The organism is Streptomyces toxytricini (assembly GCF_014649915.1).
In the GTDB taxonomy this organism is placed as follows: Bacteria; Actinomycetota; Actinomycetes; order Streptomycetales; family Streptomycetaceae; genus Streptomyces; species Streptomyces toxytricini.
Genome location: NZ_BMTY01000006.1, coordinates 244,660 through 301,182, shown reverse-complemented (window position 1 = coordinate 301,182; position 56,523 = coordinate 244,660). Strand labels below are relative to the sequence as shown.

At 74.4% G+C, this 56,523-nt stretch carries 48 protein-coding genes (1 of these 48 only partly in view); 19 read left to right on the top strand and 29 right to left on the bottom strand.

From position 1 onward, the window contains the following. From zwf to pgl, 3 genes are all read left to right on the top strand, one after another. Positions 1–920, top strand: the 3' portion of a protein-coding gene (gene zwf, locus IE170_RS10290; protein ID WP_189808994.1) for a glucose-6-phosphate dehydrogenase. The gene continues 607 nt to the left of window position 1, outside the view; only the last 920 of its 1,527 coding nucleotides appear in the window; its start codon lies beyond the left edge, outside the window; its stop codon occupies positions 918–920. Beyond that, positions 917–1,978: a glucose-6-phosphate dehydrogenase assembly protein OpcA gene (gene opcA / locus IE170_RS10285; protein ID WP_189808993.1), complete on the top strand. Its 1,062-nt coding sequence runs from the start codon at positions 917–919 to the stop codon at positions 1,976–1,978. Before zwf ends, opcA begins: the two co-directional genes overlap by 4 nt. 94 nt (positions 1,979–2,072) lie before the next feature. Beyond that, positions 2,073–2,849: a 6-phosphogluconolactonase gene (pgl, locus tag IE170_RS10280; RefSeq protein WP_189809034.1), complete on the top strand. Its 777-nt coding sequence runs from the start codon at positions 2,073–2,075 to the stop codon at positions 2,847–2,849. 75 nt (positions 2,850–2,924) lie between these two features. Here pgl and pgi read toward each other — a convergent pair whose 3' ends face one another. From pgi to IE170_RS10215, 13 genes are all read right to left on the bottom strand, one after another. Beyond that, entirely contained in the window at positions 2,925–4,580 is a 1,656-nt protein-coding gene (gene pgi, locus IE170_RS10275) for a glucose-6-phosphate isomerase (protein ID WP_189809033.1), read from the bottom strand. 166 nt (positions 4,581–4,746) lie between these two features. Then, positions 4,747–5,034 (bottom strand): RNA polymerase-binding protein RbpA, encoded by a 288-nt coding sequence (locus tag IE170_RS10270; protein WP_030197743.1) that lies wholly within the window; start codon positions 5,032–5,034, stop codon positions 4,747–4,749. A 244-nt stretch (positions 5,035–5,278) separates the two neighbouring features. Next, the gene (secG, locus tag IE170_RS10265) at positions 5,279–5,509 is read right to left on the bottom strand and encodes a preprotein translocase subunit SecG (protein ID WP_125540640.1); all 231 of its coding nucleotides are present in this window, start codon (positions 5,507–5,509) and stop codon (positions 5,279–5,281) included. 152 nt (positions 5,510–5,661) lie between these two features. Continuing rightward, positions 5,662–6,438, bottom strand: coding sequence for a triose-phosphate isomerase (tpiA, locus tag IE170_RS10260; RefSeq protein WP_189808992.1), 777 nt, complete (start codon positions 6,436–6,438; stop codon positions 5,662–5,664). A 6-nt stretch (positions 6,439–6,444) separates the two neighbouring features. Further along, complete coding sequence (locus IE170_RS10255) at positions 6,445–7,656, bottom strand: phosphoglycerate kinase (protein ID WP_189808991.1); 1,212 nt, start codon at positions 7,654–7,656, stop codon at positions 6,445–6,447. Between the two features lie 147 nt (positions 7,657–7,803). Beyond that, positions 7,804–8,808 (bottom strand): type I glyceraldehyde-3-phosphate dehydrogenase, encoded by a 1,005-nt coding sequence (gap, locus tag IE170_RS10250; RefSeq protein WP_125540637.1) that lies wholly within the window; start codon positions 8,806–8,808, stop codon positions 7,804–7,806. Positions 8,809–9,018: 210 nt separating this feature from the next. Continuing rightward, a complete protein-coding gene (locus tag IE170_RS10245; RefSeq protein WP_189808990.1) occupies positions 9,019–11,973 on the bottom strand; it encodes a M14 family metallopeptidase in 2,955 nt (984 codons plus the stop codon). Between the two features lie 170 nt (positions 11,974–12,143). Next, on the bottom strand, positions 12,144–13,133 hold the full coding sequence (whiA, locus tag IE170_RS10240; protein WP_114057080.1) for a DNA-binding protein WhiA: 990 nt from the start codon (positions 13,131–13,133) through the stop codon (positions 12,144–12,146). Beyond that, entirely contained in the window at positions 13,124–14,194 is a 1,071-nt protein-coding gene (locus IE170_RS10235; RefSeq protein WP_189808989.1) for a gluconeogenesis factor YvcK family protein, read from the bottom strand. The genes whiA and IE170_RS10235 overlap by 10 nt, the downstream gene beginning before the upstream one ends. Continuing rightward, positions 14,191–15,141 carry an RNase adapter RapZ gene (gene rapZ, locus IE170_RS10230; RefSeq protein ID WP_125540634.1) on the bottom strand — a complete coding sequence of 317 codons (951 nt, stop codon included), beginning with the start codon at positions 15,139–15,141 and terminating at the stop codon, positions 14,191–14,193. The genes IE170_RS10235 and rapZ overlap by 4 nt, the downstream gene beginning before the upstream one ends. Next, positions 15,138–17,183: an excinuclease ABC subunit UvrC gene (gene uvrC / locus IE170_RS10225; RefSeq protein ID WP_189808988.1), complete on the bottom strand. Its 2,046-nt coding sequence runs from the start codon at positions 17,181–17,183 to the stop codon at positions 15,138–15,140. Before uvrC ends, rapZ begins: the two co-directional genes overlap by 4 nt. Before the next feature lie 142 nt (positions 17,184–17,325). Next, on the bottom strand, positions 17,326–18,117 hold the full coding sequence (locus IE170_RS10220) for a hypothetical protein (protein WP_189808987.1): 792 nt from the start codon (positions 18,115–18,117) through the stop codon (positions 17,326–17,328). 4 nt (positions 18,118–18,121) lie between these two features. After that, on the bottom strand, positions 18,122–18,736 hold the full coding sequence (locus IE170_RS10215; protein WP_189808986.1) for a papain-like cysteine protease family protein: 615 nt from the start codon (positions 18,734–18,736) through the stop codon (positions 18,122–18,124). Positions 18,737–18,965: 229 nt separating this feature from the next. On the opposite strand from IE170_RS10215, the gene IE170_RS10210 reads away from it, so the two are divergent. Beyond that, positions 18,966–19,949 carry a hypothetical protein gene (locus tag IE170_RS10210; RefSeq protein ID WP_223856659.1) on the top strand — a complete coding sequence of 328 codons (984 nt, stop codon included), beginning with the start codon at positions 18,966–18,968 and terminating at the stop codon, positions 19,947–19,949. A gap of 31 nt (positions 19,950–19,980) precedes the next feature. Here the strand turns inward: IE170_RS10210 and IE170_RS10205 are convergent, their stop codons facing one another. After that, on the bottom strand, positions 19,981–20,412 hold the full coding sequence (locus tag IE170_RS10205; protein ID WP_189808985.1) for a Rieske (2Fe-2S) protein: 432 nt from the start codon (positions 20,410–20,412) through the stop codon (positions 19,981–19,983). A gap of 100 nt (positions 20,413–20,512) precedes the next feature. Here IE170_RS10205 and IE170_RS10200 point away from each other — a divergent pair, with 100 nt between their 5' ends. Continuing rightward, positions 20,513–21,388 carry a carbohydrate kinase family protein gene (locus IE170_RS10200; RefSeq protein ID WP_189808984.1) on the top strand — a complete coding sequence of 292 codons (876 nt, stop codon included), beginning with the start codon at positions 20,513–20,515 and terminating at the stop codon, positions 21,386–21,388. Positions 21,389–21,403: 15 nt separating this feature from the next. Here the strand turns inward: IE170_RS10200 and IE170_RS10195 are convergent, their stop codons facing one another. Then, on the bottom strand, positions 21,404–22,636 hold the full coding sequence (locus IE170_RS10195) for an NAD(P)/FAD-dependent oxidoreductase (RefSeq protein ID WP_189808983.1): 1,233 nt from the start codon (positions 22,634–22,636) through the stop codon (positions 21,404–21,406). A gap of 244 nt (positions 22,637–22,880) precedes the next feature. Further along, complete coding sequence (gene uvrA / locus IE170_RS10190) at positions 22,881–25,856, bottom strand: excinuclease ABC subunit UvrA (RefSeq protein WP_189808982.1); 2,976 nt, start codon at positions 25,854–25,856, stop codon at positions 22,881–22,883. 185 nt (positions 25,857–26,041) lie between these two features. On the opposite strand from uvrA, the gene IE170_RS10185 reads away from it, so the two are divergent. From IE170_RS10185 to IE170_RS10175, 3 genes are all read left to right on the top strand, one after another. After that, a complete protein-coding gene (locus tag IE170_RS10185; RefSeq protein ID WP_189808981.1) occupies positions 26,042–26,731 on the top strand; it encodes a maleylpyruvate isomerase family mycothiol-dependent enzyme in 690 nt (229 codons plus the stop codon). A 10-nt stretch (positions 26,732–26,741) separates the two neighbouring features. Further along, on the top strand, positions 26,742–27,398 hold the full coding sequence (locus IE170_RS10180) for an MBL fold metallo-hydrolase (RefSeq protein WP_189808980.1): 657 nt from the start codon (positions 26,742–26,744) through the stop codon (positions 27,396–27,398). A gap of 116 nt (positions 27,399–27,514) precedes the next feature. Next, on the top strand, positions 27,515–28,873 hold the full coding sequence (locus tag IE170_RS10175; RefSeq protein WP_373298967.1) for an MFS transporter: 1,359 nt from the start codon (positions 27,515–27,517) through the stop codon (positions 28,871–28,873). 36 nt (positions 28,874–28,909) lie between these two features. Here IE170_RS10175 and IE170_RS10170 read toward each other — a convergent pair whose 3' ends face one another. The 4 genes from IE170_RS10170 to uvrB form a co-directional block, all read right to left on the bottom strand. Further along, positions 28,910–29,893: a TerC/Alx family metal homeostasis membrane protein gene (locus IE170_RS10170; RefSeq protein ID WP_189808979.1), complete on the bottom strand. Its 984-nt coding sequence runs from the start codon at positions 29,891–29,893 to the stop codon at positions 28,910–28,912. Positions 29,894–30,124: 231 nt separating this feature from the next. Then, the gene (locus IE170_RS10165) at positions 30,125–32,179 is read right to left on the bottom strand and encodes a TerD family protein (protein WP_189808978.1); all 2,055 of its coding nucleotides are present in this window, start codon (positions 32,177–32,179) and stop codon (positions 30,125–30,127) included. A 79-nt stretch (positions 32,180–32,258) separates the two neighbouring features. Next, a complete protein-coding gene (locus IE170_RS10160) occupies positions 32,259–32,837 on the bottom strand; it encodes a TerD family protein (protein WP_189808977.1) in 579 nt (192 codons plus the stop codon). 78 nt (positions 32,838–32,915) lie between these two features. Beyond that, positions 32,916–35,054 (bottom strand): excinuclease ABC subunit UvrB, encoded by a 2,139-nt coding sequence (uvrB, locus tag IE170_RS10155; RefSeq protein ID WP_189808976.1) that lies wholly within the window; start codon positions 35,052–35,054, stop codon positions 32,916–32,918. A 244-nt stretch (positions 35,055–35,298) separates the two neighbouring features. Between uvrB and IE170_RS10150 the strand changes: the two genes are divergently transcribed. The 3 genes from IE170_RS10150 (at position 35,299) to IE170_RS10140 (ending at position 38,317) form a co-directional block, all read left to right on the top strand. Further along, positions 35,299–36,210, top strand: a complete 912-nt coding sequence (locus tag IE170_RS10150; protein WP_189808975.1) for a glycerophosphodiester phosphodiesterase — start codon at positions 35,299–35,301, stop codon at positions 36,208–36,210. Between the two features lie 65 nt (positions 36,211–36,275). Beyond that, a complete protein-coding gene (locus IE170_RS10145; RefSeq protein ID WP_189808974.1) occupies positions 36,276–36,842 on the top strand; it encodes a methylated-DNA--[protein]-cysteine S-methyltransferase in 567 nt (188 codons plus the stop codon). A gap of 176 nt (positions 36,843–37,018) precedes the next feature. After that, positions 37,019–38,317 carry an MFS transporter gene (locus tag IE170_RS10140; RefSeq protein ID WP_373298966.1) on the top strand — a complete coding sequence of 433 codons (1,299 nt, stop codon included), beginning with the start codon at positions 37,019–37,021 and terminating at the stop codon, positions 38,315–38,317. Here IE170_RS10140 and IE170_RS10135 read toward each other — a convergent pair. Continuing rightward, on the bottom strand, positions 38,283–38,687 hold the full coding sequence (locus IE170_RS10135) for a cupin domain-containing protein (RefSeq protein ID WP_189808973.1): 405 nt from the start codon (positions 38,685–38,687) through the stop codon (positions 38,283–38,285). The genes IE170_RS10140 and IE170_RS10135 overlap by 35 nt on opposite strands. A 152-nt stretch (positions 38,688–38,839) precedes the next feature. On the opposite strand from IE170_RS10135, the gene IE170_RS10130 reads away from it, so the two are divergent. Further along, complete coding sequence (locus tag IE170_RS10130) at positions 38,840–39,784, top strand: pseudouridine-5'-phosphate glycosidase (RefSeq protein ID WP_189808972.1); 945 nt, start codon at positions 38,840–38,842, stop codon at positions 39,782–39,784. Further along, positions 39,781–40,710 carry a carbohydrate kinase family protein gene (locus IE170_RS10125; protein WP_189808971.1) on the top strand — a complete coding sequence of 310 codons (930 nt, stop codon included), beginning with the start codon at positions 39,781–39,783 and terminating at the stop codon, positions 40,708–40,710. Before IE170_RS10130 ends, IE170_RS10125 begins: the two co-directional genes overlap by 4 nt. Before the next feature lie 56 nt (positions 40,711–40,766). Here IE170_RS10125 and IE170_RS10120 read toward each other — a convergent pair whose 3' ends face one another. After that, complete coding sequence (locus IE170_RS10120; RefSeq protein ID WP_189808970.1) at positions 40,767–41,411, bottom strand: nucleoside/nucleotide kinase family protein; 645 nt, start codon at positions 41,409–41,411, stop codon at positions 40,767–40,769. Between the two features lie 93 nt (positions 41,412–41,504). Here IE170_RS10120 and IE170_RS10115 point away from each other — a divergent pair, with 93 nt between their 5' ends. Next, positions 41,505–42,950 (top strand): WGR domain-containing protein, encoded by a 1,446-nt coding sequence (locus IE170_RS10115; RefSeq protein ID WP_189808969.1) that lies wholly within the window; start codon positions 41,505–41,507, stop codon positions 42,948–42,950. Between the two features lie 79 nt (positions 42,951–43,029). Further along, positions 43,030–43,770, top strand: a complete 741-nt coding sequence (locus tag IE170_RS10110; protein WP_189808968.1) for a DUF2293 domain-containing protein — start codon at positions 43,030–43,032, stop codon at positions 43,768–43,770. A 13-nt stretch (positions 43,771–43,783) separates the two neighbouring features. Here the strand turns inward: IE170_RS10110 and IE170_RS10105 are convergent, their stop codons facing one another. Continuing rightward, on the bottom strand, positions 43,784–44,470 hold the full coding sequence (locus tag IE170_RS10105; RefSeq protein WP_189808967.1) for a chaplin: 687 nt from the start codon (positions 44,468–44,470) through the stop codon (positions 43,784–43,786). A 125-nt stretch (positions 44,471–44,595) separates the two neighbouring features. Here IE170_RS10105 and IE170_RS10100 point away from each other — a divergent pair, with 125 nt between their 5' ends. Continuing rightward, positions 44,596–45,168 carry an HAD domain-containing protein gene (locus tag IE170_RS10100; RefSeq protein WP_189808966.1) on the top strand — a complete coding sequence of 191 codons (573 nt, stop codon included), beginning with the start codon at positions 44,596–44,598 and terminating at the stop codon, positions 45,166–45,168. Here IE170_RS10100 and IE170_RS10095 read toward each other — a convergent pair. Both IE170_RS10095 and IE170_RS10090 read right to left on the bottom strand, forming a co-directional pair. Next, entirely contained in the window at positions 45,149–46,363 is a 1,215-nt protein-coding gene (locus IE170_RS10095; RefSeq protein ID WP_189808965.1) for an SWIM zinc finger family protein, read from the bottom strand. The genes IE170_RS10100 and IE170_RS10095 overlap by 20 nt on opposite strands. Beyond that, the gene (locus IE170_RS10090; protein WP_189808964.1) at positions 46,360–49,230 is read right to left on the bottom strand and encodes an SCO1167/SCO6262 family helicase; all 2,871 of its coding nucleotides are present in this window, start codon (positions 49,228–49,230) and stop codon (positions 46,360–46,362) included. The genes IE170_RS10095 and IE170_RS10090 overlap by 4 nt, the downstream gene beginning before the upstream one ends. Positions 49,231–49,471: 241 nt before the next feature. Here IE170_RS10090 and IE170_RS10085 point away from each other — a divergent pair, with 241 nt between their 5' ends. After that, the gene (locus IE170_RS10085; RefSeq protein WP_189808963.1) at positions 49,472–49,738 is read left to right on the top strand and encodes a DUF6343 family protein; all 267 of its coding nucleotides are present in this window, start codon (positions 49,472–49,474) and stop codon (positions 49,736–49,738) included. A gap of 22 nt (positions 49,739–49,760) precedes the next feature. Here IE170_RS10085 and IE170_RS10080 read toward each other — a convergent pair whose 3' ends face one another. From IE170_RS10080 to rpsA, 4 genes are all read right to left on the bottom strand, one after another. After that, positions 49,761–50,150, bottom strand: coding sequence for a tetratricopeptide repeat protein (locus tag IE170_RS10080; RefSeq protein WP_189808962.1), 390 nt, complete (start codon positions 50,148–50,150; stop codon positions 49,761–49,763). Positions 50,151–50,200: 50 nt separating this feature from the next. Further along, complete coding sequence (gene coaE / locus IE170_RS10075; protein ID WP_189808961.1) at positions 50,201–50,827, bottom strand: dephospho-CoA kinase; 627 nt, start codon at positions 50,825–50,827, stop codon at positions 50,201–50,203. 75 nt (positions 50,828–50,902) lie between these two features. Beyond that, a complete protein-coding gene (locus IE170_RS10070) occupies positions 50,903–51,841 on the bottom strand; it encodes a PAC2 family protein (protein WP_189809029.1) in 939 nt (312 codons plus the stop codon). A gap of 230 nt (positions 51,842–52,071) precedes the next feature. Continuing rightward, positions 52,072–53,577 carry a 30S ribosomal protein S1 gene (gene rpsA, locus IE170_RS10065; RefSeq protein WP_114057109.1) on the bottom strand — a complete coding sequence of 502 codons (1,506 nt, stop codon included), beginning with the start codon at positions 53,575–53,577 and terminating at the stop codon, positions 52,072–52,074. Between the two features lie 353 nt (positions 53,578–53,930). Between rpsA and IE170_RS10060 the strand changes: the two genes are divergently transcribed. Further along, positions 53,931–54,797, top strand: coding sequence for a class I SAM-dependent methyltransferase (locus IE170_RS10060; protein ID WP_189808960.1), 867 nt, complete (start codon positions 53,931–53,933; stop codon positions 54,795–54,797). A gap of 3 nt (positions 54,798–54,800) precedes the next feature. Next, positions 54,801–56,523 (top strand): helicase-related protein (locus IE170_RS10055; RefSeq protein ID WP_229884668.1); only part of this gene is annotated, 1,723 nt, incomplete at its 3' end.

The window sequence follows — 56,523 nt, the reverse complement described above, 5'->3', positions numbered from 1 at the left end:
GCAAGGAGACCGTCCAGAACATCCTGGCGCTCCGCTTCGCGAACACGATGTTCGAGCCGATCTGGAACCGGTCCTACGTGGACCACGTGCAGATCACCATGGCCGAGGACATCGGCATCGGCGGCCGCGCCGGGTACTACGACGGCATCGGCGCCGCCCGCGACGTCATCCAGAACCACCTGCTGCAGCTGCTCGCGCTGACGGCGATGGAGGAGCCGGGCTCCTTCCACCCCAAGGCGCTGGTGGCGGAGAAGCTGAAGGTGCTCAGCGCCGTCCAGGTCCCCGAGGACCTGGGCAAGCACACCGTGCGCGGCCAGTACACCTCGGCGTGGCAGGGCGGCGAGAAGGTCGTCGGCTACCTCGAAGAGGACGGCATCGACCCGAAGTCCAAGACGGACACCTACGCGGCGATCCGCCTGGAGATCAACAACCGCCGCTGGGCGGGCGTGCCGTTCTACCTGCGGACGGGCAAACGCCTGGGCCGCCGGGTGACGGAGATCGCGGTGGTCTTCAAGCGCGCCCCGTACCTGCCGTTCGAGTCGGGCGCGACCGAGGAGCTGGGGCAGAACGCCCTGGTCATCCGGGTCCAGCCGGACGAGGGCGTCACGGTCCGCTTCGGCTCCAAGGTCCCGGGCACCTCGATGGAGGTCCGGGACGTCACGATGGACTTCGCGTACGGCGAGTCCTTCACGGAGTCGAGCCCCGAGGCGTACGAGCGCCTCATCCTGGACGTCCTGCTGGGCGACGCGAACCTCTTCCCGCGCCACCAGGAGGTCGAGCTGTCCTGGAACATCCTCGACCCGATCGAGGAGTACTGGGACAAGCACGGCAGGCCCGCGCAGTACCCGGCGGGGACCTGGGGGCCGGTCGAGGCGGACGAGATGCTCGCACGAGACGGACGGAGCTGGCGCCGGCCATGAAGATCGACCTCACGGAGACCACCTCCAGCAAGATCAACGCCGCGCTGGTGCAGGCCCGCCGCGACATCGGCACGCCGGCCATCGGCATGGTCCTCACGCTGGTGATCGTGACCGACGAGGAGAACGCGTACGACGCGCTCAAGTCGGCGAACGACGCGTCCCACGAGCACCCCTCGCGGATCATCGTCGTGATCAAGCGGGTCAGCCGCTCGGCGCGCAGCCGCCGCGACGCCCGCCTCGACGCGGAGGTCCGGGTCGGCGCGGACGCGGGGACCGGCGAGACGGTCGTGCTCCGCCTCCACGGCGAGCTCGTCCACCACGCCGACTCGGTGGTCCTCCCGCTGCTGCTCCCGGACGCGCCGGTCGTCGTCTGGTGGCCCGAGGGCGCGCCCTCGGACCTGGCGGGCAGCGCACTGGGCGCACTCGCGCAGCGCCGCATCAGCGACACGTACGCCTGCGAGGACCCGATAGGGGCCCTCGCGGAGCGGGCGGAGACGTACGCGCCCGGGGACACGGACCTGTCCTGGACCCGGATCACGCCGTGGCGCTCCATGTTGGCGGCGGCCCTGGACCAGCAGGCCTTCGAGGTCGTCTCGGCGACCGTCGAGGGCGAGGACGAGAACCCGTCCTGCGAGCTGCTGGCCATGTGGCTGGCGGACCGGCTGAAGGTGCCCGTCGAGCGCACGCTGTCGTCGGGCCCCGGCCTGACGGCGGTCCGCCTGGAGACCAAGGAGGGCGAGATCCTCCTGGGCCGCGCGGACGGTTCGCTGGCGACGCTGTGCATGCCGGGCCAGCCCGACCGCAGCGTGGCGCTCAAGCGCCGCGAGACGGCCGAGCTGCTGGCGGAGGAGCTGCGCCGGCTGGACCCGGACAACACCTACGAGTCCGCGCTGAAGTTCGGCGTGGCGAAGCTGCGGGTGGCGAAGGACTCCCCCGCCCCGGCCGCGGCCGCGCAGGCTGCGGAGGGCGACGGCGCCGAAGCGGCCGCCCCCGCCGGCAAGGCCGCCGCGAAGCCCGCCTCCAAGGCGGCCGCCAAGAAGGCCCCGGCCAAGCAGTGACACCCCGCGGCCGCCGGCCGGATCCGCCCCCTCGGGGGCGGTCCGGTCGGCGGCCGCACCGTTTCCCGACCAAGAAGGCGGCAACAACATGGGTATGACGACTCCCCAGGTCGTCGTCCACCGGGACAAGGAGCTGATGGCCCAGGCCGCGGCCGCCCGGCTCATCACGAAGATCGTGGACGCGCAGGCCGCACGGGGCACCGCCTCGGTGGTCCTGACCGGCGGCCGCAACGGCAACGGGCTGCTCGCCGCGCTGGCGGCGGCCCCGGCCCGGGACGCGGTCGACTGGGCCCGGATCGACCTGTGGTGGGGCGACGAGCGCTTCGTCCCGGCCGACGACCCCGAGCGCAACCACGTCCAGGCCCGCGAGGCGCTGCTGGACGCCGTGCCCGTCGACCCGGCGCGGGTGCACGCGATGCCCGCGTCGGACGGCCCGTACGGGGACGACGCGGACGCCGCGGCCGCGGCGTACGCGGAGGAGCTGCGGCGGGCCGCCGGCCCGGAGGACCACGGCCCGGTCCCCCGCTTCGACGTGCTGATGCTGGGCGTGGGCCCCGACACGCACGTGGCGTCGCTGTTCCCGGAGCACCCGGCGGCGCGGGAGTCCGAGCGCACGGTCGTCGGCGTGCACGGCGCCCCCAAGCCCCCGCCGACCCGGGTCTCGCTGACCCTGCCGGCGATCCGGGCGGCCCGCGAGGTGTGGCTGCTCGCGGCGGGCGAGGACAAGGCCGGCGCGGTCGCCATCGCGCTGGGCGGCGCCGGCGAGGTCCAGGCCCCGGCCGCGGCCGCGTACGGGCGCTCGCGCACCCTGTGGCTGCTCGACCGGGCGGCCGCGGCGAAGCTCCCGGCGGGGCTCTACCCGCCGGTGTGAGCCTGACGGCCCCTCACGGTGCCGCGGACGGCCCGCCCTCCCCTCGGGGACGGCGGGCCGTCGCGTCGGCAGGGGTCAGGAGCGGCCGCGCAGCGAGCGGTAGACCCCGACGAGGTTCCGGGTCGACGCGTCGAGCCCGGGGACGTCGGCGCCCTCGGCCAGCGCCGGCTCCACGCGCTTGGCGAGGACCTTGCCGAGCTCCACGCCCCACTGGTCGAAGGAGTCGATGTTCCACACCGCGCCCTGGACGAAGACCTTGTGCTCGTACAGCGCGATCAGCTGGCCGATCACGGACGGGGTCAGCTCGGTGGCCAGGACCGTGGTCGTGGGGTGGTTGCCGCGGAAGGTCTTGTGGGGGACGAGCTCCTCGGCGACGCCCTCCGCGCGGACCTCGTCGGCGGTCTTGCCGAAGGCCAGCGCCTGCGTCTGGGCGAAGAAGTTGGCCATCAGCAGGTCGTGCTGGGCCGCGAGGCGCGGCGGCAGTTCGGCGACGGGGCGGGCGAAGCCGATGAAGTCCGCCGGGATCACCTTGGTGCCCTGGTGGATCAACTGGTAGTAGGCGTGCTGGCCGTTGGTGCCGGGGGTGCCCCAGACGACGGGGCCCGTCTGCCAGTCGACGGGGCGGCCCTCGCGGTCCACGGACTTGCCGTTGGACTCCATGTCGAGCTGCTGGAGGTAGGCGGTGAACCGCGAGAGGTAGTGGCTGTAGGGCAGGACGGCGTGCGACTGGGCGTCGTGGAAGGCGCCGTACCAGATGCCGAGGAGGCCGAGGAGCAGCGGGGCGTTCTCCTCCGGGGGCGCCGTGCGGAAGTGCTCGTCCATCAGCCGGAAGCCGGAGAGGAGTTCGCGGAAGCGGTCCGGGCCGATCGCGATCATCAGCGAGAGGCCGATGGCGGAGTCGAAGGAGTAGCGGCCGCCGACCCAGTCCCAGAACTCGAACATGTTGGCCGGATCGATGCCGAAGCCCGTCACCTTCTCCGCGTTGGTGGAGAGCGCGACGAAGTGCCGTGCGACGGCGGCCTCGTCGCCGCCGAGGCCGTCCACCAGCCAGGCGCGGGCCGATTCGGCGTTGGTGATGGTCTCGATCGTCGTGAACGTCTTGGACGCGACGATGAACAGGGTCCGCGCCGGGTCGAGGTCGCGGACGGCCTCGTGCAGGTCGGCGCCGTCGACGTTGGAGACGAACCGGACCGTCAGGCCGCGGTCGGTGAAGGGGCGCAGCGCCTCGTAGGCCATCGCCGGTCCGAGGTCGGAGCCGCCGATGCCGATGTTGACGATGTTGGTGAGGGGCGCTCCGGTGGAGCCGGTCCACTCCCCGGAGCGGATCCGCTCGCTGAAGGAGGCCATCTTGTCGAGGACGGCGTGGACTCCGGGGACGACGTCCTCGCCGTCGACCTCGACGACCGTGCCGGCGGGGGCGCGCAGAGCGGTGTGCAGGACCGCGCGGCCCTCGGTGGTGTTGATCTTCTCGCCGCGGAACATGGCCTCGCGCAGTTCGGCGACGCCGGTGGCGGCGGCCAGTTCGCGCAGCAGCGTGAGCGTCTCGTCGGTGACGAGGTGCTTGGAGTAGTCGATGTGGAGGTCGCCGACGCGCAGCGTGTACGCCGTGCCGCGCTCGGGGTCCTCCTCGAACAGCTGCCGCAGATGCGTCTGCCCCAGCTCTTCCCGGTGCTTGCCGAGGGCAAGCCACTCGGGGGTCCGGTTGAGCCTTGCCCGGCCTTCTGCGTTCATCTCGGACATCAACCCGTTTCTTCCGTCCTGTCGTGCCCCGCCGATCACCAACTTAAGGGATCGAGGGGGTCTGTGCGGGACAGCGCTGCGGTGTGCGGGCACGCGAAGGGCCCGGTCCGCCGGAGGTGGGCCTCCTGCGGGCCGGGCCCGGTGCCGCGCGGTGGCGTCAGATCTCGCCGCGGAGCTTGGCGAGGGCCTCGGCGAGGATGGCCTCGCCGTCGGCGTCGGTGCGGCGTTCGCGCACGTACGCCAGGTGCGTCTTGTACGGCTCGGTGCGCGGCGGCGCCGGGGGGTTGTCCCGGTCCTGGCCGGCCGGGAACCCGCAGCGCGGGCAGTCCCAGGTGTCCGGCACCTGTGCGTCGCTGGCGAAGCTGGGCTGCGTCTCGTGCCCGTTCGAGCACCAGAACGAGATGCGCAGGCGGGGCGCGGACTCGCCGCGCTCGGCCTCGCCCATCGGCCCCGCCCCGACCCGGCTGCCACGGATCGCGTTGCCACTTGCCACGGTCGTAACTCCCCTGCGTGATGGTGCCGCGAAGCGTGAGAGGTTTCCGCCGCGGGCGCCCCAGTCTACGGAAGGCCCAACGGACGTCCAGCAAATGGAGTTACTCACTCCGAGCCGTGGACGCCGCCTTCATGATAGGCGGGACGCGCCGGGCGGGACGGCCGGATTGGCGAGAACCGGCGGCTGCGCGGAGGTGTCAGCCGTTCGACTTCATCAGCAGGCCGAGGGCGACGATGCACGCGAACCACAGCAGGCCGACGACGACCGTGATGCGGTCGAGGTTGCGCTCGGCGACCGAGGAGCCGCCGACGGAGGACTGCATGCCGCCGCCGAACATGTCGGAGAGGCCGCCGCCCTTGCCCTTGTGCATCAGCACGAGCAGCATCAGCAGCGCACTGAAGACGATCAGGGCGATCGAGAACCCCATAACCACGGCTGATTCCTACTTTCTGGCTTCCGAAGGCTTTCCGGCGGTGCCGGATGGGCGCGGGGGCCAGTGGCTGGTGGTGCAGCCTCCTGGCCCCCGCAAGGGTACGACGGATCCGGCCCGCGGCCTACTCGCTGCCGCGGGGGTGCGGACTACTGGTCCCGGAACCGGACGATCTTGACGAACTCGTCCGCGTCGAGGGCGGCGCCGCCGATCAGGGCGCCGTCGACGTCCGGCTGCGCCATGATCGCCGCGATGTTGTTCGCCTTGACGGAGCCGCCGTACTGGATGCGGACCTTGTCGGCCAGCTCCTGGGAGTACAGCTCGGCGAGGCGGCGGCGGATGGCCCCGCAGACCTCCTGGGCGTCCTCGGGGGTGGCGACCTCGCCGGTGCCGATGGCCCAGACGGGCTCGTAGGCGATGACGACCGACTCGGCCTGCTCGGCCGGGACGTCCTTCAGGCCGCCGTCGACCTGGGCGAGGGTGTGGGCGACCTGGTCGCCGGCCTTGCGGACCTCCAGGCCCTCGCCGACGCACAGGATCGGGGTGAGGCCGTGCCGGTAGGCGGCCTTGACCTTGGCGTTGCAGACCTCGTCGGTCTCGCCGTGGTACTGGCGGCGCTCGCTGTGGCCGACGGCCACGAACGTGCACTTGAGCTTGGCGAGCATGGAGCCGGAGATCTCGCCGGTGTAGGCGCCGGCGTCGTGGGCCGAGAGGTCCTGGGCGCCGTACTTGATCTTCAGCTTGTCGCCGTCGACGAGGGTCTGGACGGAGCGCAGGTCGACGAAGGGCGGCAGGACCGCGACCTCGACGGCGTCGTAGTCCTTGTCGGCGAGCGCGAAGGCGAGCTTCTGGACGTGCGCGATGGCCTCGAGGTGGTTGAGGTTCATCTTCCAGTTGCCCGCCATGAGCGGGGTGCGCGTGGTCATCGGGGGTCAGACCTCCAGTGCAGCGAGACCGGGGAGCGTCTTGCCCTCGAGGTATTCGAGGGAGGCGCCGCCGCCGGTAGAGATGTGGCCGAAAGCGTTCTCGTCGAAGCCGAGCGTGCGCACGGCCGCGGCGGAGTCGCCGCCGCCGACGACGGTGAAGGCGCTGCTGTCGACGAGGGCCTGCGCGATGGCGCGGGTGCCGCCGGCGTAGTCCGGGTGCTCGAAGACGCCCACGGGGCCGTTCCAGAACACCGTCTCGGCATCGGCGATCTTCGAAGCGTACAGCTCGCGGGTCTTGGGGCCGATGTCGAGGCCCTCCTTGTCGGCCGGGATCTTGTCCGCGTCGACGGTGGTGTACTCGGCCGGGGCCTTGCCCTTGAGGTCGGGGAACTCCGTGGAGGCGAGGACGTCGACCGGCAGGACGAGCTCGACGCCGTTCGCCTCGGCGCGGGCCATGTACTCCTTGACGGTCTCCACCTGGTCCTTCTGGAGCAGGGAGATGCCCACCTCGTAGCCCTTGGCGTGGAGGAAGGTGTAGGCCATGCCGCCGCCGATGAGGAGGCGGTCGGCCTTGCCGAGGAGCTCGTCGATGACGGCGAGCTTGTCGGAGACCTTGGCGCCGCCGAGGACGACGACGTAGGGGCGCTTGACGTCGGCGGTCAGCTTCTTCAGGACGCCGACCTCGGCGGCGATCAGGGAGCCGGCGGCGTGCGGCAGGCGCGCGGGCAGGTCGTAGACCGAGGCGTGCTTGCGGTGCACGGCGCCGAAGCCGTCGCCGACGTAGACGTCGGCGAGCTCGGCGAGCTGGTCGGCGAAGGCACCGCGCTCGGCGTCGTCCTTGGCGGTCTCGCCGGGGTTGAAGCGGAGGTTCTCCAGGACGGCGACCTGGCCGTCGGAGAGCTTCGCGACGGTCTCCTTGGCGGAGGCGCCGACGGTGTCGGCGGCGAAGGCGACCTCGGCGCCGAGGAGTTCGCCGAGCCGCTTCGCGGCCGGGGCGAGGGAGAACGCCGGGTCCGGGGCGCCCTTGGGGCGGCCCAGGTGCGAGGCGACGACCACGCGGGCGCCGGCCTCGGCGAGGCGGGCGATGGTCGGCTGCACGGCGCGGATCCGGCCGTCGTCGGTGATCACGTCGCCGGAGAGCGGCACGTTGAGGTCCGCGCGGACGAAGACCCTCTTGCCCGAGACGCCCTCGGCGAGGAGTTCGTCGATCGTCTTCATGTGTTTCTACTCCTTGTCCCCCGGCACGGGCCGTACCGGCGCGGGGTGGGTGGGGCGGGCAGGCAACAGGGCCCGTACGGCGCTTCATCGCGCTGCGCGGACCCTGTGCTCACATCATGGGAGTTCGGCTTGTGTGTCCGACGTGCGTCAGAGCCGGCCGCCGACGTAGACGGTCAGGTCGACGAGTCGGTTGGAGTAGCCCCACTCGTTGTCGTACCAGCCGACGACCTTGACCTGCTTGCCCTGGACCATCGTCAGCGACGAGTCGAAGGTGCAGGAGGCCGGCCAGTTCACGATGTCGGAGGAGACGATCGCGTCCTCGGTGTAGTCCAGGATGCCCTTGAGCTGGCCCTCGGACGCCTTCTGGAAAGCGGCGTTGATCTCGTCCTTGGTGACCTCGCGGTCGAGCTCGATGACGAGGTCGGTGACCGAGCCGGTCGGGACCGGGACGCGCATGGCGATGCCGTCCAGCTTGCCCTTCAGCTGCGGGAGGACCAGGGCGGTGGCCTTGGCGGCACCGGTGGAGGTCGGGATGATGTTCTCGGCGGCGGCGCGGGCGCGGCGCAGGTCCGAGTGCGGGAAGTCCAGGATGCGCTGGTCGTTCGTGTACGCGTGGACCGTCGTCATCATGCCCTTGACGATGCCGAAGTTCTCGTCGAGGACCTTGGCCATCGGCGCCACGCAGTTGGTGGTGCAGGAGGCGTTGGAGATGACGTGGTGGTTGGCCGCGTCGTACTTGTCGTGGTTGACGCCCATCACGATGGTGATGTCCTCGTCCTTGGCCGGGGCCGAGATGAGGACCTTCTTCGCGCCGGCGGCGATGTGCTTGGCGGCGTCGGCCTTCTTCGTGAAGATGCCGGTCGACTCGATGACGATGTCGGCGCCCAGCTCGCCCCAGGGGAGGTTCGCGGGGTCGCGCTCGGCGAACGTCTTGAAGGTGTTGCCGCCGACCGTGATCGTGTCCTCGGTGTGCGTGACCTCCTGCTTGAGGCGGCCGAGGATGCTGTCGTACTTGAGGAGGTGCACCAGGGTGGCGTTGTCCGTCAGGTCGTTGACACCGACGATCTCGATGTCCGCCCCCTGCTCCAGGAGAGCTCGGAAGTAGTTGCGGCCAATTCGACCAAAACCGTTGATTCCTACGCGGATCGTCACGAACCGATCTCCTCGTTGGTGCGCCGGTCTGTGCGCCCGGCGAGCTGTAAATGGGATGTCCCCGACCGCTTACGACCCTACCTCTCCGTGAGCTTGCGAGTGACATCGTCCGGGACCTGACACACCCCGGGGCCCCGCTCCGGCGGGCCGGAACGGGGCTCGCGGGGCCTCGTGCCGGTCACGCGGCGTGAGCGGCGGCGGGGGCGGTGATCAGCGGTTCAGCGCACGGAGCGCCTTACCGACGAGTAGCGCGCGGTCGGCCGGTTCGCGGACGTGTTCCAGGCCGAATCCGAGCAGGACGGTGTCACGCGTGGTGACCGAGGCGTAAGAGCGGAACAGCTCGCCGGAGCGGGCCCAGTCGCCGGGAACTTCGGCGCTTCCCACAGGGGCGCCGGCCGCCGTCCAGCTCCCGAGGGAGGCCTCGAACCCCTCGGTGGTCTGGTCCACTCCCCCGACGGAGAGGCGGACGTCGTCCGCGAAGACGCCGCGGCCGCCCTCGCTCGCGTCCGTGACGTACGACAGCGACACCTCGACGGTCCGGCCCGCGTAGGCGCTCAGGTCGAAGGAGGCCTGCTTCCAGCCGTCGGACGAGCCGGTGAGGCTGTGCCACGCGCCGCTGCCGCCCTGCGCGGTGCAGCCGCCGCCTTCAAGGGTGAGGTAGCGGCGCAGGAAGGGGTGCGCGTTCACGAAGAAGCCGGCCGCGCAGTCCGTCGGCACCTGGCTGCGGGTCAGGCCGCCCGCCTCGGGCAGGGTGGTCCAGTCGTCGCCGCCGGCCGTGCGCGCCTCCAGGACGGCGTGGTCGTAGCCCCGCTCGGTGTGCCAGTTCAGGGCGGCCTTGAGCTGCGGCGCGTCCTCGGCGGACACCTGCGTCAGGTCGATGGTGCGGGTCAGCCGCCGCCAGTCCCCGTCGGCGTGGGTCGCCGCGGCCATGCCGGTCCCGGAGTGGGGGGCGTACGGGTTCACGACGCCGGCGTACCCGCCCGCCTGCGCGCTGCGGAACTGCGGGAACCGGTCCGCGGGCAGGCTCTCGGAGGTGACCGTGAAGGCGCCGGGCGCGTCCAGCGGGTTTCCCTCGGCGTCGCCCAGCCCGCCGCGGGCTCCGGCGAGGCCCCCCGCGCCGGTGAAGCCGGTGGCTCCGCGTACGCTGCTGCGGCCGTAGGCGCCGAGCCAGTACTGGCCGAAGTCGTCGGTGAGGGCGGGCCCGACCCGGGTGTCGCCGCCGGCCGACTCGCCGGCCTCGATCAGCTTCCCGCCCTCGTTGAGGTACGAGCGCAGCGCGAGCTGGGTGTCGCCGCCGGGGGCGCCGGCGCCGGTGTAGTGGACGGCGGTGCGGAAGTGGGCGAGGACGCCGAGGCGGTGCGGGGCGCCCTGGACGGCCGTGTCCCAGACGGCGGCCGGCCGGCCGTTGGCGCGCAGCGCGTCGGCGTAGCCGCGGGCGTGCCGGGCGGGGGCGCCCTCCTCGGCGATCACGAGGGCGTCGGCGCGGGGCCGCTCGGCGACCGTGTACGTGAAGCGGTCGCTGGAGACGCGCCGGCCGTCCCGGTCGCGGCCGGTGAACCAGACCTCGACGCGGTCGCCGGGGCGGGCGCCGTGCACCGCGCCCCGGTACTCGTCGAACCAGTTGTTGTCCTCGCCGCCGTAGACGGAGCCGCCCTTCCAGGGCTTCACGCCGCGGTCGTGGGTGCGGCCGCCGTTGATGCGCCAGTGCAGCCGCTTGTCGCCGAGCGCCTTGCGGGCGGTGACGGCGACCGGCTGCTCCCGGCCGTCGGCCGCGTAGGAGGTGGTGAAGGGGTCGAGGGTGAAGTCGGCGGCGGCCAGGCCGACGGGGGACACCGGCCGGTCGGGGCGTGCGGCGCTCTCGCCGACGGCGAGCGCGAAGGGGACGTTCTTGGCGAACTCGGCCTGGATCAGCTTCTCGTCGTCGGGGAAGTTGAAGCCGGAGCGGCAGTCCTCGGGCTTCCACCGGTCGTTCGGGTCGGACGCCGAGGCCGTCCGGCAGGTGGTCATCTCCGGGGTGAACATCATGATGCCGTTGACGTTCGAGGCGTGGCCGTCGGCCTCGCCGTTGGTGGTGTACAGCTCGGACGACAGCTGCGGGCGGTAGCCGGGGACCGCCGGGTTCTCCGGGGTGCCGGCGAGCGCCCGGTAGGCGGTGTCGTCGGGGGTGGGCGTGGCGACCTGCCAGCCGACGCCGTAGAGGATGAGCTCGGCGGCGGAGTGGTAGTTGACGGCGTACTCGAAGCCGATCCGCTTCTGGAACCGGTCGAGGGCGGCGGTCTCGGGCTCGGAGGAGGCCGACGGGCCGCGGTAGGTCTCGTTCGCGGGGTTCGGTGAGGAGCCCTCGTCGTCGTAGCCCCACTTGTAGGCGAAGTTCCGGTTCAGGTCGACGCCGTCGCCGGTGGTGATCCTTCCGTCGCCGTTGTTGTCGCGGAGGTTCTTGCGCCAGAGCCGGTTGGCCTCGGAGGCGTGGGTGTGGTCGTAGCCGTCGGGGTTGGCGGACAGCAGGAACCACAGCTCGGTGGAGTCCACCAGCTTCGTGATCCGCGGATCCTTGCCGTAGTTGTCCAGCGTGTGGTGCATCAGGCGCCGCGTCATCTCCGGCGTGATCCACTCGCGGGCGTGCTGGTTGGACATGTACAGCACGGAGGGCTTCGCGCCGTCGCGGCCGGTGCGGGCGTTCTTCGTGACCTTCAGCGCGAGGATGTCCCGGCCCTGGACGGTCGTCCCGATGGAGACGGCCTTGGCGAGGCCGGGGTGCTCCCGGGCGGTCCGCAGGACCTCCTCCTTCAGCCCGCCCTTGCCGCTGTACGGGCGGAAGACGCCGTCACCGGGGGCCTGCGCGCGGGCGGCGGCTCCGGCCTTGCGCTCGGCGAGGGCCACGCCGCGGGCGGCGAGCCCGCGGGCCTGGTCCTCGGTGAGGAACAGCTCCACGCGGGCGGTGCCGGTCTCCGGGGCGCGCTCGGACAGCTCGTGCCCGTCCTGGCCGGCGGCGAGGACGAGCGGGACCTGCTCCTTGGTGATGTCGGCGTCGTAGACCCGGACCTGGTCGGCGCCGGGTGCGGCGTCCGCCGCGGGGCGGGCGTGGGCCGCGGCCGGGAGGGCGGCCGCGGTGGTAGCTAAGAGGAGTGAGCTGGCGGCGAGGATCAGTCCCGCGCGGTGCCTCATGTGCCCCCCTGGGCGTCGACTGCCACGAAAGCGTTCGGACGACAGGCTCACGAGGCCCCGTGTCCATGTCAATGGGGCGTTGCGGGAACGAGCCGCCGCGCGCCGGGGGCCCGTACGCGCGCGCTGTGCGGCGTACGGGCCCCCCGGGGCACGGTGCGGTGCCGGGCCGGTCAGCCGGCCAGGTTGTCGGCCAGCTCCTCGCTGAGGTTGGACTCGGTTCCCGGGATGCCCAGGTCCTGGGCCCGCTTGTCGGCCATCGCCAGCAGGCGGCGGATCCGGCCGGCGACGGCGTCCTTCGTCAGCGGCGGGTCGGCGAGGGCGCCCAGCTCCTCCAAGGAGGCCTGCTTGTGCTCCATGCGCAGCCGGCCCGCGGCGGCCAGGTGCTCGGGCACCTCCTCGCCGAGGATCTCCAGGGCGCGCTGGACGCGGGCCCCGGCGGCGACGGCGGCGCGCGCCGAGCGGCGCAGGTTGGCGTCGTCGAAGTTGGCCAGCCGGTTCGCGGTGGCGCGGACCTCGCGGCGCATCCGCCGCTCCTCCCAGGCCAGCACGGACTCGTGGGCGCCGAGCCGGGTCAGCAGCGCGCCGATGGCGTCGCCGTCGCGGACGACGACGCGGTCGACACCGCGGACCTCGCGGGCCTTCGCCGCGATGGAGAGCCGCCGGGCGGCACCCACCAGGGCCAGGGCTGCCTCGGGGCCGGGGCAGGTGACCTCCAGCGAGGAGGACCGGCCCGGCTCGGTGAGCGAGCCGTGGGCCAGGAAGGCGCCGCGCCAGGCCGCCTCGGCGTCGCAGGTGGCCCCCGAGACCACCTGCGGGGGAAGGCCCCGGATGGGACGGCCGCGGCCGTCGACCAGGCCGGTCTGGCGGGCCAGCTGGTCGCCTCCGGCCACGACGCGGACGACGTACCGGCTGCCGCGGCGCAGGCCGCCGGGCGCCATGACGACGAGGTCCGAGGAGTGGCCGAAAATCTCCAGGATGTCCTTGCGGAGCCGCCGCGCGGCGATCCCGGTGTCGAGCTCCGCCTCGATGACGATCCGGCCGCTCACCAGGTGCAGACCGCCGGCGAACCGAAGAATCGCCGAGACCTCCGCCTTCCTGCAGCAGGTCCGGGTGACGGGGAGCCGGGAGATCTCATCCTTCACCGCTGGCGTCATCGCCATGGGCCGATCCTTCCATGCATCCGAAAAATACGGTCGTACGCGGCTGCGAGCAGCTCCGGGTCGTGCTTGGGGGAGCCGTCTTCCCTGGCCACCGGCGCCAGCTCGACCGCGGCACCGAAGCGCTGCGCGGCATCGGCGAGGGACTCGCGGTCGGGCACGGCGGCCTGGTCGGCCAGCACCACGTCCAGGGCGAGTTTAGGGGCGTGTCGGGCCAAAACCTCCAAATGACGCTGCGGAGAGAAGCCCTCTGTTTCGCCGGGCTGCGGGGCCAGGTTCAGCGACAGCACGCGCCGGGCCTTGGTCTCCATGAGCGCGTCGAGGAGTTCCGGCACCAGCAGGTGCGGGATGACGGACGAGAACCAGGACCCGGGACCGAGCACCACCCAGTCCGCGTCGAGGACCGCGGCGACGGCCTCCGGCACCGCGGGCGGGTCGGACGGCACGAGGTGCACGGACAGCACCTCGCCGGGGGTGGTGGCGACGGTGGCCTGCCCGCGGACGGTGTCCACGTCCGCCGGGCGGGCCGGGTCGTGGCCCCGTACGAGCGCCTGGAGCTCCAGCGGTACCGCCGACATCGGCAGCACCCGGCCCTGTGCGCCGAGCAGCCGGCCGACGAGGTCGAGGGCCTGGACGGGGTCGCCGAGCTGCTCCCACAGGGCCACGATCAGCAGGTTGCCCACCGCGTGCTCGTGCAGGGCGCCGGCCGACTGGAAGCGGTGCTGGATGACGCGGGCCCAGGTCTGGCCCCAGTCGTCGTCCCCGCACAGCGCGGCCAGCGCCTTGCGCAGGTCGCCCGGGGGAAGGACGCCGAGCTCCTCGCGCAGCCGCCCGCTGGACCCGCCGTCGTCGGCGACGGTGACGACGGCGGTCAGCTCGCCGGTGATCCGGCGCAGGGCGGCCAGCGACGCCGACAGGCCCATGCCGCCGCCCAGCGCGACGACCTTGGGCGCGGCGCCCTTGGCGGCTGCGCCGCGGCGCGGCGCGGTGCGGACCGCGCCGTCCTCGCCCCGCCCCGGGGTGAGGCGGCGCAGGCGGCGCAGCCGCAGGGTGCGTCCGGTCACTCGCGCCCCATGTCCCGGTGGACCACGACGGTCTCGACTCCCTCGGAGGCGAGGCGGGCGGCGAGCTTCTCGGAGACGGCGACGCTGCGGTGCTTGCCGCCGGTGCAGCCGACGGCGATGGTCACGTACCGCTTGCCCTCGCGGCGGTAGCCGGCGGCGATGAGCTGGAGCAGCTCCGTGTAGCGGTCGAGGAACTCCTTGGCGCCGGGCTGGCTGAAGACGTAGCCCGAGACCTCCGGGTTCAGGCCGGTGAACGGCCGCAGCTCGGGCACCCAGTGCGGGTTCGGGATGAAGCGGCAGTCCACGACGAGGTCGGCGTCGACGGGGAGGCCGTACTTGTAGCCGAAGGACATGACGGTGGCCCGCAGCTCGGGCTCCTCCTCGCCCGCGAACTGGGCGTCCATCTTCGCGCGCAGCTCGTGCACGTTCAGGCTGGAGGTGTCGATCACCAGGTCGGCGTCGCCCCGGAGCTCGCGCAGCAGGTCGCGCTCGGCCGCGATGCCGTCGGTGATGCGGCCCTCGCCCTGGAGCGGGTGGGGGCGGCGGACGGACTCGAAGCGGCGCACCAGCGCGTCGTCGGAGGACTCCAGGAAGACGATGCGCCGGGTGACGCCGCGCAGCTCCAGGTCGGCGAGGGACTCGCGCAGGGCGTCGAAGAACTGGCGGCCGCGGACGTCGACGACGACCGCGATCCGCGCCACGTTGCCCTGCGAGCGGGCGCCGAGCTCCACCATGGTGGGGATCAGTGCCGGCGGCAGGTTGTCCACGACGAACCAGCCGAGGTCCTCCAGGCACTTGGCCGCCGTGCTGCGGCCGGCTCCGGACATCCCGGAGATGATCACCAGCTCGGGGATGGCGGCCTCGGCGCTCTCGCCGGGCTCCAGTGTCGTGCCCGTACTCACCTGTGCTCCGTCTCGGTCGTACTCGGTCTCGTGCTGCTCGGTCATCGGTCGGTCCCCCGTTCGGACGAGGTTCCCGCGGGCGCGGGGGTCTCCTCCTCCATGATCTCCCCTGTCGCCGTGTTGACGGCAGGAGCGGCGGGGACCGCCCGGGCGAGGGCCGCGGCCACCGTCTCGGCCGTCTTGCGCCCTATGCCCGGGACCTCGCAGATCTGGTCGATTGTCGCCTGTCTCAGCTTCTTCACCGAACCGAAGTGCTTGACCAGGGCCTGCTTGCGGGTCTCGCCGAGGCCGGGCACCTCGTCCAGCGGGCCCGCCTTGAGCCGCTTGCCGCGCTTGCTGCGCTGGTACTGGATGGCGAACCGGTGCGCCTCGTCGCGGACGCGCTGGAGCAGGTAGAGGCCCTCGCTGGTGCGGGGCAGCACGACGGGGTCTTCCTCGCCGGGCAGCCACACCTCCTCCAGGCGCTTGGCCAGGCCGCACACGGCGACGTCGTCGATGCCGAGTTCCTCCAGGGCCCGCTGGGCGGCGGCGACCTGCGGCCGGCCGCCGTCGACGACGACGAGCTGCGGGGGGTAGGCGAAGCGCTTGGGCCGCCCGTCGTCCTGCGCCCCTCCCGCACCGTCGACGGCCTCGGCCGCGTCGGCGCCGTCGGCCGCAGCGTCCTCGGGGGACCACTCGCCGGTCTTCAGCTTCTCCTGGAGGTAGCGGCGGAAGCGCCGGGAGACCACCTCGTGCATGGAGCGGACGTCGTCCTGCCCGGCGAAGGTCTTGATCTGGAAGCGCCGGTACTCGCCCTTGCGGGCGAGGCCGTCCTCGAAGACGACCATGGAGGCCACGACGTCGTCGCCCTGGAGGTGGGAGATGTCGAAGCACTCGATGCGCAGCGGCGCGCTGTCGAGGCCGAGGGCCTCGGCGATCTCCTCCAGGGCGCGCGAGCGGGTGGTCAGGTCGGCGGCGCGCTTGGTCTTGTGCAGGGCGAGGGCCTGCTGCGCGTTGCGGTGGACGGTCTCCATGAGGGCCTTCTTGTCCCCGCGCTGCGGGATGCGCAGGCTGACCTGGGAGCCGCGCCGGGCGGCCAGCCACTGCCCGAGGGCGGGCGCGTCCTCGGGCAGGGCCGGGACGAGCACCTCCTTGGGCACGGCCTCGCCGGTCTCCTCCCCGTACAGCTGCTGGAGGGCGTGCTCGACGAGCCCGGCGGTGTCGACGGCCTCGACCTTGTCGGTGACCCAGCCGCGCTGGCCTCGGACCCGGCCGCCGCGGACGTGGAAGATCTGCACGGCCGCTTCGAGCTCGTCCTCGGCGACCGCGACGAGGTCGGCGTCGGTGGCGTCGGCGAGGACGACGGCGTTCTTCTCCATGGCGCGGCGCAGCGCCCCTATGTCGTCGCGCAGCCGGGCGGCCCTCTCGTACTCCATCTCCTCGGCGGCCTCGTGCATCTGCGCTTCGAGGCGGGAGAGGTAGGTGCCGGTGCGGCCGGCCATGAAGTCGCAGAAGTCCTCGGCGAGTTCGCGGTGCTCCTCGGGGGTGACGCGGCCGACGCAGGGGGCGGAGCACTTGCCGATGTAGCCGAGGAGGCAGGGCCGGCCGATCTGCGCGGAGCGCTTGAACACCCCGGCGGAGCAGGTGCGGACGGGGAAGGCGCGCAGCATCAGGTCGACGGTCTCGCGGATCGCCCAGGCGTGCGCGTAGGGGCCGAAGTAGCGGACGCCCTTCTTCTTCGGGCCGCGCATGACCTGGACGCGCGGGTACTCCTCGTTCATGGTGACCGCGAGGGAGGGGTAGCTCTTGTCGTCCCGGTACTTGACGTTGAACCGGGGGTCGTACTCCTTGATCCAGGAGTACTCCAGCTGGAGGGCCTCGACTTCGGTGGACACGACGGTCCACTCGACGGAGGCGGCCGTGGTGACCATGGTGGCCGTGCGCGGGTGGAGGCCGGCGACGTCCTGGAAGTAGTTCGCCAGGCGCTGGCGCAGGCTCTTGGCCTTCCCGACGTAGATCACCCGGCGGTGCTCGTCTCGGAAGCGGTAGACCCCCGGCGAGTCGGGGACCTGGCCCGGCTGGGGGCGGTAGCTGGAAGGGTCGGCCATGCCGCCCACCCTACTGTCGCGGACCGACATCCCGGCCCCTGCCGCCCGGGCCGCCCGGCGGCGCGGGCGCCGGGCGGCGGGGTGCTGCTGCGCGGCGGGCCGCGGCGGCCGGCACCGGCCGGCGGCCCGCCGGGCAGGGCGGTCAGCCGGTACGCCGCCTCAGGCGCCGGCGGCGCACCGCGAGGACCCCGAGGGCGGCGGCCAGGGCCGCTCCGGCGGCTCCGGCGGCAGCCGCCGGCGTTCCGTCGGGGCGGGCGGGGGCGGCCTCGTCGTAGCCGCCGGCCCGGCCGTCCCGGGCGTACGCGGACCCCGGCAGCTTGTCCCCGTACGCGGCGGCGACGCGCGCCCGGTAGGCGGCCAGGGCGGTGCCCCGCTCCCCCACCGCGCGGACGGCGTCCTCGTCGAGCGGCAGCACCCGGCCGCCGCCGGCGACGTACCAGGCGTCGATCTGCGGCTCGCGGAAGACGGTGCCGCCGGGCATCCGCTCGGCCCCGAGGCGGGCGTAGCGGAACTCGTCGTCGCCGTCGGCGATGTTGACCACCTCCCAGCCGCTGCCGGTCCGCGCGGTCCACACCGCGGCCTGCCGGCCGTCGGCGGCGACGGCCCGGCCGGCGAGGAACTCCAGCCGGGACACCGGGGCTCCGGGCCGGCCGGCGACGAAGTCGGGCGAGAGGTGGCGCACCTCGACGGGCTCCCCCTCGATCCGGGGCTGCCCGGCGGCCGCGGCGGCGCCGGGGCCGCCCTCCCGGGCGAAGAACCGGGCGAGGACCGCCAGGTTGTCGGGGGCGCCGGCGGCCCGGGCGGCGGCGGCCCGGTCCTCGGCTCCGGCGGCGGGCGGCTGAGGGACGGCGGCCGGGGCGGCCGCGGCGTGCGGGGCGGGGCCGAGGAGGGCGGTCGCGGCGAGGACCGCTGCGGCGGTGGCGCGCTTCGTCACGGCGTCACGCCCCGATCCGGTAGAGGGAGTGGGTCCAGGAGAAGCCGCTGTTGTCGACGTACCAGGCGTGGGAGGCCCAGTTGTAGCGGTCGCTGGACGGCCAGGGGTCGCCCCAGTAGACCCAGCTGCCGTTCGTGTCGTAGCCGTAGACGACGTGCATGTGCCCGCCGCCGGAGGACCACTGGATGCGGGTCTCGACCGGCCTGCCCGCGTCGATCTCGGTCTGCACGGTGGGGTGGCGCAGCCAGCCGGTGACGTAGGAGCCGGGGTTGATGCCGCTCCAGCGCAGGGCGGTCTGGACGTTGCCGAGGGTGGCCTGGTTGTTCGGGCACTCGGTGCCCTGCTGCCGGTTGAAGGCGGCGTTGCAGAACTGGTTCTGGGTGTGGGTGCGGCCGTACCAGGCGGCGATGGTGTTGCCTCCCGCCGCCCAGCACCAGTTGGACTTCTGCTGGGCCTGCATCGTGATGTCCAGGCGCTTGTACGCCAGGGCGGCGCCGGCGGCCGGGCCCGTGGGGGCGGGACCGGCCGGCGCGGCGGACGCCTCGGCGCAGGGCAGCGCGAGGAGCAGGGCGGTGACGGCGGCGGCTGTGGCGGACAGCCTCCGCATCGGGGTGCGCATCGCGTTCCTCCCGTGGGGATGCGGGGATCGGAGGAGCGCGTCCGGACGCTTGTGGAGGAGCATCAGGGTGTTGTCGTGATCCGGTCAACAGGCTTCAATACGCCTTGACATTGCAGTGTGAACGGCGTGCCCGCCGTGTGAACGGCTGCCGTCCCTTCACCTGGCCACCGGGCGCCACCGCGGGCCCTCCCGCCCCACCGCGTGTGAACGTTCACAGGAGGAGCCGCCCATGCCCCCGACCTCGGAGCGCACCGGCGGGCCCGCCCCGGACGGTCCGACGGGCCCTGGCGGGGACCCGGGCGACCTGGCCCGCCTGCTGGACACCGGGCCGTTCCACCTGGCCCTGCGGGCCGCCCTGACGGCCCGCGGCCTGCCGCTGCACCGCGTCCGGCACCGGCTCGCCGCACGCGGCATCACGATCGGCGTGACCAGCCTGAGCTACTGGCAGCAGGGCGCCCGCCGCCCCCGCCGCCCGGAGTCGCTGCGGGCCGTGCGCGCCCTGGAGCAGATCCTCGACCTGCCGCGCGGCGCGCTGCTGCGGCTGCTCGCCGGGCCGGAGCCCGCGGCGGGCGGGACGGCCCGGCCCCCGGCCCGCTCGTACCGGGCGCTGGTCAGCGTGGGCGCGGCCGTGGAGGAGCTGCTGGCCGGGCTGGAGCTGCCGTCCGACGGGGGCCTGCACACCGTGGTCCACCAGGAGCGGGTGCGCATCGGCGCCGCCGGCGAGCTGGCCGGCCGCGACTCGCAGCACGTCGTACGGGCCCACCGGGACGGGGTGGACCGCTACCTCGCCGTCCACCACGGCGACCCCGGCTGCGACCCGGCGCGCGTGCGGGTGCAGGCCGGCGAGAACTGCCGGACGGGGCGGATCCGCTGGCACCGCGAGGCCGAGGTCCTCGTGGCGGAGCTGCTGTTCGAGCGGCGGCTGCGCACCGGGGAGACGTACGTCTTCGGCTACGGCTTCGAGGACGGCACCGGGGCACGCTGCACCGAGTACGTCCGCGGGTTCAGCTACACCGGCGGGCAGTACGTGCTCCAGGTCCGCTTCGACGAGGCAGCCCTGCCCGTGCGCTGCCGGCGCTTCACCCGGTCCGGGCCGGCGGCGCCGCGCAGCGGCCTGGCCGACCTCACGCCGAGCGGCCGGCACGGCGCCGTGCACATCGTGGAGCCGGCGGTGCGGCGCGGCCTCCTCGGCATCGCCTGGGACTGGGCCTGACCTGCCGGGGAGCCTGCGCGGGCGCCCGCGCTCAGCCCGCGATCAGCCTGCCGCCCTCGGCCCGGACCGGCACCTCGGGCAGCGGGTCGGTGGCCGGGCCGCGCAGCGGCTTGCCGGTGGCGGTATCGAAGCGGCTGCCGTGGCAGGGGCAGTTGCCCTCCCCCTGGACGATCTTGTCGAGGACGCAGCCGGCGTGCGTGCACTGCGCGCTGAACGCCTTGTACTGCCCCTCCGCCGGGCAGCTGACGATCAGCTTCCGCTCGCGGTACAGCTTCGCGCCGCCCACGGGCACCTCGGCCGCGTCGCCGAGCTCGACGGGCGCGGTGGGGACGGCAGGGCTGCCGTAGCCGCTGTTGGTCTCGGTGGAGCAGGCGCCGGCGGCCGCTCCGGCGCCGGCGGCCCCGACGATCGCGGCCGCACCCCTGAGGACGGTACGGCGGGCGGCGGACTGCGGCGCGGACATGCGGATCTCCCGGGTGGCACGGACGGCGGGGGCCGCGGCGGCGGAGGGCCGGCCGGGCCCACCCGACGATACCCCCGGCCGATGGGATACCTTCCCCCGCGTGATCGTCGTCGGTGGAGAAGCCCTGATCGACCTGGTGCCCGCGGCGCAGCCGCCGGGTGCGCTGCTGCCGCGGCCGGGCGGGGGCCCGTACAACACCGCCGTGGCGCTGGGCCGCCTCGGCGCGCGGGCGGCGTTCTGCTCGCGGATCTCCACCGACGGGTTCGGCGAGAGCCTCCTCGCCGGGCTGCGGGCCGCGGGCGTCGACGTCTCGCTGGTGCAGCGGGGGCCGGAGCCGACCACCCTGGCCGTTCCCTCGCTCGGCGCGGACGGCTCGGCCGTGTACGGCTTCTACGCGGAGGGCACCGCCGACCGGCTGTTCCGCCTGCCCGACGCGCTGCCGGCCGGGGCCCGGGCGCTGGCCGTCGGCACCTGCTCGCTGGTGCTGGAGCCGGGCGCGAGTGCGTACGAGGCGCTGCTGCGCCGGGAGGCGGCCCGCGGGCTGCTGACGCTGCTGGACCCCAACGTGCGGCCGGCGCTGATCGCGGACCCGGCCGCGTACCGGGCCCGGTTCCTGGGCTGGCTGCCGTCGGTGTCCGTGCTGAAGCTGTCCGAGGACGACGCCGACTGGCTGGGCGGGCGCGTGGACGACTGGCTGGCGGCGGGGGCGTCGGCGGTGGTGCTGACCCGCGGGGCGAAGGGGCTGACCGTCCGGACGCGGGAGGGCGCCGAGCACTCGGTGCCGTCCCCGGCCGTGGCCGTCGCGGACACGATCGGGGCGGGCGACACCGTCAGCGCGGCGCTGCTGCACCGCCTCGCGGGCGGCGGCCCGCCGGACTGGCCGGACGTACTGGCCCACGCCGCCCGCGCGGCGGCCCTCACCTGCACAAGGCCGGGCGCGGAGCCGCCGTACGCCGCCGAACTCGGCGACGGTTAGCGGCCCTCGGCCGGCTCACAGCACGCCGGGCGCCTCCTGCGCCATCCGCTCCTCCATGTGCCCGAAGAACTCCTCGGGCGGCGTCATGCCGGCCGTCACCCGGACGAACTCGTCCCGCGCCCGCGGGCTCCGCGCCACCGCCGCCAGCAGCTGCTGCATCTCGGGCGGCGGCGGTTCCATCTGCGCGAAGGAGGCGGTGAACTCGTACATGGAGGCGACCTGCGCGTCCCGCGCCTCCTGGGCGGCCCGCATCGCCTCCTCGAAGGGCCTGCGCCCCGCGAGGACGTCGTCGAGGGCGCCGGCGCAGCGCTCCGCGTCCCGGAAGGAGTCCTGGATGCCCTGGGCGGTGATCGGGTCCCGCAGGTATCCGGCGTCCCCGACCAGGGCCCAGCCCGGGCCGTACGGCTTGCGGAAGTAGTTCGGGACGGCCGTGCCGACGAACCGCTCGGCGCGGGCGGCCCCCGCGACCCGCTTGGCGAACGCCGGGGCACGGGCCAGCGTCGCGTGGTAGTTGCCCTCGACGTCGTCGCGGTTGGCCTCGAAGTCGCGCATGGACCAGCCGCAGATGACCATCGTGAGGCCGTCGTTGGTGGGCCAGGCGGCGAACGCCCGGTCGCCGCGGTCGTAGGCCTCGAAGACCCCGTTCATCGGGAGGCCCGACCAGTACGTGTAGTAGTAGACGTTGATCTTCGGTTTCTCGGCGTAGGCCTCGGCTCCGGTGGCCCGGGCCACGGACGAGTGGAGGCCGTCCGCGCCGACGGTGAACCGCGCGCGGTGCCGGGCGGGGCCGTCCCGGCCGTGTCCCGCGACGCCCGTCACGGTGTCCCCGTCGAAGAGCAGCTCGTCGACGGTGAACCCTTCGGCGACCTCGGCGCCTGCCTCGGCCGCGGCGTCGACGAGGATCTTGTCGAGGACGGTGCGGCGGGGGGCGTACGAGGCGTCGAAGCCCTCGCCGGCCGGTGATCCGGCGATGCTGATCGGCCCGAGGTCGAACAGGTAGGTGTCGATGGGCGGGCATCCGGTGGCGACCATCCGGTCCAGCAGCCCCCACCGCTGAAGTGCGGCCAGTCCGGGCGGGTGGATCAGGTGGGTGGAGAGGGTGTCGCTCGGGAAGGTGGCCCGGTCGACGAGGAGGACCCGGTGTCCGCGCCGGGCGAGGAGCATCGCGGTCGGCGCGCCGGCGCAGCGCGCGCCGACGACGACCACGTCGTGGGGTGGGGTGCCGGCGGAGCCGGCGTTGCCGGTCATGGCTCACCTGCCGATCCTGCGGCGGCACACCGGGCGGGCGGCGCGAAGAGGAGCACGAGGAGGTGCGGAAGAGGGGCCGTCTGCCCGCGGCCGCGCACTGCGGGGGACTCCTTCCACGCTAGACCAGCCGCCGCGCTCCCGGGGGCCGGGGAGCGGCGCTCCAGGCCCCGTGCGCCGAGGGGCCCGGCCGTGCGGACGGCCGGGCCCCTCGGCGGGGCGGCGCGGCGGATGCCGCGCGCCGCGGCTACGCCTTGCGGGCCCTGGGTGCCGCCTTCTTCGCCGCGGCCTTCTTGGCGGGGGCGGCCGTCTTCCTGGCCGCGGTCTTCTTCGCGGCCGTCTTCCGCGCCGGGGCGGCGGACGGCGCCGCGTCCGAGATCCGGTCCGCGCCCAGGATGTCCCGCAGGAACTTGCCGGTGTGGCTGGCGCCGACGGACGCCACCTGCTCGGGCGTGCCCTCGGCGACGACCATGCCGCCGCCGTAGCCGCCCTCCGGGCCCATGTCGATGACCCAGTCGGCGGTCTTGATGACGTCGAGGTTGTGCTCGATGACGATCACCGAGTTGCCCTTGTCGACCAGCCCCGACAGCACCTTGATCAGCTTCGAGATGTCCTCGAAGTGCAGGCCGGTCGTCGGCTCGTCCAGGACGTACACCGTCCGGCCCGTCGACCGCTTCTGCAGCTCGGAGGCCAGCTTCACGCGCTGCGCCTCGCCGCCCGACAGGGTGGGCGCCGACTGCCCGAGGCGGACGTAGCCGAGCCCGACCTCCGTCAGCGTCTTCAGGTGCCGGGAGATCGTGGGGACGGCCTCGAAGAAGCCGAGGGCCTCCTCGATCGGCATGTTGAGGACCTCCGCGATGGACTTGCCCTTGTAGTGGACCTCCAGCGTCTCGCGGTTGTAGCGGTCCCCGTGGCAGACCTCGCACGGGACGTAGACGTCCGGCAGGAAGTTCATCTCGATCTTGATCGTGCCGTCGCCGGAGCAGTTCTCGCAGCGGCCGCCCTTGACGTTGAAGGAGAAGCGGCCCGGCAGGTAGCCGCGCACCTTCGCCTCCATCGTCTCCGCGAACAGCTTGCGGATGTTGTCGAAGACGCCCGTGTACGTGGCCGGGTTCGACCGCGGCGTGCGGCCGATGGGCGACTGGTCGACGTGCACCACCTTGTCGACGAGGTCGTCCCCGTCGACGCGGGTGTGCCGGCCCGGAACCGACCGGGCGCCGTTCAGCTCGCGCGCCAGGTGCGTGTACAGGATGTCGTTGACCAGGGTCGACTTGCCCGAGCCGGACACGCCGGTGACCGCCGTCAGCACCCCGAGCGGGAAGGAGACGTCGATGTCGCGGAGGTTGTTCTCCTTCGCGCCGTGCACGGTGAGCCTGCGGTCGCCGTTCACGGGGCGGCGGATCTCCGGGACGGGGATCGACTTCTTGCCCGACAGGTACTGGCCGGTCATCGAGGTGCCGTTCTCCAGCAGCTCGGCCAGGGAGCCGCTGTGCACGACCTTGCCGCCGTGCTCGCCGGCGCCGGGGCCGATGTCCACGACCCAGTCGGCCACCTTGATGGTGTCCTCGTCGTGCTCGACGACGATCAGGGTGTTGCCCATGTCGCGGAGCCGGACCAGCGTCTCGATGAGCCGGTGGTTGTCGCGCTGGTGCAGGCCGATGGAGGGCTCGTCCAGCACGTACAGCACGCCGACCAGGCCGGAGCCGATCTGCGTGGCCAGGCGGATGCGCTGCGCCTCGCCGCCGGAGAGGGTGCCCGCGGCGCGGTTCAGCGAGAGGTAGTCCAGGCCGACGTCGACGAGGAAGCGGAGCCGCTCGTTGACCTCCTTCAGGACCCGCTCGGCGATCTTCTTGTCGCGGGCGTCGAGCCGGAGGCGGCCGAGGAAGTCGGCGCACTCGCTGATCGACATCGCGGCGACCTCGGCGATGGACTTCTCCATCACCGTCACCGCGAGGACGATCGGCTTGAGGCGGGTCCCGCGGCAGGTCGGGCAGGGCACCTCGCGCATGTAGCCCTCGAAGCGCTCGCGGCTCGCGTCGCTCTCGGACTCCGCGTGCCGGCGCCGCACGAAGGGCACGGCGCCCTCGAAGGCGGTCGTGTACGCCCGCTCCCGCCCGTAGCGGTTGCGGTAGCGGACCTCGATCTGCGTCTTGTGCCCGTACAGCAGGGCCTTCTTCGCGCGCTGCGGCAGCCCGGCCCACGGGATGTCGGTGCGGAAGCCCAGCTCGTCGGCGAGGGCGCCCACCAGCCGCTGGAAGTAGTCCTTGGTGTGGCCGAGCGACCACGGGGAGACGGCGCCCTCGTCGAGCGACTTCTCCTCGTCGGGGATGATCAGCTCCGGGTCGACCTCCATGCGGGTGCCGATGCCGGTGCACTCGGGGCAGGCGCCGAAGGGCGAGTTGAAGGAGAAGGAGCGCGGCTCCAGCTCCTCGAAGGACAGGTCGTCGTACGGGCAGTACAGGTGCTCCGAGAACATCCGCTCGCGCTCGGGGTCGTCCTCCGGGAGGTCGACGAAGTCGAGGATCACCATGCCCCCGGACAGCCCGAGGGCCGTCTCGACGGAGTCGGTGAGGCGGCGCTTGGCGCTCTCCTTCACCGTGAGGCGGTCGACGACCACCTCGATGGTGTGCTTCTCCTGCTTCTTCAGCACCGGCGGCTCGGAGAGCTGGACGGTCGTGCCGTCGACCCGGGCACGGCTGTAGCCCTTGGTCTGGAGGTCCGAGAAGAGGTCGACGAACTCGCCCTTGCGCTCGCGCACGAGCGGGGAGAGCACCTGGAAGCGGCTACCCTCGGGCAGGGCGAGCACCTTGTCGACGATGGCCTGCGGCGACTGCCGGGAGATCGGCCGGCGGCACTCGGGGCAGTGCGGCTTGCCGATGCGCGCGAAGAGCAGGCGCAGGTAGTCGTAGACCTCGGTGATCGTGCCCACGGTGGAGCGCGGGTTGCGGGAGGTCGACTTCTGGTCGATCGAGACGGCCGGGGAGAGGCCCTCGATGAAGTCCACGTCGGGCTTGTCCATCTGCCCGAGGAACTGGCGGGCGTACGACGAGAGGGACTCGACGTAGCGGCGCTGTCCCTCGGCGAAGATCGTGTCGAAGGCCAGGGAGGACTTGCCGGACCCGGACAGACCGGTGAAGACGATGAGCGAGTCGCGGGGCAGGTCGAGCGAGACGTTCTTGAGGTTGTGCTCGCGAGCGCCACGGACGATGAGTCGGTCGGTCACGCCGGTCCGCACCTTTCTTGAGAGAGCGGGGGCACGGGCCCCCGTCCCAGGGTATGGGGGGCGCCTCGGCAATGGAGTCGGGCTGGACTTCCGAGCGTATAGCACGCGCATTCGATTTACGGCACTCCGCCGTCCGCTTCACCCGTTCGTGTGGCCCCGGGCACCGTGCCACTAGGCTCGCCCCCATGACCGATCATGTGCACGACCTGCAATCTGTACGTGAAGCCACGGACCGGCTGCTGACCGCGGTCGCGAAACTGGACAACGCCGCCCTGGCCGGGGAGTCACACCTTCCCGGCTGGAGCCGCGGCCATGTGCTGGCCCACCTCGCCCGCAACGCCGACGCCCTCGTCAACGTCCTCGCCGGCCGCCCCATGTACGAGAGCGGCGAGGCCCGCGACGCGGACATCGCCGCCGGCTCCGGCCGCCCCGTGGAGGAGCAGCTCGCCGACCTGCGCGACAGCCACGCCGGGTTCCTCGCGGAGACCGCCGCCGACCAGGACTGGTCCCGTACGGTCGAGCTGCGGGGCGGCGTCACCGACCTCGCCTCGAACGTGCCGTTCCGCCGCCTCGTCGAGGTCGAGCTGCACCACGTCGACCTGGACGTCGGCTACGAGCTGGAGGACCTCCCCGCCGACTTCACCGCCCGCGAGATCGACTTCCTCGCCGACCGGTGGAGCGGCCGCCCCGAGGTGCCGCCCACGGCCCTGGCCTCCGACGACGGGCGCACCTGGCGGACCGGCTCCGCGGGCGAGCCCGCCGTCGCCGTCTCCGGCCCGGCCGCGGCCCTCCTGGCCTGGCTCGCCGGCCGCGGCGACAAGGGCGCCTCCCTGACCGTGTCCGGCGGGCCCCTCCCGGCCCTCCCCCCGCTCTAGGATCGGAACCATGACGTACAGCGGAGCGGTCAAGGTCGGCGGTCCCGCCGACGTGCACGAACTCGCGGACCTGATGATCTCCAAGGTCGCCGTGGGTGACATGAACAACAACGCCTACCTGCTGCGCTGCCGGTCCACCGGCGAGCAGCTGCTGATCGACGCGGCCGCCGAGCCGGAGACGCTGCTCAGCCTGATCGGCGGCGACGGCATCGCGTCCGTGGTCACCACGCACCGGCACGGCGACCACTGGGGCGCCCTGCAGGCCGTGGTCGACGCCACCGGGGCCCGCACCTACGCGGGCGCCCTGGACGCGGAGGGCATCCCGGTGCCCACCGACGTGCTCGTCGGGGACGGCGACACGGTCACGGTGGGGCGGGTCTCCCTGACCGCCCGCCACCTGGTCGGGCACACCCCCGGGTCGATCGCCCTCGTCTACGACGACCCGCACGGGCACCCGCACGTCTTCACCGGGGACTGCCTCTTCCCGGGCGGCGTCGGCAATACGCACGGCGACGCGGCCGCCTTCGCCAGCCTGATCGACGACGTGGAGGGCAAGCTCTTCGCTCAGCTGCCGGACGAGACCTGGGTGTACCCGGGCCACGGCAACGACACCACGCTCGGCGCCGAGCGGCCGCACCTCGCGGAGTGGCGCGAGCGCGGCTGGTAGCCCCCGGGCCCGCCGGGCGCCGGGTCCCGGCCACGGCCGGGGCGCGGTGCACTCGTTCAGGTCGAAGATGACCGTGTGCACGGCCGGGCCGGACGCGGCGGGGTAACTGCTGCACCATGCAACAGGACCCTTCCCCGTCCGCGTCCGGCCGTCCCCGGACCCCCTCGATGCCGCGGCTGGCCTCGGCGGCCCTCGCCGGCACCGCCATCGAGTTCTACGACTTCTTCGTCTACGGCACGGCGGCGGCCCTCGTCCTCGGGCCGCTCTACTTCCCGTCGTTCTCCCCGCTCGCCGGGACCCTCGCCGCGTTCGGCACGTTCGCCGTGGGCTTCCTCGCCCGCCCCCTCGGCTCGGCTCTGTTCGGGCACGTCGGCGACCGGTACGGCCGCCGGCCGGTGCTGCTGGCCTCGCTGCTGCTGACGGGCGTGGCCACCGTCGCCGTCGGCTTCGTTCCCACGTACGCCTCGATCGGCCTGGCCGCCCCCGTCCTGCTGCTCGTGCTGCGGTTCCTGCAGGGCCTCGGCCTGGGCGGCGAGTGGGGCGGCGCGGTGCTGGTGACCGTCGAGCACGCGCCGCCCGAGCGGCGCGGGCTGTGGGCGAGCTTCCCGCAGATCGGGCCGTCGGTGGGCTTCCTCCTCGCCAACGGCCTGATGCTGGCGCTGTCCGCCCTGCTGACCGAGGCCCAGTTCGCCTCCTGGGGCTGGCGGGTGCCGTTCTGGGCTGCCGGCCTGCTCGTCCTGGCCGGGCTGTGGCTGCGGCGCTCCATCACGGAGACCCCGCAGTTCCGGGAGCTCGCCGAGACGGGCTCCCGCGCCGAGGCCCCGCTCGCGGAGGTGCTCCGCGGGCACTGGCGGCTGCTCCTGCTGACCGGCGGGGCACTCGCCTCGGCGTACTCCGTGTTCTACGGGGTGAGCACCTGGTCCCTGGCGTACGGCACCGAGCACCTCGGGGTGGACCGGACGACGATGCTGGCCTGCATCCTGCTCGCGGTCGCCGTCATGACGGTGTGGACGCCGGTCGCGGCGGTCCTCGGCGACCGCTGGGGCCGCCGCCCGATGTGCCTGGCGGGCTGTGCGGCCTGCGCGCTGTGGATGGCCCCGTACGCGGCCCTGCTGGGCACGGCGAGCCCGCCGGCCATGGCCGCGGGGGCCGTGCTGGCGCTGCTGTCGATCGGGACGGTGCTGTCGGTGATCGGCGCGTACCTGCCGGAGCTGTACGCGCCCCGGATCCGCTGCACCGGGGCGGCCGTCGGCTACAACCTGGGCGGGGTGCTGGGCGGGGCGCTGACCCCGATCGTGGCGACGGCGCTGGCGGACGGCTCGGGTCCGCCGTGGGGCGTGGCGGCCTACCTCGCCGCGATCGCCGTGGTGAGCCTGGGCTGCTTCGCGCTGCTCCCGGAGACCCGCCCGGCCGCGGGGCCCGGCAGTGGTGCGGGCACGGAAGCGGGGGCGGCCGAAGCGGCCGCCCCCGTGTAGGTTCCGTTCCCGGTCCGGACTCCCGCCCGGCGCAGGTCAGGCCTCGACGCTCTCCTTGCGGGCGGCCGCCTCGGCGGCCTCCTGCTTCCGGGCGGCGATCAGGCTCGTGATGGTGGTGATCACCAGGACGCCGCAGATGACGCCCAGGGAGACCGGGATGGAGATCTCCGGGACGTGCACGCCGGACTCGTGCAGGGCGTGCAGGACGAGCTTGACGCCGATGAAGCCGAGGATGACCGACAGGCCGTAGCTGAGGTGGACCAGCTTCTTGAGCAGGCCGCCGATGAGGAAGTACAGCTGGCGCAGGCCCATCAGGGCGAAGGCGTTGGCGGTGAAGACGATGTACGGGTCCTGGGTGAGCCCGAAGATCGCGGGGATCGAGTCCAGGGCGAAGAGCACGTCGGTGGTGCCGATGGCGAGCATGACGATCATCAGCGGGGTCAGGACGCGCTTGCCGTTGCTGATGACGGAGAGCTTGGTGCCGTGGTAGCGGTCGGCGACGCCGAACTTCTTCTCGATCGACTTCAGCAGGCGGTTCTCCTCGAACTCCTCTTCCTCCTCGTCGGCGCGCGCCTCCTGGATGAGCTTCCAGGCGGTGAAGATCAGGAAGGCGCCGAAGAGGTAGAAGACCCAGGAGAAGGAGGCGATGATCGCGGCGCCGGCGGCGATGAACACCGCGCGCAGGACCAGGGCGATCAGCACGCCCACGAGCAGCACGCGCTGCTGGAGGTGGGACGGCACGGAGAACTTCGCCATGATCAGGACGAAGACGAAGAGGTTGTCGACGCTCAGCGACTTCTCGGTGATGAAGCCGGCGAAGAACTCCTGGGAGGCCTGGCCGTTGCCGAAGAACAGCAGGCCGAGGCCGAAGAGCACGGCGAGGACGATCCAGACGACCGTCCAGATGCCCGCCTCCTTGACGGACACGTCGTGCGGTTTGCGGCCGATGAGGAAATCGGCGCCGATGAGGAGGGACAGACCGGCGATGGTCAGGACCCAGAGGGTCGTCGAGACGTCCACTTTGCTTTGCCTCCGGCAGATGGCTCAGGACACAGGTCAGCGACACAGGTCGGCGTCATCGCTGCCGGAGGTCTCTTCCACCCGCGGGCCCCGGGGCCGCGGGCCGACGCCCCGGGACCTGGTGGTCCGTACTGACGGGAACGCCGTAGCCGGAAAGCAGGAGTACTCCCCTCCGCACGGACGACGATACCCGGCGGAGGGGAGAAAGGTAAAGGGGAGACCAAGCGATGGTCACGGACGGGCATGGCGGCGGGCCCGCGCGGCCCGCTCCACGGCCTGGTCCAGGACGAGGCTCCCGGCCGGCGGGAGGTCCGGCTCGAAGGTCCAGGCGTGCCCCACCCACGGGTCGGCGAGGTGGTCGTCGGGGACGGGCGTGAGCCGCATCAGCTTGCGCCACAGCGGGTCCAGCAGCGGGCCGTAGGCCGATGCCTCGTCCCGGTCGGCCACCATCAGCAGGTGCACGCCGACGGCCGGCCCCTCGTCGGCGAGGTACCGGAGCCGGGTCACGGCGCGGTCGTCGAAGCCGTGCGGGAAGTCGTGGACGATCAGCAGCTGCTCGGCCGTGTCGAGGTCGGGCGGGAGCTCTTCGGGGGCTCCGGCCCGCACCGCCATCTGGACGAGGTCCACCCGGCGGGTGAGCCGCTCCAGGGTCTCGGCGACCCCCGCGGACCCGGCGGCGGGCGGCCCGGCCAGCACCCCGGCGTGGACCAGCGGCGCGAGGGACGCGGCACCGGCCCCGGCCGCGTCGATGACGTGCACGGAGTACCGCCCGGCCGGGTGCACCGCGAGCAGCCGCGCCGCGTGCGCGACGGCCATGTCCATGGCGGCCCGGCGCAGCCGGTCGGTGTCCGTGGCCATCGCGGCCTCGGAGCCGGTGCGGCCGTTGTCGATCCACAGGCCGCGCTCCAGGGGGAGCCGGACGAGCATGGGGATCCGCAGGTCGGGGCGTTCGGGCAGGTGGAGGTCGCCCAGGCGCAGAGCCATCGGGGCCTCGTCGGGGCCGGCCGCGGGGGTGTCGTGCCAGACGGGTGAGGCCCAGCGGGCGTACGCGGCGGGCAGGGCGGGTTCGACGACGGCGGCCTCGGCGGCCAGCTGGTCGAGGTCGCGGTCGAGGACGGAGCGGGCCTGGGCGGCGAGCTCGTTGCGCCGGGCGCGCGCGGCGTCCCGGGCGGGGTGGTCGGCGCCGGCCAGGCGGTGGCGCGGGTCGGACAGGGCGGCGTCGAGTTCGCGGTCGAGCCGGGAGTCGGCGAACTCGCAGGCGCTGCGGTAGGCGGCGACGGCGCGGGCCAGGTCCTCGAACATGCCCCAGACCTGGTTGTAGAGCCGCTCTTCCATGGTCCAGCCGGTCGCGTCGCCGGCGACGGGGACGGGCGCCTCGCCGGGGGCCGCCGGGGCGGGGGCCTGCGGGGCGGGCTCGGGGGGCTCGGAGGTGCTGCGGCGGCGGCGCGGGTGGACGTAGTCGACGGTGGGCGGCCCGCCCGGGCCGTCCGCCGCGGGCGCCGGGCCGGGCGTGCCCGCGTACGGGGTTCCGGAGACGGGGGCGGGGCCGGGCACGGTGGCCGGCCCGCCCGCATCCGGCGCAGCTCCCGCCGGGTCTGCTCCCGCCGGGCCCGCGGCGGTGCCGGCCGACGGGGTCTCCTGCGGGACGGCGAGGGCGTGCGTGCCGGACGCCGCGGCGGGCACCGCGGTGATCCCCGCGCCGTCGCGGGCGGCCGCGGCGGCGCCCGCCCCGGCCGGTCCCGCCGCCGCGGCCAGCGCCGCCGAGGCGAGGGCCGCGGCGGCCGGCGCGGTGAGCCCGGCGTCGGTGAGGAGCGCGGGGAGGCCGTCGGCGTATCCCTGGCCCACGGCGCGGACCTTCCAGGCTCCCTGGCGGCGGTAGACCTCCAGGGCCACGACGGCGCCCTCGGCGTCCAGGCCGGCCAGTGCGAACCCCGCGAGGTCGGCGCCGCCCGGCTCGGCCACGGCCACCCGCGGGGCCGCGACCGAGCCGAAGCGCGCGGGCCCGCCGGGCGGGAGCACGAGGACGAGGCGCAGCTGGTGCACGGACGGCGCCACGGCGTCGAGGTCGACGGCGAAGCGGTGCGCCGCGGCCGCCTCCGCCGGGGCGGCGAGCCCGGGCAGGGCGGCCGGGGCCCCGGGGTGCGCGAGCCCGCCGGGGCCGGCCATCCGGCCGGTGTCGTCGCAGGCGGCGACCAGGGCGAGCACCGGCGTGTCCGCCGCGATCCCGATCTCCACCCGGGTGCGGGACAGGGGGTGGTTCTGCCCCCGGACCAGTTCGGCCGTCATCGTGCAGCCCTCCCCCGTGCCTCGTGCCGTGCTGTCGTTCGGTGCACCGCGCCCGGCCGGGCGCGGTGCGTGGTGTCCCCTACAGGTGCGGCAGGATCGCCGGCATCAGGTCCTGGAAGGTGCGGCCGTTGGCGGCGGCGCCGATGGCCGTCATCTGCCAGCCGGCACCGGCCCGGGACACCTTCGCCATGATCTGCGCCGTGTACTGGCCGCCGCCGTCGAGGGTGTAGCGGGCCAGCTCCTGGCCGTTGGTCTCGTCGACGAGGCGGCAGAAGGCGTTCTGCACCTCCTGGAACGTCTGGCCGGTGAACGAGTTCACCGTGAAGACGATCGTGTCGATGTGGACCGGCACGCGCTGGAGGTCGACGAGGATCGACTCGTCGTCGCCGCCCTGGCCTGCGCCGCCGACGAGGTTGTCGCCGGTGTGCCGGACGGAGCCGTCGTCGCTCTGCAGGTGCCGGAAGAACACCACGTCCACCGGCTGCTTCTCCGCGAACAGCACCGCGGAGGCGTCCAGGTCGACCTCGCGGGTGCGCGACCCGAACAGCCCGCGGCGCTTGGCCGCCTGCCAGCCGAGGCCCATCCGGACGGAGGTCAGCGTGCCCCCGTCGCCCTTCTGAAGACTGATGGCCTGTCCCTTGGACAAGTTGACCGTCACGCGCCGTCCCCTTTCATAGCCACCCCCAGGCAAGCGTGTACCTGCGGCTGTCCGCCACCCTACTGAGCCGGTCCCCCGTCAGGCGAGGCCTGCCTCCTTCATCTGCCGCAGCTCCTTCTTCAGCTCGCCGACCTCGTCCCGGATCCGGGCCGCGACCTCGAACTGGAGCTCGGCCGCCGCGGCCCGCATCCGCTCGGTCATCTGCTCGATCAGCGCGGCCAGGTCCTCGGCGGGCCGGTCCGTGGGCACCGCGGCGGCGCGGCCGCCCTTGGCGGCCTTGCCCGCGCCCGCCCCGGCGGTGGACAGCGCCGGCACCGGGGCCTTGGCGCCCTTGCCGTCCTTGGCCTGCCGGTAGCCCGTGCCGAGGAGCTGCTCGGTGTCCAGTTCCTCGCGGGCGATGGTCGCGACGATGTCGTTGATCTTCTTGCGCAGCGGCTGCGGGTCGATCCCGTTGGCCGTGTTGTAGGCGATCTGCTTCTCCCGGCGCCGGTTCGTCTCCTCGATGGCCTTCTCCATCGCCGGGGTCATCTTGTCCGCGTACATGTGGACCTGGCCGGAGACGTTGCGCGCGGCGCGGCCGATCGTCTGGATCAGCGAGGTGCCCGAGCGCAGGAAGCCCTCCTTGTCGGCGTCGAGGATCGCGACGAGCGACACCTCGGGCAGGTCGAGGCCCTCGCGCAGCAGGTTGATGCCGACCAGGACGTCGTACTCGCCGGCGCGCAGCTCGCGCAGCAGCTCGATGCGGCGCAGCGTGTCGACGTCGCTGTGCAGGTAGCGGACGGCGATGCCGAGCTCCAGGAAGTAGTCCGTGAGGTCCTCGGCCATCTTCTTGGTGAGGGTGGTGACGAGGACGCGCTCGTCCCGCTCGACGCGCTCCCGGATCTCGTGCACCAGGTCGTCGATCTGCCCCTCGGTGGGCTTGACGACGACCTCCGGGTCGACGAGGCCGGTGGGGCGGATGATCTGCTCGACGAAGCCGTCGCCGCGGGAGAGCTCGTACGCCCCCGGGGTCGCGGACAGGTAGACCGTCTGGCCGATGCGCTCCTGGAACTCCTCCCACTTCAGCGGCCGGTTGTCGAGCGCCGAGGGGAGCCGGAAGCCGTGGTCGACGAGGGTCCGCTTGCGGGAGGCGTCGCCCTCGTACATGGCGCCGATCTGCGGGACCGTGACGTGCGACTCGTCGATGACGAGGAGGAAGTCCTCCGGGAAGTAGTCGATGAGCGTGTTGGGCGCCGAGCCGCGCTCGCGGCCGTCCATGTGCAGGGAGTAGTTCTCGATGCCGGAGCAGGAGCCGATCTGACGCATCATCTCCAGGTCGTAGGTGGTGCGCATGCGCAGCCGCTGGGCCTCCAGCAGCTTGCCCTGCTTCTCCAGCTCGGCCAGGCGCGCCTCCAGCTCCGCCTCGATGCCGCGGATCGCGTTCTCCATGCGCTCGGGGCCGGCGACGTAGTGGCTCGCCGGGAACACGTACAGCTCGCGGTCCTCGCTGATGACCTCGCCGGTCAGCGGGTGCAGGGTGGAGAGGGCCTCGATCTCGTCGCCGAACATCTCGATGCGGACGGCGAGTTCCTCGTACACGGGGAAGATCTCGATGGTGTCGCCGCGCACGCGGAAGGTGCCGCGCGTGAAGGCGAGGTCGTTGCGCGTGTACTGGATGTCGACGAAGCGGCGCAGCAGCCGGTCGCGGTCGATCTCCTCGCCGACCTTGAGCGGGACCATCCGGTCGACGTACTCCTGCGGGGTGCCCAGGCCGTAGATGCAGGAGACGGAGGCGACCACGACGACGTCGCGCCGGGTGAGCAGCGAGTTCGTCGCGGAGTGGCGCAGCCGTTCGACCTCCTCGTTGATGGAGGAGTCCTTCTCGATGTACGTGTCCGACTGCGGGACGTAGGCCTCGGGCTGGTAGTAGTCGTAGTACGAGACGAAGTACTCGACGGCGTTGTTCGGCAGGAGCTCGCGGAACTCGTTCGCCAGCTGCGCGGCCAGCGTCTTGTTCGGCGCCATGACGAGGGTGGGCCGCTGGAGCCTCTCGATCATCCAGGCCGTGGTCGCCGACTTGCCCGTGCCGGTCGCGCCCAGCAGGACGACGTCCTTCTCCCCCGCGCGGATGCGCTTCTCCAGCTCGGCGATGGCCGCCGGCTGGTCGCCGCTGGGCTGGTAGGGGCTGACGACCTCGAAAGGCGCCACCGTGCGTTCGATCTTCGATACGGGCCGCATGACTCCACCGTACGACCCCGCGCCGACAGTCACCGACCCCGCCGGGCGGCGCCGCCCCCCGGCGCACGGGCGGCGCCGCGCCCCGCTCCCCCTTTCTGGTCCGTTTGTCGTAGTTCGGTGGCGGCCCGGTGATCTTCGAGCCCATGATCGCCCCAATGGACGCGGCAGTGGGTCACCACGGCAACGGCTGCCGTTCCGCGCCCGCCTGACGCAGCAGCAGGGTTCACGAACCGAGGGAGAACACATGTACCTCCGACCCGCCGCAGCGGCCGCCGCCGCCTTCCTGGGCTTCACCTTCACCGCGCTCGGCGGGACGTCCGCGGCGGCCGCCGCGGATCCGGGTGCCCCCGCCGCGGTGCCGGGCCTGCCCGGCCCCGTCGTGTACGCCCACCGGGGCGCCTCGGCGTACGCGCCCGAGAACACGCTGGCCGCGGTCGACGCGGCGGTGCGGCTGGGCTTCGACTGGGTGGAGAACGACGTCCAGCGGACCAGGGACGGCGAGCTCGTGGTGATCCACGACGACACCCTGGCCCGCACGACCGACGCCGAGGAGGTCTTCCCGGGCCGGGCGCCCTGGCGGGTGCGGGACTTCACGGCGGAGGAGATCTCCCGGCTCGACGCGGGCAGCTGGTTCGGCGCCTCCTTCGCCGGGGCCCGCGTCCCGACCCTGCGGGAGTACCTCGCCCGGGTGCAGCGCAACCGGCAGCGGCTGCTTCTGGAGATCAAGAAGCCGGAGCTCTACCCGGGCATCGAGGAGCAGACGCTGCGGGTGCTGGAGGAGGAGGGCTGGCTCGACACCGCCCACGTGCAGCGCCGGCTCGTGGTGCAGAGCTTCAGCGCCGACTGCGTCCGCCTCGTGCACGGGCTGCGGCCGGACGTGGTGACGGCCTTCCTGGGCACCCCGCCGGTGGCAGACCTGCCCGCGTACGCCGCGTTCACCGACCGCATCAACCCCTGGCACACCACCATCTCCGCCGAGTGGGTGGCCGCCGTGCACGGGCTGGTCGGGGCCCACGGCAGGGCGCTGGAGGTCGACACCTGGATCGTGGACGACGCCGTGACCGCGCGGAAGGTCCGGGACATGGGCGTGGACGGGATCATCTCGAACGCGCCGGACGTGGTGCAGGAGGCGGTGCTCGGCTCGCTCGTGCCCTGACCCCGGCCGGCGCCGCCGGTCCCGGAGGGGGCCGCGCTGTCGGCGCGCGCCCGTACGGTGGAGGGGTGGACACCACCGAGCGGCCGGACGGGCCGTACCTGGAATGGACCGTCGTCCCCAGCGGCATCGGACCGCTGCTGCTGGCCGCGACCCCGCAGGGCCTCGTCAAGGTCGGGTTCCACGCCGGCTCCGAGGACCGGGTCCGCGCGACGGTCGACGCGGTGGCCGCCCGGCTCGGCGCGCGGGCCCGGCGCCCGGAGCCGGGCGCGGAGGTGCTGCTCGCCGAGCCGGTGCGCAGGCTCGCCGGCTACTTCGCCGGATCCCTGCGCCGCTTCGACCTGCCGCTGGACTGGCGGCTGTGCACCGGCTTCAACCGGGAGGTCCTCCAGGAGCTGGACCGCTCCGTCCCGTACGGGTCGGTCGTCGGCTACGGGGAGCTGGCGGCCCGCGTCGGCCGGCCGGGCGGCGCCCAGGCCGTGGGGCACGCGATGGGGTCGAACCCGCTGCCGCTGGTGGTCGCCTGCCACCGGGTCGTGGAGAACGACGGGGGGATCGGCGGCTTCGGCGGCGGCGTCGAGACCAAGCGGGCACTGCTGGCGCTGGAGGGCGTCCTGCCGCAGCCGCTGTTCTGACCGGGCCGGACGCCGCTGCGCGGGAGTCCGCGGCCGCGGCGGGCGGTTCCGCCGCGGGGCGGCGGCTGGGAGACTGCTGCGGTGACCACTCCCGCCGCGCCAGGCCGCCCCGCCCTCCGCCCCGCACCGCTCCCGGCCCCGCAGCCCCTGCCGCTGCCGCACCGCGGGTGTCCGGCGTGAGCGCCGCACCCGGAGCCGGATCCGGAACCGCGGGGCCCGCGGCCGCCGCCGTGGACCCGGCGGAGCTGCCCCGGCTGCGCCGCCGCACCTCGTGGGTGCTGATCGCCTCCCAGGTCCTGGGCGGCGTCGGCGTGCCGATCAGCATCGCCCTGGCCCCGGTCCTCGCCACCGAGGTCGGGGGCAGCGAGGCCCTGTCCGGGTTCGCCTCGACCGCCTCGGTGATCGGAACGGCCGCCGTCTCGCTGCCGCTGGCCGCGCTGATGACCGCGCGGGGCCGCCGCCCGGGCCTCGTGCTCGCGTACGCGATCGGCGCCGCGGGCTCGGCGCTCGTCGTGCTGGCCGCCGTCGTCCGCAGCTTCCCGCTGCTGATGCTCGGCATGGCCGCCTTCGGGGCCGCCTCATTCGCCAACTTCCAGGCCCGGTTCGCCGCCGCCGACCTGGCCGCCCCTGACCACCGGGCGCGGGCCATCTCCGTGGTCGTCTGGGCGTCGACCCTCGGCGCCGTCCTCGGCCCGAACCTCTCCGCGCCCGCCAGCCGCAGCTTCGCCGGCACCTCCATACCCGCGACGGCGGGCCCCTTCGTGTGGGCCGGCGCCGTCTTCGTCCTCACCGGCCTGCTGCTCGCCGTCCTGCTGCGGCCGGACCCCCTGCTCACCGCCCGCGCGCTCGCCGGGCCCGACGGGCACGGGCACGCGGGCCACTCGCTGCGCGCCGGCATCGCGGCCGTCCGGGCCTCGGCGCGGGCCCGGGTGGCGCTGGTCGCCGTCGCCGTCTCGCACACCGCCATGGTCTCGATCATGGTGATGACCCCGGTCGACCTCGGCCACCACGGCGCCGGGCTGCACCTGATCGGCCTGGTGATCAGCGGGCACATCGCCGGCATGTTCGCCTTCTCCCCGGTGATGGGCTGGCTCGCGGACCGCCTCGGCCGGCTCTCCGTGATCGGCCTGGCCGCCGGGCTGCTGGCGCTCGCCGCACTGCTGGCCGGCACGGCGGGCCCGAACCACGGGCAGAGCGCCCTCGGCCTGTTCCTGCTCGGCCTCGGCTGGTCCGCCGGGCTCGTCTCCGGCTCCGCGCTGCTGACCGACTCGGTGCCGGCCGGTGCACGGGCCGCCGTCCAGGGCCTCAGCGACCTGACGATGAACACCTGCGCGGCGGTGGGCGGCGCCGCCTCCGGCCTGGTGATGTCCGCGGCCGGCTACGGCCGGCTGAACGCGATCGCCGCGGCGCTGCTGCTGCCGATGGCGGCGCTCGCCCTGCTCACGGCCCGCCGGCAGGCCGCGGCGCGGAAGTGATCTGGTAGACCTTGCGGAGGGTCTCGTGGACGGTCCACACCGTCCGGTCGCCCTCCCGCAGGACGCAGGCGGAGCCCGGCCCGACCTCCAGCGTCGCGCCGCCCTCGACCTCGACCGTCGCCCGGCCGCTGACGACCACGAACAGCTCGTCGGCCTCCGTGTCGGTGACCACCCCGGGGGTGATCTGCCAGATCCCGCGGACCTGGCTGCCGTCGGGCGACTCCCACAGCACCTTGCCGGTGACGACGGGGTTCCCGGAGAGGACCTGCGCGGGGTCGAGCTCCTCGGCTTCGAGTGCGGCGTCGGGGACGTCCGGCACGCTGACGGCGAAGGACGCGGAGGCCGCGGAGCTGTGATCACTGGTGCTCATGGGGCGCAGCGTAGTGCGGCGGGGGGCCGCTCCGGGCCGGCCGGAGTGTCCGGGTCCGCGCCGCGGAACGAGGCACTGTGTCGAGCGCCGCGCCCGCACCGGACCGGCCGCCGGGTGTTTGCCGATGCGGATCGGGTGCCATGGATGGGGACATGTCACAGCACTCAGCATCTGCGCCGCGGCCCGCCGGGCCCGTCCTGTCCGAAGAGGTCCGCGAGGCTGTCGAGCAGGGACAGCCGGTCGTGGCCCTGGAGTCCACGATCATCACGCACGGCCTGCCGCGGCCCCGCAACCTCGCGGTGGCCGCCGAGCTGGAGGCCGCCGTCCGCGCGGAGGGGGCCGTACCGGCGACGGTCGCGGTCGTCGACGGCGTGGCGCACGCGGGACTCGACAAGGACCAGCTGGAGCGGATCGCGGCCGGGGAGGGCGTACGCAAGCTCGGGCACCGGGACCTGCCCGCGGCCCTGGCGACGGGGGCGACCGGGGCGACGACCGTCTCGGCGACCGCGTTCCTCGCCGCGCGCGCCGGACTGCGCGTCTTCGCGACGGGCGGGCTGGGCGGCGTCCACCGGGGCTACGCGCAGACCCAGGACGAGTCTGCGGACCTGGGGCTGCTGGCCCGCACCCGGATCACGCTGGTGTGCGCGGGAGTGAAGTCGATCCTGGACGTGCCGGCCACGCTCCAGCGGCTGGAGACGCTCGGGGTGGCGGTCGTGGGGTACGGGACGGAACGTTTCCCCGGCTTCTACCTGGCCGACTCGGGCGAGCCCGTCGACTGGACCGTGCACCGCCCCGAGGAGGTGGCCCGGATGATGGCCGCACAGGACGCCCTGGGCGGACCGGAATCGGCCCTGGTCGTCGCCAACCCGGTGGCCGAGGCGGCCCAGCTGGATCCGCAGGTGCACGACCGGGTCCTGGCCGAGGCCCTCGACGAGGGCCGCAGGCGCGGCATCACCGGCCAGGCCGTGACCCCGTTCCTCCTGGACCACCTCGTACGGGCCACCGGCGGGGCCTCCCTGGAGGCCAACCTGGCGGCGGTACGGGGCAACGTGGTGCTCGGCGCCCGGATCGCGGCGGCCTGGGCGGCCCGCCCGTGACGGCGGCCGGCGGGCCCCCCGGCGGCGCGCCGCGGCCGGAGGCGCTGCTGGTCGTCGGGGACGTGGTGACGGACGTGGTCGCGGTGCACCCGGAGCCGCTGGCCCCGGCCACGGACACCGCCGCCCGCATCCGCACCCTGCCGGGCGGTGCCGGGGCGAACGCGGCCTGCTGGGCGGCCCACGCCGGCGCCCCGGAGGTGCGCCTGCTCGCCCGGGTGGGCTCGGAGTCGGCGCAGTGGCACGAGCGGGCGCTGCTGGCGGCCGGGGTGCGGCCGCGCCTGCTGATAGACGCGGCCGAGCCGACCGGGACGGTGGTCGCCCTGGTCGGCCGTGACTCGGAGCGGACCTTCCTCACCGACGGCGGGGCCGCGCTGCGGCTCGGCCCCGCGGACTGGTCGCCGGACCTGCTGGACGGGGTCGCGCACCTGCACCTGTCCGGCTACCTGTTCTTCGCGGACTCCGCCCGCGCCCTGGCTGCCGCGGCGCTGGCCGACGCCGTGGGGCGCGGGGTGCCGGTGAGCGTCGACCCGGCCTCGGCGGGCTTCCTCGCCGCGTTCGGCCCGGACCGCTTCCTGCGGGCCGCGGCGGGGCTCGGCGTCCTGCTGCCCAACGAGGACGAGGCCCTGCTGCTCGCCGGGCTGCCGGCCTCGGCGGGGACCGCGCGGGCCGCGGCGGAGCTGAGCCGGCGCGTGCCTCTGGTGGTGGCCACGCGGGGCGCGGCCGGTGCGCTGGTCGCCGAGGGCGGGCGGGTCGTCGCGGAGGTCCCGGCGGAGCCGGCCCGCGCGGTGGACTCCACGGGCGCCGGGGACGCGTTCACCGGCGGGTTCCTCGCGGCCCGGCTCGCGGGCGCCGATCCGGCCGGGGCGGCTCGGGCGGGCTGCCGGTCGGCGGCCCTGGCGGTGGCCCGGCTGGGCGGACGCCCGTGACGGCCGGGCGTCCGGGCGTCCGGGCGTCCGGGAGCCAGCAGTGGGCGTCCGGGCGGTCAGCGGCGCAGGCCGGTCCAGGCGGGGTGACGGGGGTCGTCGGCCCGGACGACGGCGTCGGCGAGGCCCGCGGGGTCGGTCTCGGCCTCGTAGCGGGCGAAGGCGGGCAGGGTCCAGCGCTCGGCCTCTCCCGTGCGGCGCGCCAGCGCCCCCGGGGAGAGGCGGATGTGCACGCTGAGGTCGAAGGGGAACCAGTGGCCCAGCAGCAGCGGCCCGTGCACGATGACCGCGGCGCCGGGCGGGAGTTCGGCGTAGGGGCTGCGGGTGGCGCGGTCGGTCGCCGGGTCCCACAGGTCGGGCAGGACCCGCCCGCTGCCGCCCGGGTCGGTCGGGCCGAACACCTCCCGCCACAGGGCTCCGGTGTCGTACCAGCCGGAGAGGTAGGAGTCGGCGTCCCGGCGGCCGTGCTCGAACCGCAGGGAGGCGGGCCTCAGGAACCCCTCGGCGGGGACGGTGAGGACGGCGCGGCCGCGGGCGCGCAGGGCGTCGGCGAGCAGGGCGGCGAGGCCGCCGGTGTCCGCGGCGGGCGCGCCGTCGATGCCGACGCGCTGCCAGGCCGGCGGGTCCTCGGCGGGCGCGCCCTCGTCCAGGTGGCCGGCGAGCCGCTCGGCCATCCGCTGCCAGGTGATCGGTTCCAGGTGCACGGCTCCCATTGTCAGTGCCCGCCCCTAGCTTCGTCCCCGAAGGGATCACCGGCGGGACGGAGCCGTCGGCCCGACCTTGGGGAGGGGTCTGTCATGGCTCGCGAGACCACGTACCTGGAGCTGTCGCAGGACGGCGGCGGGGCGCACAAGTTCTACGAGGTCGTCGTGGACGGCACCACCGTGGTGGTGCGGTACGGGCGCATCGGGGCCGCCGGCCAGGTCCAGCAGTCGTCGTTCCCGACCGCCGAGAGGGCGCGTGCTGCGGCCGCGAAGAAGATCGGCGAGAAGGTCCGCAAGGGGTACGCGCCAGCGGTCCGGGGGCAGCGCGCGGCGCGCCCGGTGACGCGCCGCCAGGTGGCCTCGGCACCCTCGACGGCGCGGGCGGTCGCCCCGGTGCTGTGGCGGTTCCGCACGGGTGCCTCGGCCTTCGGGATCCACGTCGACGAGGACCGCTGCTGGGTCGGCAACCAGGCGGGCGACGTCTACACGCTGAGCCACGGCGGCGAGGTGCTGGCCCGCTACTCGCTGCCGGACGGGGTCAAGTGCCTGGTGGCGGACGAGTTCTGGATCTACGCCGGGTGTGACGACGGCGCCGTGTACGACCTCTCCTCGAAAGTGCCGTTCAAGGCGTACGACATCGCGGAGGACGTCGACATCTTCTGGCTGGACATCCGCGAGGGCGTGCTGAACGTCGCGGACGCGAACGGCGGCCTGACGGTGATCGACCACGAGGACGAGTTCCAGTGGTCGCGGAAGTCGTCGGGGGCGCAGGCGTGGATGGTCCGGGCCGACGAGGACGCCGTGTACCACGGCCACGTGGACGGCGTCACCGCCTACGCACCCGACGGCAGCGGCGAGTTGTGGCACACGCGGACCAACGGGCAGGTGCTGTTCGGCTGGCAGGAGGACCACGCCGTCTTCGCGGGCACGGCCCGGCACTGCGTCCAGCGGCTGTCGAAGGAGACGGGCGCGCTGGAGGCGACGTTCCGGTGTGACGCGGCGGTGTACTCGTGCGCGACGTCGCCGGACGGCCGGCACGTCTTCGCGGGCGACTCGTCCTCGTCGGTGTACTGCTTCGACGCGGACGGGCGCCGGCTGTGGAAGCTCGGGACGGGCAGCGGCTCGGCGCTGTCCATGCAGTACCTGGACGAGCGGCTGTACCTGGTGACGACGGACGGCTCGCTGGTGTGCGTGGACGCGAGCGAGGCCGCGATCTCGGCGGCCCGGGAGGGCACGGTGCCGACGGCGGTGGACGTGAAGTCCGCGGCGGCGCTGCCCGTCTACACCCCGGCTGCCTCGGCGGCGGCCGTGGCGGTCGTCCCGGCGGCGGCCGCTCCGGTGGACGGAGTGGTGGTGGAGTGCGTCCAGCAGGGCGGGCGGCTGCGGGTGCACGTGGTGTCGGGCGGCTACGAGCCGTCGTGGAACGTGCAGTTCCCGCGGGGCATCAGGGAGCCGGGCGCCCGGTACCTGGTCGAGGGGCTGCATGCGGCCTCCGGCGGGTTCTACCGGGTCCGCGGCGAGATCCGCCGCCTGGTCTGAGCCCGGCCGGCCCGCGAGCCGGGGCAACGGGCCTGCGCGGCAAGGTGATAACCGGCCCGGACGGCGGTATCACACCGTCATGAGCCTGGTCGTGTTCGAGTCGGCGAAGCCGGTGCACTGCGCGCAGTGCCGCCGCGGCCCGCTGCGGCACCTGGTGCGCGAGGCCGGTGTGCCGCGCTGCCTGGACTGCGCGGACCTCGGGCACCTGGTCTACCTGCCGCGCGGGGACGCGGCGCTCACCCGGCGGGCCAGGGAGGGGAGTTCGCTGTCGGCGGTCGTCGTCCGCTTCAACAGGCGCCGCCACCGCCACGAGCGGCAGGGCGTCTACGTGGAGGACGCCGCGCTGGCCCGGGCGGAGCGGGCCTGCCTGGCTGACGCGGAGGCGCGGGCGCGCCGCCGCGAGCGGGACCGGCTGCGGCGGGCCGCCGAGGACGTCCGCTTCACGGCGGCGTTCGCCGCGGAGATCCTGCGGCTGTTCCCCGGCTGCCCGGCGGAGCGGGCGCAGGCCATCGCCGCGCACGCCTCGGTGCGGGGCAGCGGCCGGGTGGGGCGTACCGCGGCCGGCAGGGCCCTGGACGAGCCCGCCGTGTACGTGGCGGTGCGGGCGGCCGTGCGGCACACCGACACCGAGTACGACGCGCTGCTGATGGCGGGGGTGCCGCGGTTCGCGGCCCGCGCCCGGCTGGCCGCGCGGATCGATGCGGTCCTGGACGCCTGGCGCATCCCCCCGCAGCCCGCGGTCCCCGAGGCCGGGCCCGGCGTGACGGCGGCTCCGGATGCCGGCGCGGTGCCGGATGCCGCGGCGGCCGCCCCGCCCTGACCGGCGGTGCCGCCTACTGGACGCGGAACCGCCGGTACAGCAGCGCGCCACCGAGGAGGATGCCGCCCGCGGCGGGCGCGAGGTAGCCCATGCCGTCGGCGCCGGTGTGGGCGAGGGCCGGGCCCTTCGGCGGGGCGGCCTCGACCACCGGCTGCTCCTTCGGCGGCGCGACCGGCTGCGCCGGCTTGGCGGGCGTGACCGGCTTGACCGGCTTCGCCGGCTCGACCGGCTGCGGCGGCTTCGGCTGCTCGCCGTTGACGGAGCTGTTGCCGACGGAGGGGTTGCCGATGCCGACGACGTTCACGGAGTTGCCGCTGACGTTGACGGGGAGGGCGACCGGCAGCTGGATGCCGTTGCCGGAGACGACACCGGGCGACCCGGTCGCCCCGCCCTCCGCGTGGGAGCCGCCGCCGGTGCTGCTGCCCCCGGACGGAGAGGACGCCTTGCCCGAGCCGGTGTTGGCACAGCTGTTGCCGGCCGCCGGATTGAGCAGGCCCACGATGTTCACGGTGTTCCCGCACACGTTGACCGGGGTGTTCACGGGCAGCTGGATCAGGTTCCCGGACAGCAGCCCCGGCGAGCTCTTGGCCGAGCCGCTCGCGTCCGCGTCGGCATACGCGAAGCCGCTCACACCCGCGACCGCGAGTCCCCCTCCCGCGACCGCCGTCGCGATCAGGCCATTACGGCGACTGTGACGCATCAGATTCCCTGCCTTCCGGAGAAGTTCACGGGCCATGTACCCGCACCGGAACAACGCGGTAAACCCATTCGGGTTATAGAGGGGCAGGGCATTTCACCCGATCGAGTAGCGGGTATGGCCGTCCCATGACCCAGCGCCCGCTGCTCCTCCTCGACGTGGACGGCCCCCTCAACCCCTTCCGCTCGTACGCCGCGGGGCTCCGCGGCTACACCAGCCACCGCATGCACCCCTCGGTGTGGATGTCGTTCCGGCGCCCGAACTCCCGGTCGGCCCGCCGCGGCGCGCGCGTCCTGCTGCACCCCGGGCACGGCGCCCGGCTGCAGGCCCTGCCGTACGAACTGGTCTGGGCCACGACGTGGATGGACGAGGCCAACACGCTGGTCGCCCCGCACATAGGCCTGCCCGGCGACATCCCGTACATCGCATGGCCCGACCTGTTTGCACGCGACCCCCACGGGCTGTCCTGGAAGACCCGCACGCTCGTCGAGTGGGCTGCGGGCCGCCCCTTCGCCTGGGTGGACGACATGATCAACGCGCGGGACCGGGCGTGGGTCGCCGCCCACCACCCCGCGCCCGCGCTGCTGCTGCGCATCCACCCCCGCCGCGGGCTGCGCGACCGCGACTTCGCGGCCCTGCACGCCTGGGCCGACCGGCTCGGTCCGGCAGGGTCCGGCGGGGTCAGCCCGCCAGGGCGCTGACCGGGTCCGACGAGGGCCTGCCCGTCGGCCACCAGTCCTCGGCGCCCGGCCGGGACTCGTACGCGTACCAGAGCCCGTCACGGCCCAGCCGGAGCTGGCGCGTTGTGCAGGTGAGCCGGTTGCGCTCCGGGCGGAAGGAGCCCTGCGCGGCGGCGAGCAGCGCCGGGCGGGCCCGGTCGAAGGGGCCGGCCGGCGGATCCCAGGGCTCCTCCAGGGCGGCGAGGCCGGCCGGGCCGCCCTGCCGCCAGGCGGCCGCGGCCCGCGCCAGGTCCGTCGTGGTCCGCCCGGTGGCGCGGGCCAGCTCCCGGTAGAGGGTGCGGGCCGGCCCGGTGAGGCCGGCCGTGTGGTGGGCGGAGGCCAGCCGGACGGCGTCCTGCCACAGGCTGAGCCCGCCGAACGGGTCCTCGCCGGTGGCCAGCAGCGCCAGGGCCCGGGCGGCCGCGTCCGCGGCGAGCTGGTCCAGGGCCAGCGGGTCCGGTGCGCCCGGTATCGCGGGGTCGTGCGGCCAGCCGGGCGGCGCCGCGGGCGCGGCCGGGGCCGCCGCCGGGGCGGGGAGCGGCGGCAGCACCGTGCGGGCGAGGGCCGCGCGCGCCGGGACGCCGGGGAAGCCGGCCGCTGCGGCGGGCCGCTCCCGCGCGGCGTGGGCGGCGTTGCGGCGGGCCAGCTCGGCGGTCAGCTCCCGCTCGCCGCGGCCGCGCAGCAGGAGCAGGGCGAACGGGTCCTCGTCGAAGAGGCGGGCCGCCCGGTGGCACAGCGCCGCGGCGTGCTTGCACGGCGGCCGGCCGGTGTCGGGGCAGGAGCAGCGCGGCAGGAGCTCGCCCGGCCCTGGGAGGACGGACTCCGCCAGCACCCGCGGAACCTCCCGCTCCAGCAGGGCGGCCAGCGCCGCCGGATCGGCGGCGACGGCCTCCAGCAGCTCTTCCCACGCGGCTTCGGCGAGCACCCCGAGGCCCAGCTCCGTCCGGTACGGGCGCGCCCGGCTGCCCCGTACGTAGGCGACGATCCGGCCGGGCGTGACCGTGACGGCCTCGACGTGCCCCTCCGCCGCGTACGCCCGCCCCCGCGCCAGGCGCGCCGCGTCGGGCGCGGCCCGCTCCAGCGACGCCGCCCAGGCCCTGCCCCACCAGGTGGCCGCCTCCGCGCCGGCGGGGAGGGCGGCGAAGGTGCGGCGGCGGTCGTCCCGCGCGGTGATCATGCGGGCCTCCGCAGGGACACGAGGTCGGCGAGCTCACGGTCGGTCAGCTCGGTCAGCGCGGCCTCGCCCGATCCGAGCACCGCCTCGGCCAGCGCCCGCTTGGAGGCGAGGAGTTCGGCGATCCGGTCCTCGACGGTCCCCTCGGCGATGAGCCGGTGCACCTGCACGGGCCGCTCCTGGCCGATCCGGTGCGCCCGGTCGGTGGCCTGCTCCTCGACGGCCGGGTTCCACCAGCGGTCGAAGTGCACGACGTGCCCGGCGCGCGTCAGGTTCAGGCCCGTCCCCGCGGCCTTCAGCGACAGCAGGAACACCGGCACCTCCCCCGCCTGGAAGCCGCGCACCAGCTCCTCGCGCCGCGCGACCGGGGTGCCGCCGTGCAGGAACTGGTGCGGGATGCCCCGCGCCGCCAGGTGCCGCTCGATGATCCGGCCCATCGTCACGTACTGCGTGAACACCAGTACCGCCCCGTCCTCGGCGAGGATCGTGTCGAGCAGCTCGTCGAGCAGCGCCAGCTTCCCCGAGCGGTGCGCGATCCGGGGGCGCTCCTCCTTCAGGTACTGCGCGGGGTGGTTGCATATCTGCTTCAGCGACGCCAGCAGCTTCATGATCATGCCGCGGCGCTCCATCCCCCCGCTGCCCTCGATCACGGCCATCGCCTCGTCGACGGCGGCCCGGTACAGCGAGGCCTGCTCACGGGTGAGCGGCACGGGGTGGTCGGTCTCGGTCTTCGGCGGCAGTTCGGGCGCGATGCCGGGGTCGCTCTTGCGGCGGCGCAGCAGGAACGGCCGGACGAGCGCGGCGAGCCGGGCGACCGCTGCCTCGTTCCCGCCGTCCTCCTCCGACTGGTGCTCCACCGGCCGCGCGTGGCGCGCGCGGAACGCCGCCAGCGGGCCGAGCAGCCCCGGCGTCGTCCAGTCGAGCAGCGCCCACAGCTCGGAGAGGTTGTTCTCCACGGGCGTCCCGGTGAGCGCCACCCGCGCCGGGGCCGGGATGGTCCGCAGCGCCTTCGCGGTCGCCGAGTGCGGGTTCTTGACGTGCTGCGCCTCGTCCGCGACGACCAGGCCCCACGGCTGGGCGGCCAGCCGGGCGGCGGCGGCCCGCATCGTCCCGTACGTGGTGAGGACGAACCCGCCGGCCAGGCCGTCGAGGCTGCGGTCGCCGCCGTGGAAGCGGCGCACGGGCACGCCGGGCGCGAACTTCTCGATCTCCCGCTGCCAGTTGCCGAGCAGCGAGGCCGGGCACACGACCAGCGTCGGCTCGGGGCGGTCGCGGTGCAGGTGGAGCGCGATCAGCGTGACGGTCTTGCCGAGGCCCATGTCGTCGGCGAGGCAGCCGCCGAGCCCGAGCGAGGTCATCAGGTCCAGCCAGGCCAGGCCGCGGGCCTGGTAGTCCCGCAGGGTGGCCTTCAGGCCGGGCGGCTGCGGCAGCGGTGCGAGCTCGGCGGTGAGCCGGTCGCGCAGCGCCGCGAGCGCGCCGACGGGGACGGCCTCCACCGGCTCGCCGTCGGCCTCGGCGGTCCCGGTGAGGACGGCGGTCAGCGCGTCCACCGGATCCAGCAGGCCGAGGTCGCGTTTGCGGGCCTTGCGGACGAGCTCCGGGTCGACGCGCACCCACTGGTCGCGCAGCCGGACCACCGGGCGGTGGGCGTCGGCGAGGGCGTCCATCTCGGAGGGGGTGAGCCGGTCGCCGCCGAGGGCGATCTCCCAGGAGAACGCGAAGAGGTGCGCGGCGTCGAAGAAGGCCGTGCCGTCGATGGCGGAGCCGGGGGCCGTGGCCCGGACGGTCGCCGTCGCGGTGAGCGTACGGGCGAGCTCGCGCGGCCAGTGGACGGGGACGCCGGCGGCGGCGAGCCGGTCCGCGGCGGTGCCGAGCAGGTCCTCCAGCTCGGGGTCGGACAGGGCGAGCGCGTCGGGGGCGGGCTGGTCCAGCAGCCGCAGCAGCGGCGGCCAGACGCGGGCGGCCCGGCGCAGGGCGAGGACGGCGTCGATCCGGGCGCGGGGCCCGAACCCGGCGGGCGCGGTGCCCGCCCACAGCGCTCCGGCGTCGGTGACGAGCGTCGGGTCGGACAGGCTGTGCACCTGGACGACGGCGGCCCCGGCCCGGCGGACCTCGGCCTGCGGGGCGCCTTCGGAGTCGGGGGCTGGGTCCGGTCCGGTGTCGTCGAAGAGGCTGAAGGAGGACAGGTCCAGCCGCAGCGACAGCCCTACCCCCGCGTCGGCGCCGTCGGCGATCCGGGCCGCCCAGTCGCGCAGCGCGGGCACCCTCTGCGGCTCCTGCGCGGCGAACGGCAGCCCGGCGGCGACGGGCGCGGCCGGGGTGCGCGGCAGGCAGTCGGCGACGGCGTCGAGGAACGCCCGGACCAGCGCCTCCGGCTCGGGCAGCGAGACGGGGCGGCGGCCGGGCAGCGGCACTGCGTGGCCTTCGGCGGGCAGGGCGGCGGCGACCGCGCGCAGCGCCGCGACGTCCTCGGCGGCGAGGGGGCCGGCCCGCCAGGCGTCGGTGTCGTCGGCGGTGAGGCCGGGCAGCAGGCGGCCCCGGGTGACGAGGGCGAGCGCCTGCGTGGCGGCGGTGGCCCAGGCCCGGGTGGCGGGGTGGGCGGCCGGGCTGCGGGCGGCGCGGACGAGCAGCGGCAGCGCCCCGGCCACGGGCAGGACCACGGCGGGCACGACGCGGGTGCGCACGCCCCTGCCGTGCGGGCGGACGACGTCGATCAGTGCGGCCTCGGCGTCGGGGATCCCCGCGGCGTCGGGCAGCGGGGCGCCCTCCGGGGACCAGAAGGCCAGGCGGCCGCGGCGCGGGACCGGATCGGGCAGGAAGACGGCCGGGTGGGGCAGCAGGGCGTACGGGGGCGGCCCGGGTGTCGACACGCTGCCTCCTCGCCTGCTCCGGCCGGGCCCCTGCCCGGGTCTTCGGCCCGGCTCGGCAATCGGGCCGGATCTGCTCTGCCGAGTGTAGGCGCGGGCAGTGACAACGCCGCTGAACCGGCCTTTCACCGGCGCACGGCACGCGTCCGGGGCCTCGGTGGGACGATGGAGACCGAGGGCCGGCAGGCCCGGAGCGACCGACCGGGCGGCGCCGGCGACGGGCGAGGCGATGAGGCGGTGGCCCATGCGTTCCGGTAACGAGCCCGTGACCGCCCGCAGCCCGCTGCGTCTGCGGTTCTGGCTGAGCCTGTGGGGGCTGGTGTGGGCGGGGGCGGGCGCGGCGCTGTTCGCGCTGGCGGACCGGCCCGGGTGGGCGGCGTTCTGCGCAGTGGTCGCCCTGTTGGCGGCCGTCGACCTGCTGGTGGTGGTCCGCCGCATCCGGCAGGGCCCGCACTACCAGCCGGGCCGCGACATCCCGCCGTACGAGCCCCCGGCGGGCCCGCGCCCGTAGCCCCCGCACTCCCCCCGGCCTGCTACTGCTCGAAGCGGGCGGCGGCGAGGTAGTCGGGTTGCGGGTCGAGGGCGGCGGCGAGCCGGAAGTGCTTGCGGGCCTGCTCGTGCCGCCCGGAGCGCTCGTGGGTGCGGGCGAGCGCGAAGTGCGCGAAGGCGTTGTCCGGCTCGCGCTCCAGCACCAGCTCGAACTCCCGCTCGGCGCGCCGCAGCTGGGCGGAGGCGAAGAAGGCCCGGGCGCGCAGCAGCCGGGCCGCGGTGCTTTCGGGGTGGGCGGCGATGACCGAGTCGAGGAGCTTCACCGCGCCGCGCGGGTCGCGGGCGGCCAGCAGCCGTTCGGCGGCCCGGTAGTCGATGACGTGGGTCTCCGGGGACGGATCGGCCGGCGCGGCGGGCGGCGTGGTATCGGACACGGTGTGCTCCTTCCCTCTCCCCCGGCCCTAAACGCGGGGCTCGCGGGCGCCTATTCCGTGCCGGGCGCGGCTCCCGCGGCCGCGGCGGCCCGGGCGGTGAGCTCCTCCCAGACCTTGCGGACCTGCGGTTCGAGTGCTTCGAGCGGGCCGTCGTTGTCGATGACGAGGGTCGCGACGGCCAGCCGCTGCTCCCGGGTGGCCTGGGCGGCCATCCGGGCGCGGGCCTCGTCCTCGGCCATGCCGCGCAGGGAGGTCAGCCGGGCGAGCCGGGTCTGCGGCGCCGCGTCCACGACGACGACCAGGTCGTACAGCGGGGCGAGGCCGTTCTCGGTGAGGAGCGGCACGTCGTGCACGACGATCGCGCCGGGCCCGGCGGCGGCTTCGAGTTCGGCGGACCGGGCCCTGACCAGTGGGTGCACGATGCCGTTCAGCACCTTGAGCTTCTCCGGGTCGGCGAAGACGACCGCTCCGAGGCGGGGCCGGTCGAGGGTGCCGTCGGGGGCGAGGACCGACTCGCCGAAGGCCGCTACGACGGCCGCGAGACCGGGGGTTCCCGGTTCCACGACCTCGCGGGCGATGCGGTCGGCGTCGACGACGACCGCCCCGTACTCCGCGAGCAGCCGCGAGACCGCGCTCTTGCCGGCACCGATTCCGCCTGTCAGGCCCACCCTCAGCATGCCCAGCAGCGTAGCCGCTGCCGGCCCGGTGCAGGAGACCCGGCCCCCGCCTCCCTCCCCGCCCTGCGCCTCCTCCTACGCCTCGCCTTCGCGCTCCGCCAGGAACCGCTCGAACTCCCGGCCGATCTCGTCGGCCGTGGGGATCTCCGCCGGTTCGGCGATCATGTTGCCGCGGGTTTCGGCGCCGGCCGCGGCGTCGTACTGGTGCTCCAGGCCGCGGACGAGGGAGACCAGTTCGTCGTCGCCCTCGCGGATCTGCCGGTCGATCTCCGTCTGCGTGCGGTGCGCCTCGGTGCGCAGGGCGTGTGCGACGCCGGGCAGGACCAGGCCGGTCGCCGCGGTGATCGCCTCCAGGACGGTCAGGGCGGCGTCCGGGTAGGGCGAGCGGGCGATGTAGTGCGGTACGTGCGCGGCGACGCCCAGGACGTCGTGCCCGGCCTGGGCGAGGCGGAACTCGACGAGCGATTCCGCGCTGCCGGGCACCTGGGCCTCGTCGAAGGGGCTGTTGTGGCCGGGCATCAGGTCGGTCCGGTTGCCGTGCGGGGTGATGCCGACGGGCCGGGTGTGCGGGACGCCCATGGGGATGCCGTGGAAGTTGACGGAGAGCCGGACGCCCAGGCGCTCGACGATCTGCCGGACGGCGGCGGCGAAGCGCTCCCACTCCACGTCCGGCTCGGGGCCGGAGAGCAGCAGGAAGGGCGCGCCGGTGGCGTCCTGCACGAGGCGGACCTCCAGGCGGGGCTCCTCGAAGGAGGACCAGTGGTCGCGCCGGAAGGTCAGCAGGGGGCGCCGGGCCCGGTAGTCGACCAGCCGGTCGGCGTCGAAGCGGGCCACGACCTGGTGGGGCAGCGTGTCCAGGAGCCGCTCGACGATCTGCTCGCCGGTCTCGCCGGCGTCGATGTACCCCTCGAAGTGGTAGAGCATGACCAGTCCGGCCGAGTCCTGGGCGAGCGCCAGGTCGGCCACCGCCAGCCCCTTGGCGTCCCATTCGTACAAACCCTGTGGATCAAGCACTGTCACCGCTCCTCCTCGCCTCGTTCTCTGGGAGGAACGTCCGAGGGGGCCGCACCATTCCCCGTTCGGCCGCATTCGCGGGGCGCGAGCCCGGTCGGGCCTGGCCGCTGCCGGGCGGGTGCCGTCCGAGCCGGGGCAGCAGCAAGGCCCGCCCCCTCGGAAGGGGACGGGCCTTGCGTTCAGCTCAGCTCACCGCCGGTTCGCGCCGGCGGCGCGGTGCGCTGCTGCGATCAGCTCTGGCCGCCGGCCAGCTTCTCGCGGAGCGCGGCCAGGGCCTCGTCGGAGGCCAGGGCGCCCGAGGTCTCGTCCGACTCGGAGGAGTACGAACCACCCGAGATGCCCGCACCGGCGTTGCCGGCGGCCGGGGCGGCAGCACCCTCGGCAGCGGCGGCCTCGTCGGCCTCGCGGCTCTTGATGACCTGCGCCTGGTGCTGCTCGAAGCGGCTCTGCGCCTCGGCGTACTGACGCTCCCAGGTCTCGCGCTGGGTCTCGTAGCCCTCGAGCCAGTCGTTGGTCTCGGGGTCGAAGCCCTCGGGGTAGATGTAGTTGCCCTGGTCGTCGTAGGACGCGGCCATGCCGTACAGGGTCGGGTCGAACTCGACCGACGCCGGGTCGGCACCGAAGGACTCGTTGGCCTGCTTCAGGGACAGCGAGATCCGGCGACGCTCGAGGTCGATGTCGATGACCTTGACGAAGATCTCGTCGTTGACCTGGACGACCTGCTCCGGGATCTCCACGTGGCGCTCGGCCAGCTCGGAGATGTGGACCAGGCCCTCGATGCCCTCGTCGACGCGGACGAACGCACCGAACGGAACCAGCTTGGTGACCTTGCCGGGGACGACCTGGCCGATCTGGTGGGTCCGGGCGAACTGCTGCCACGGGTCTTCCTGGGTCGCCTTCAGCGACAGGGAGACGCGCTCGCGGTCCATGTCGACGTCGAGGACCTCGACGGTGACCTCCTGGCCGACCTCGACGACCTCGGACGGGTGGTCGATGTGCTTCCAGGACAGCTCGGAGACGTGGACGAGGCCGTCGACGCCGCCCAGGTCCACGAAGGCACCGAAGTTGACGATCGAGGAGACGACGCCGGAGCGGACCTGACCCTTCTGCAGGGTGGTGAGGAACGTCTGGCGGACCTCGGACTGGGTCTGCTCGAGCCAGGCGCGGCGGGACAGGACCACGTTGTTGCGGTTCTTGTCCAGCTCGATGATCTTGGCCTCGAGCTCCTTGCCCACGTAGGGCTGGAGGTCGCGGACGCGGCGCATCTCGACCAGGGAGGCCGGGAGGAAGCCGCGGAGGCCGATGTCGAGGATGAGACCACCCTTGACGACCTCGATGACGGTACCGGTGACGATGCCGTCCTCTTCCTTGATCTTCTCGATGGTGCCCCAGGCACGCTCGTACTGGGCGCGCTTCTTCGAGAGGATCAGGCGGCCTTCCTTGTCCTCCTTCTGGAGGACGAGGGCCTCGATCTCGTCGCCGACCTTGACGACCTCGTTCGGGTCGACGTCGTGCTTGATCGAGAGCTCGCGGCTCGGGATGACGCCTTCGGTCTTGTAACCGATGTCGAGCAGGACCTCGTCCCGGTCGACCTTCACGATGACGCCGTCGACGATGTCGCCGTCGTTGAAGTACTTGATCGTCTCGTCGATCGCGGCGAGGAAGGCTTCCTCGTTACCGATGTCGTTGACCGCAACCTGCGGGGTGGTGGCGGTGGTCTCGGTGCTGCTCGTCATGTGGGAAAGGGCTCCGGTACGGACATTGAAGTCGTAGGTACTGCTACGCCGGGAGCCCTTATCGGCATCTGCCGAAGAAGCCGGACAGCCAAGGAAGCCCGCAACCCGTAAGGGGTGCCGGGCCTCGAGAACCGAGGGGACATCAACAGATGCAAGCGCAGCCTGCTAGGTCTGAGGAGCACAGGCTCGCAGCGCAACTTGTAGCATACGGGGGCGGCCGGACAGGGTCAATGCGCGAACGGGCACACCCCGGGCGGATCACCGCACAACAGGCACAATTCCTTGCCGGGCAGGCGCCGATGGCCTCCCCTGCTTCATCACCGCAGACTCCGCAGACTACGACGACGGGCCCCATGAACCAAGAGGACTACGTCCCCGAACACGCGCACGATACCGCCGCCGCGGAGGACGCCGAGGCCACCCGCCGCCACGCCGGCGATGCCGAGAGCAGCCGGGCCAGCCGCGGCTGGTGGGACCGCAACGCGGACGAGTACCAGAGCGAGCACGGCGCGTTCCTCGGCGACGACCGCTTCGTGTGGGGCCCCGAGGGCCTGGACGAGGCCGACGCCGCCCTGCTCGGCCCGGCCTCCTCCCTCGCCGGCAAGGACGTCCTGGAGATCGGCGCCGGCGCCGCCCAGTGCTCGCGATGGCTCGCCGCGCAGGGCGCCCGCCCGGTCGCCCTCGACCTCTCGCACCGCCAGCTCCAGCACGCCCTGCGCATCGACGGCGGCGCGGTCCCCCTGGTGGAGGCGGACGCGGGCCGGCTGCCCTTCCGCGACGGCTCCTTCGACCTGGCCTGCTCCGCGTACGGGGCGGTGCCCTTCGTCGCCGACCCGGTGAACGTGATGCGCGAGGTGCACCGCGTGCTGCGGCCCGGCGGCCGCTGGGTCTTCTCCGTCACCCACCCGATCCGCTGGGCGTTCCCCGACGAGCCGGGCCCCGAGGGCCTGTCCGTGTCCGCCTCGTACTTCGACCGGACCCCGTACGTCGAGCAGGACGAGCAGGGGCGCGCCGTGTACGTGGAGCACCACCGCACCCTCGGCGACCGGGTCCGGGACGTCGTCGCCGGCGGGTTCCGGCTGGTCGACCTGGTGGAGCCGGAGTGGCCCGCCTGGAACACACAGGAGTGGGGCGGCTGGTCGCCGCTGCGCGGGCACCTGATCCCCGGCACCGCGGTCTTCGTGTGCGAGCGGGACGACGCCGCCCGGGGCGGGGCCTGAGCCGTGCCCGTGCGCACCGCCGCCCTCGACGCCCTGCCCGTGCGCGGGGCCGTGCCCGCGCTGCTTTCCGCGCTGGACGGCCACGGCACGGCCGTGCTGTGCGCCCCGCCCGGCACCGGCAAGACCACCCTCGTCCCGCTGGTCCTGGCCGGGCTGGTCGGCGACGGGCCGCCGCGCCGGGTCGTCGTCGCCGAGCCGCGGCGGATCGCCGCCCGGGCGGCGGCGCGCCGGATGGCGTGGCTGCTGGGCGAGGAGGCCGGAGGCTCCGTCGGGTTCACCGTGCGCGGGGAGCGGGTGGCCGGCCCGGGCACGCGCGTCGAGGTCGTCACGACCGGTGTGCTGCTCCAGCGCCTCCAGCGGGACCAGGAGCTGGCCGGCGTGGACGCCGTCGTCCTCGACGAGTGCCACGAGCGGCACCTGGACGCGGACACCGCCGCCGCGTTCCTGCTGGACGTGCGGGAGGCGCTGCGGCCCGGGCTGCGGCTGGTGGCCGCGTCCGCGACGACCGACGCGGAGGGCTGGTCGCGGCTGCTCGGCGGCGCCCCGGTGGTGCGGGCGGAGGGTGTCTCGTACCCGGTGGAGACGGTGTGGGCCCCGCCGGCCCGGCCGGTGCGCCCGCCGCACGGGATGCGGGTGGACCCGGCGCAGCTGGCGCACGTCGCGGCGGTGGTGCGGCGGGCGCTCGCGGAGCGCGAGGGGGACGTGCTGTGCTTCCTGCCGGGCGTCGGGGAGATCGCCCGGGTCGCCGGGCTGCTCGGCGGCGCGGGGGCGGAGGTCCTCCAGGTGCACGGGCGGGCGCCGGCGGCGGTGCAGGACGCGGTGCTGGCGCCGCGCGCCGGCGGCGGCCGGCGGGTGGTCCTCGCGACGTCGGTCGCGGAGTCGAGCCTGACCGTGCCGGGGGTCCGCGTGGTCGTGGACTCCGGGCTGGCGCGCGAGCCGCGCACGGACCACGCCCGCGGGCTGGGCGCGCTGACGACCGTACGGGCCTCCCGGGCGGCGGCCCGGCAGCGGGCCGGGCGGGCCGGCCGGGAGGCGCCGGGCACGGTGTACCGGTGCTGGTCGGAGGCGGAGCACGGGCTGCTGCCGGCGTTCCCGGCGCCGGAGATCCGGCTGGCGGACCTGGCGGGGTTCGCGCTGCACGCGGCCTGCTGGGGCGATCCCGACGCGTCCGGGCTGGCGCTGCTGGACCCGCCGCCGGCCGGGGCGCTGGCCGCCGCGCGGGCGGTGCTGGCGTCGGTCGGCGCGGTGGACGGCGCGGGCCGGGCCACCCCGCGCGGGGCGCGCATGGCCCGCCTCGGCCTGCACCCGCGGCTGGCCCGCGCCCTGGTGGACGGCCCGGCCGCGGCCGGCGCCGCCGGGCCGGGAGCGGTGCGGCGGGTCGCCGAGGTGGTGGCGCTGCTGAGCGAGGAGCCGCCGCGGGAGTACGGGGACGACCTGGTGGCGGCATGGCGGAGGGCCGCCGCGGGCGGTGATGCCTACGCGGCACGGTGGCGGGCGGAGGCGGGGCGCCTGGCCGCCCTCGCCGCGACGGAGCCCTCCAGGACGGCGGGCAGCGCGGGCAGCGCGGGCAGCGCGGGCAGCGCGGGCAGCGCGGGCAGCGCGGGCAGCGCGGGCAGCGCGGGCAGCGCAAGCGGCACGGGCAGCACGGGCGGCAAGAGCAGCGCGGGCGGCGCAAGCGGCACGGGCAGCGCGGGCGGCGCAAGCGGCACGGGCAGCGCGGGCAGCG

Bases quoted from the DNA above. Each gene is read 5' to 3' on its own strand.
- IE170_RS10255 (WP_189808991.1), bottom strand. From the start codon at position 7,656: ATGAAGACGATCGACGAACTCCTCGCCGAGGGCGTCTCGGGCAAGAGG.
- pgi (WP_189809033.1), bottom strand. From the start codon at position 4,580: ATGAACGCAGAAGGCCGGGCAAGGCTCAACCGGACCCCCGAGTGGCTT.
- rpsA (WP_114057109.1), bottom strand. From the start codon at position 53,577: ATGACGAGCAGCACCGAGACCACCGCCACCACCCCGCAGGTTGCGGTC.
- IE170_RS10135 (WP_189808973.1), bottom strand. From the start codon at position 38,687: ATGAGCACCAGTGATCACAGCTCCGCGGCCTCCGCGTCCTTCGCCGTC.
- IE170_RS10085 (WP_189808963.1), top strand. From the start codon at position 49,472: ATGCGTTCCGGTAACGAGCCCGTGACCGCCCGCAGCCCGCTGCGTCTG.
- IE170_RS10165 (WP_189808978.1), bottom strand. From the start codon at position 32,179: ATGACGGCCGAACTGGTCCGGGGGCAGAACCACCCCCTGTCCCGCACC.
- IE170_RS10195 (WP_189808983.1), bottom strand. From the start codon at position 22,636: ATGACCGGCAACGCCGGCTCCGCCGGCACCCCACCCCACGACGTGGTC.
- IE170_RS10095 (WP_189808965.1), bottom strand. From the start codon at position 46,363: ATGATCACCGCGCGGGACGACCGCCGCCGCACCTTCGCCGCCCTCCCC.
- tpiA (WP_189808992.1), bottom strand. From the start codon at position 6,438: ATGACCACGCGCACCCCGCTCATGGCGGGCAACTGGAAGATGAACCTC.
- opcA (WP_189808993.1), top strand. From the start codon at position 917: ATGAAGATCGACCTCACGGAGACCACCTCCAGCAAGATCAACGCCGCG.
- secG (WP_125540640.1), bottom strand. From the start codon at position 5,509: ATGGGGTTCTCGATCGCCCTGATCGTCTTCAGTGCGCTGCTGATGCTG.
- IE170_RS10270 (WP_030197743.1), bottom strand. From the start codon at position 5,034: ATGGGCGAGGCCGAGCGCGGCGAGTCCGCGCCCCGCCTGCGCATCTCG.
- IE170_RS10110 (WP_189808968.1), top strand. From the start codon at position 43,030: ATGAGCCTGGTCGTGTTCGAGTCGGCGAAGCCGGTGCACTGCGCGCAG.
- IE170_RS10245 (WP_189808990.1), bottom strand. From the start codon at position 11,973: ATGAGGCACCGCGCGGGACTGATCCTCGCCGCCAGCTCACTCCTCTTA.
- IE170_RS10215 (WP_189808986.1), bottom strand. From the start codon at position 18,736: ATGCGCACCCCGATGCGGAGGCTGTCCGCCACAGCCGCCGCCGTCACC.
- whiA (WP_114057080.1), bottom strand. From the start codon at position 13,133: ATGGCGATGACGCCAGCGGTGAAGGATGAGATCTCCCGGCTCCCCGTC.
- uvrB (WP_189808976.1), bottom strand. From the start codon at position 35,054: ATGCGGCCCGTATCGAAGATCGAACGCACGGTGGCGCCTTTCGAGGTC.
- rapZ (WP_125540634.1), bottom strand. From the start codon at position 15,141: ATGACCGAGCAGCACGAGACCGAGTACGACCGAGACGGAGCACAGGTG.
- IE170_RS10060 (WP_189808960.1), top strand. From the start codon at position 53,931: ATGAACCAAGAGGACTACGTCCCCGAACACGCGCACGATACCGCCGCC.
- IE170_RS10130 (WP_189808972.1), top strand. From the start codon at position 38,840: ATGTCACAGCACTCAGCATCTGCGCCGCGGCCCGCCGGGCCCGTCCTG.
- IE170_RS10210 (WP_223856659.1), top strand. From the start codon at position 18,966: ATGCCCCCGACCTCGGAGCGCACCGGCGGGCCCGCCCCGGACGGTCCG.
- IE170_RS10150 (WP_189808975.1), top strand. From the start codon at position 35,299: ATGTACCTCCGACCCGCCGCAGCGGCCGCCGCCGCCTTCCTGGGCTTC.
- IE170_RS10105 (WP_189808967.1), bottom strand. From the start codon at position 44,470: ATGCGTCACAGTCGCCGTAATGGCCTGATCGCGACGGCGGTCGCGGGA.
- uvrC (WP_189808988.1), bottom strand. From the start codon at position 17,183: ATGGCCGACCCTTCCAGCTACCGCCCCCAGCCGGGCCAGGTCCCCGAC.
- IE170_RS10185 (WP_189808981.1), top strand. From the start codon at position 26,042: ATGACCGATCATGTGCACGACCTGCAATCTGTACGTGAAGCCACGGAC.
- coaE (WP_189808961.1), bottom strand. From the start codon at position 50,827: ATGCTGAGGGTGGGCCTGACAGGCGGAATCGGTGCCGGCAAGAGCGCG.
- IE170_RS10175 (WP_373298967.1), top strand. From the start codon at position 27,515: ATGCAACAGGACCCTTCCCCGTCCGCGTCCGGCCGTCCCCGGACCCCC.
- IE170_RS10115 (WP_189808969.1), top strand. From the start codon at position 41,505: ATGGCTCGCGAGACCACGTACCTGGAGCTGTCGCAGGACGGCGGCGGG.
- IE170_RS10205 (WP_189808985.1), bottom strand. From the start codon at position 20,412: ATGTCCGCGCCGCAGTCCGCCGCCCGCCGTACCGTCCTCAGGGGTGCG.
- IE170_RS10180 (WP_189808980.1), top strand. From the start codon at position 26,742: ATGACGTACAGCGGAGCGGTCAAGGTCGGCGGTCCCGCCGACGTGCAC.
- IE170_RS10100 (WP_189808966.1), top strand. From the start codon at position 44,596: ATGACCCAGCGCCCGCTGCTCCTCCTCGACGTGGACGGCCCCCTCAAC.
- pgl (WP_189809034.1), top strand. From the start codon at position 2,073: ATGACGACTCCCCAGGTCGTCGTCCACCGGGACAAGGAGCTGATGGCC.